The organism is Erwinia sp. ErVv1 (assembly GCF_900068895.1).
Classification (GTDB): Bacteria; Pseudomonadota; Gammaproteobacteria; order Enterobacterales; family Enterobacteriaceae; genus Erwinia.
Genome location: NZ_CDPK01000003.1, coordinates 1 through 57,671, shown reverse-complemented (window position 1 = coordinate 57,671; position 57,671 = coordinate 1). Strand labels below are relative to the sequence as shown.

The 57,671-nt window shown below is 55.0% G+C and carries 51 protein-coding genes and 7 tRNA genes (1 of these 58 running past the window's edge); 23 read left to right on the top strand and 35 right to left on the bottom strand.

Annotation, left to right across the window (positions count from 1 at the left end; all coding sequences use genetic code 11):
* The 14 genes from tolQ to sdhC form a co-directional block, all read right to left on the bottom strand.
* A protein-coding gene (gene tolQ / locus A1830_RS04535; RefSeq protein ID WP_197473287.1) for a Tol-Pal system protein TolQ crosses the window boundary here: on the bottom strand, positions 1-22 show its 5' portion. It extends 656 nt beyond the left edge of the window; the window shows 22 of its 678 coding nt (coding positions 1-22); its start codon is at positions 20-22; its stop codon lies beyond the left edge, outside the window.
* A gap of 5 nt (positions 23-27) precedes the next feature.
* Positions 28-432, bottom strand: coding sequence for a tol-pal system-associated acyl-CoA thioesterase (gene ybgC / locus A1830_RS04530; protein WP_067702416.1), 405 nt, complete (start codon positions 430-432; stop codon positions 28-30).
* Between the two features lie 335 nt (positions 433-767).
* Positions 768-1,061, bottom strand: a complete 294-nt coding sequence (ybgE, locus tag A1830_RS04525) for a cyd operon protein YbgE (RefSeq protein WP_067702415.1) — start codon at positions 1,059-1,061, stop codon at positions 768-770.
* On the bottom strand, positions 1,061-1,171 hold the full coding sequence (gene cydX / locus A1830_RS04520) for a cytochrome bd-I oxidase subunit CydX (protein ID WP_067702413.1): 111 nt from the start codon (positions 1,169-1,171) through the stop codon (positions 1,061-1,063). The genes ybgE and cydX overlap by 1 nt, the downstream gene beginning before the upstream one ends.
* A 15-nt stretch (positions 1,172-1,186) precedes the next feature.
* Positions 1,187-2,326, bottom strand: coding sequence for a cytochrome d ubiquinol oxidase subunit II (gene cydB / locus A1830_RS04515; protein ID WP_067702410.1), 1,140 nt, complete (start codon positions 2,324-2,326; stop codon positions 1,187-1,189).
* Between the two features lie 15 nt (positions 2,327-2,341).
* Positions 2,342-3,910 (bottom strand): cytochrome ubiquinol oxidase subunit I, encoded by a 1,569-nt coding sequence (gene cydA / locus A1830_RS04510; RefSeq protein WP_067702407.1) that lies wholly within the window; start codon positions 3,908-3,910, stop codon positions 2,342-2,344.
* A 687-nt stretch (positions 3,911-4,597) separates the two neighbouring features.
* Entirely contained in the window at positions 4,598-5,470 is an 873-nt protein-coding gene (gene sucD / locus A1830_RS04505) for a succinate--CoA ligase subunit alpha (protein ID WP_067702404.1), read from the bottom strand.
* Positions 5,470-6,636 (bottom strand): ADP-forming succinate--CoA ligase subunit beta, encoded by a 1,167-nt coding sequence (sucC, locus tag A1830_RS04500; protein ID WP_067703655.1) that lies wholly within the window; start codon positions 6,634-6,636, stop codon positions 5,470-5,472. The genes sucD and sucC overlap by 1 nt, the downstream gene beginning before the upstream one ends.
* 103 nt (positions 6,637-6,739) lie before the next feature.
* Positions 6,740-7,960 (bottom strand): 2-oxoglutarate dehydrogenase complex dihydrolipoyllysine-residue succinyltransferase, encoded by a 1,221-nt coding sequence (gene odhB, locus A1830_RS04495; protein WP_067702401.1) that lies wholly within the window; start codon positions 7,958-7,960, stop codon positions 6,740-6,742.
* Positions 7,961-7,974: 14 nt separating this feature from the next.
* Positions 7,975-10,872 (bottom strand): 2-oxoglutarate dehydrogenase E1 component, encoded by a 2,898-nt coding sequence (gene sucA, locus A1830_RS04490; protein WP_067702398.1) that lies wholly within the window; start codon positions 10,870-10,872, stop codon positions 7,975-7,977.
* Positions 10,873-11,155: 283 nt separating this feature from the next.
* Positions 11,156-11,872 (bottom strand): succinate dehydrogenase iron-sulfur subunit, encoded by a 717-nt coding sequence (locus A1830_RS04485; protein ID WP_067702395.1) that lies wholly within the window; start codon positions 11,870-11,872, stop codon positions 11,156-11,158.
* A gap of 17 nt (positions 11,873-11,889) precedes the next feature.
* Positions 11,890-13,656, bottom strand: a complete 1,767-nt coding sequence (gene sdhA / locus A1830_RS04480; protein WP_067702392.1) for a succinate dehydrogenase flavoprotein subunit — start codon at positions 13,654-13,656, stop codon at positions 11,890-11,892.
* Positions 13,656-14,003, bottom strand: coding sequence for a succinate dehydrogenase membrane anchor subunit (gene sdhD / locus A1830_RS04475; protein WP_067702389.1), 348 nt, complete (start codon positions 14,001-14,003; stop codon positions 13,656-13,658). The genes sdhA and sdhD overlap by 1 nt, the downstream gene beginning before the upstream one ends.
* On the bottom strand, positions 13,997-14,386 hold the full coding sequence (gene sdhC / locus A1830_RS04470; RefSeq protein WP_067702386.1) for a succinate dehydrogenase cytochrome b556 subunit: 390 nt from the start codon (positions 14,384-14,386) through the stop codon (positions 13,997-13,999). Before sdhC ends, sdhD begins: the two co-directional genes overlap by 7 nt.
* 636 nt (positions 14,387-15,022) lie before the next feature.
* Here sdhC and A1830_RS04465 point away from each other — a divergent pair.
* Positions 15,023-16,306, top strand: a complete 1,284-nt coding sequence (locus A1830_RS04465; protein ID WP_067702383.1) for a citrate synthase — start codon at positions 15,023-15,025, stop codon at positions 16,304-16,306.
* A gap of 188 nt (positions 16,307-16,494) precedes the next feature.
* On the opposite strand, the gene A1830_RS04460 is transcribed toward A1830_RS04465, so the two are convergent.
* The 13 genes from A1830_RS04460 to A1830_RS04400 form a co-directional block, all read right to left on the bottom strand.
* Positions 16,495-16,914, bottom strand: coding sequence for a hypothetical protein (locus A1830_RS04460; protein WP_067702381.1), 420 nt, complete (start codon positions 16,912-16,914; stop codon positions 16,495-16,497).
* 124 nt (positions 16,915-17,038) lie between these two features.
* The gene (locus tag A1830_RS04455) at positions 17,039-17,605 is read right to left on the bottom strand and encodes a hypothetical protein (protein WP_231877570.1); all 567 of its coding nucleotides are present in this window, start codon (positions 17,603-17,605) and stop codon (positions 17,039-17,041) included.
* Between the two features lie 344 nt (positions 17,606-17,949).
* Positions 17,950-18,741: an endonuclease VIII gene (gene nei, locus A1830_RS04450; RefSeq protein WP_067702378.1), complete on the bottom strand. Its 792-nt coding sequence runs from the start codon at positions 18,739-18,741 to the stop codon at positions 17,950-17,952.
* A gap of 24 nt (positions 18,742-18,765) precedes the next feature.
* A complete protein-coding gene (pcp, locus tag A1830_RS04445; protein WP_067702374.1) occupies positions 18,766-19,413 on the bottom strand; it encodes a pyroglutamyl-peptidase I in 648 nt (215 codons plus the stop codon).
* A 7-nt stretch (positions 19,414-19,420) separates the two neighbouring features.
* Positions 19,421-20,410 (bottom strand): DUF979 domain-containing protein, encoded by a 990-nt coding sequence (locus A1830_RS04440; RefSeq protein WP_067702371.1) that lies wholly within the window; start codon positions 20,408-20,410, stop codon positions 19,421-19,423.
* Positions 20,410-21,138, bottom strand: coding sequence for a DUF969 domain-containing protein (locus tag A1830_RS04435; protein ID WP_067702368.1), 729 nt, complete (start codon positions 21,136-21,138; stop codon positions 20,410-20,412). The genes A1830_RS04440 and A1830_RS04435 overlap by 1 nt, the downstream gene beginning before the upstream one ends.
* 78 nt (positions 21,139-21,216) lie before the next feature.
* A complete protein-coding gene (gene pxpA, locus A1830_RS04430; RefSeq protein WP_067702365.1) occupies positions 21,217-21,957 on the bottom strand; it encodes a 5-oxoprolinase subunit PxpA in 741 nt (246 codons plus the stop codon).
* Positions 21,947-22,879 carry a 5-oxoprolinase subunit PxpC gene (pxpC, locus tag A1830_RS04425; RefSeq protein ID WP_067702363.1) on the bottom strand — a complete coding sequence of 311 codons (933 nt, stop codon included), beginning with the start codon at positions 22,877-22,879 and terminating at the stop codon, positions 21,947-21,949. The genes pxpA and pxpC overlap by 11 nt, the downstream gene beginning before the upstream one ends.
* A complete protein-coding gene (gene pxpB / locus A1830_RS04420) occupies positions 22,873-23,529 on the bottom strand; it encodes a 5-oxoprolinase subunit PxpB (protein WP_067702360.1) in 657 nt (218 codons plus the stop codon). Before pxpB ends, pxpC begins: the two co-directional genes overlap by 7 nt.
* Before the next feature lie 176 nt (positions 23,530-23,705).
* Positions 23,706-24,449, bottom strand: a complete 744-nt coding sequence (locus A1830_RS04415) for a type 2 GTP cyclohydrolase I (protein WP_067703653.1) — start codon at positions 24,447-24,449, stop codon at positions 23,706-23,708.
* Positions 24,450-24,466: 17 nt separating this feature from the next.
* A complete protein-coding gene (gene phrB / locus A1830_RS04410) occupies positions 24,467-25,888 on the bottom strand; it encodes a deoxyribodipyrimidine photo-lyase (protein ID WP_067702357.1) in 1,422 nt (473 codons plus the stop codon).
* A 17-nt stretch (positions 25,889-25,905) separates the two neighbouring features.
* Positions 25,906-26,862, bottom strand: a complete 957-nt coding sequence (locus A1830_RS04405; protein WP_067702354.1) for a YbgA family protein — start codon at positions 26,860-26,862, stop codon at positions 25,906-25,908.
* A gap of 120 nt (positions 26,863-26,982) precedes the next feature.
* Positions 26,983-27,189, bottom strand: coding sequence for a YbfA family protein (locus tag A1830_RS04400; protein WP_067702351.1), 207 nt, complete (start codon positions 27,187-27,189; stop codon positions 26,983-26,985).
* A 331-nt stretch (positions 27,190-27,520) separates the two neighbouring features.
* Here A1830_RS04400 and kdpE point away from each other — a divergent pair, with 331 nt between their 5' ends.
* Positions 27,521-28,204: a two-component system response regulator KdpE gene (gene kdpE / locus A1830_RS04395; RefSeq protein ID WP_067702348.1), complete on the top strand. Its 684-nt coding sequence runs from the start codon at positions 27,521-27,523 to the stop codon at positions 28,202-28,204.
* Positions 28,205-28,257: 53 nt separating this feature from the next.
* On the opposite strand, the gene pgm is transcribed toward kdpE, so the two are convergent.
* Positions 28,258-29,898, bottom strand: a complete 1,641-nt coding sequence (pgm, locus tag A1830_RS04390; RefSeq protein WP_067702344.1) for a phosphoglucomutase (alpha-D-glucose-1,6-bisphosphate-dependent) — start codon at positions 29,896-29,898, stop codon at positions 28,258-28,260.
* A gap of 31 nt (positions 29,899-29,929) precedes the next feature.
* Positions 29,930-30,472, bottom strand: coding sequence for a replication initiation negative regulator SeqA (seqA, locus tag A1830_RS04385; RefSeq protein WP_067702341.1), 543 nt, complete (start codon positions 30,470-30,472; stop codon positions 29,930-29,932).
* A 258-nt stretch (positions 30,473-30,730) separates the two neighbouring features.
* Here seqA and ybfF point away from each other — a divergent pair, with 258 nt between their 5' ends.
* The 4 genes from ybfF (at position 30,731) to fur (ending at position 33,437) form a co-directional block, all read left to right on the top strand.
* On the top strand, positions 30,731-31,495 hold the full coding sequence (ybfF, locus tag A1830_RS04380) for an esterase (protein WP_067703651.1): 765 nt from the start codon (positions 30,731-30,733) through the stop codon (positions 31,493-31,495).
* 147 nt (positions 31,496-31,642) lie between these two features.
* Complete coding sequence (gene ybfE / locus A1830_RS04375) at positions 31,643-31,924, top strand: LexA regulated protein (protein ID WP_067702338.1); 282 nt, start codon at positions 31,643-31,645, stop codon at positions 31,922-31,924.
* A gap of 163 nt (positions 31,925-32,087) precedes the next feature.
* On the top strand, positions 32,088-32,618 hold the full coding sequence (gene fldA, locus A1830_RS04370; RefSeq protein WP_067702335.1) for a flavodoxin FldA: 531 nt from the start codon (positions 32,088-32,090) through the stop codon (positions 32,616-32,618).
* 375 nt (positions 32,619-32,993) lie between these two features.
* Complete coding sequence (gene fur, locus A1830_RS04365; protein ID WP_067702332.1) at positions 32,994-33,437, top strand: ferric iron uptake transcriptional regulator; 444 nt, start codon at positions 32,994-32,996, stop codon at positions 33,435-33,437.
* A 61-nt stretch (positions 33,438-33,498) separates the two neighbouring features.
* Here fur and A1830_RS04360 read toward each other — a convergent pair whose 3' ends face one another.
* The 5 genes from A1830_RS04360 to nagE all read right to left on the bottom strand — a co-directional run bounded on the left by A1830_RS04360 (position 33,499) and on the right by nagE (position 42,234).
* The gene (locus A1830_RS04360) at positions 33,499-36,150 is read right to left on the bottom strand and encodes a beta-N-acetylhexosaminidase (protein ID WP_067702329.1); all 2,652 of its coding nucleotides are present in this window, start codon (positions 36,148-36,150) and stop codon (positions 33,499-33,501) included.
* A complete protein-coding gene (locus tag A1830_RS04355; RefSeq protein WP_067702326.1) occupies positions 36,150-36,359 on the bottom strand; it encodes a lipoprotein in 210 nt (69 codons plus the stop codon). Before A1830_RS04355 ends, A1830_RS04360 begins: the two co-directional genes overlap by 1 nt.
* Positions 36,360-36,410: 51 nt before the next feature.
* On the bottom strand, positions 36,411-37,814 hold the full coding sequence (locus A1830_RS04350) for a chitoporin ChiP (RefSeq protein ID WP_067702323.1): 1,404 nt from the start codon (positions 37,812-37,814) through the stop codon (positions 36,411-36,413).
* A gap of 646 nt (positions 37,815-38,460) precedes the next feature.
* Positions 38,461-40,125, bottom strand: coding sequence for a glutamine--tRNA ligase (glnS, locus tag A1830_RS04345; RefSeq protein ID WP_067702319.1), 1,665 nt, complete (start codon positions 40,123-40,125; stop codon positions 38,461-38,463).
* Between the two features lie 153 nt (positions 40,126-40,278).
* The gene (gene nagE / locus A1830_RS04340; protein WP_067702316.1) at positions 40,279-42,234 is read right to left on the bottom strand and encodes a PTS N-acetyl glucosamine transporter subunit IIABC; all 1,956 of its coding nucleotides are present in this window, start codon (positions 42,232-42,234) and stop codon (positions 40,279-40,281) included.
* 329 nt (positions 42,235-42,563) lie between these two features.
* Here nagE and nagB point away from each other — a divergent pair, with 329 nt between their 5' ends.
* The 12 genes from nagB to A1830_RS04280 all read left to right on the top strand — a co-directional run bounded on the left by nagB (position 42,564) and on the right by A1830_RS04280 (position 49,487).
* Complete coding sequence (nagB, locus tag A1830_RS04335) at positions 42,564-43,364, top strand: glucosamine-6-phosphate deaminase (protein WP_067702313.1); 801 nt, start codon at positions 42,564-42,566, stop codon at positions 43,362-43,364.
* A 127-nt stretch (positions 43,365-43,491) separates the two neighbouring features.
* Positions 43,492-44,640: an N-acetylglucosamine-6-phosphate deacetylase gene (gene nagA, locus A1830_RS04330; protein ID WP_067702307.1), complete on the top strand. Its 1,149-nt coding sequence runs from the start codon at positions 43,492-43,494 to the stop codon at positions 44,638-44,640.
* Between the two features lie 7 nt (positions 44,641-44,647).
* Positions 44,648-45,865: a DNA-binding transcriptional regulator NagC gene (locus tag A1830_RS04325; protein WP_067702304.1), complete on the top strand. Its 1,218-nt coding sequence runs from the start codon at positions 44,648-44,650 to the stop codon at positions 45,863-45,865.
* A 17-nt stretch (positions 45,866-45,882) separates the two neighbouring features.
* Positions 45,883-46,650, top strand: a complete 768-nt coding sequence (locus tag A1830_RS04320; protein WP_067703648.1) for an HAD-IIA family hydrolase — start codon at positions 45,883-45,885, stop codon at positions 46,648-46,650.
* 260 nt (positions 46,651-46,910) lie between these two features.
* Entirely contained in the window at positions 46,911-48,578 is a 1,668-nt protein-coding gene (asnB, locus tag A1830_RS04315; RefSeq protein ID WP_067702301.1) for an asparagine synthase B, read from the top strand.
* A gap of 218 nt (positions 48,579-48,796) precedes the next feature.
* Positions 48,797-48,873 (top strand) — tRNA-Met (locus A1830_RS04310).
* A 7-nt stretch (positions 48,874-48,880) separates the two neighbouring features.
* Positions 48,881-48,965, top strand: a tRNA-Leu gene (locus A1830_RS04305).
* Between the two features lie 23 nt (positions 48,966-48,988).
* Positions 48,989-49,063 (top strand) — tRNA-Gln (locus A1830_RS04300).
* Positions 49,064-49,101: 38 nt separating this feature from the next.
* Positions 49,102-49,176, top strand: a tRNA-Gln gene (locus A1830_RS04295).
* A 37-nt stretch (positions 49,177-49,213) separates the two neighbouring features.
* Positions 49,214-49,290, top strand: a tRNA-Met gene (locus tag A1830_RS04290).
* Between the two features lie 7 nt (positions 49,291-49,297).
* Positions 49,298-49,372, top strand: a tRNA-Gln gene (locus tag A1830_RS04285).
* Between the two features lie 40 nt (positions 49,373-49,412).
* Positions 49,413-49,487: transfer RNA gene (locus A1830_RS04280), tRNA-Gln, on the top strand.
* A 291-nt stretch (positions 49,488-49,778) separates the two neighbouring features.
* Here A1830_RS04280 and ubiF read toward each other — a convergent pair.
* The gene (ubiF, locus tag A1830_RS04275) at positions 49,779-50,957 is read right to left on the bottom strand and encodes a 3-demethoxyubiquinol 3-hydroxylase (RefSeq protein ID WP_067702298.1); all 1,179 of its coding nucleotides are present in this window, start codon (positions 50,955-50,957) and stop codon (positions 49,779-49,781) included.
* 195 nt (positions 50,958-51,152) lie between these two features.
* Here ubiF and miaB point away from each other — a divergent pair, with 195 nt between their 5' ends.
* The 5 genes from miaB to lnt all read left to right on the top strand — a co-directional run bounded on the left by miaB (position 51,153) and on the right by lnt (position 56,834).
* A complete protein-coding gene (gene miaB, locus A1830_RS04270) occupies positions 51,153-52,577 on the top strand; it encodes a tRNA (N6-isopentenyl adenosine(37)-C2)-methylthiotransferase MiaB (protein WP_067703645.1) in 1,425 nt (474 codons plus the stop codon).
* A 210-nt stretch (positions 52,578-52,787) separates the two neighbouring features.
* Positions 52,788-53,849: a PhoH family protein gene (locus tag A1830_RS04265; RefSeq protein ID WP_067702295.1), complete on the top strand. Its 1,062-nt coding sequence runs from the start codon at positions 52,788-52,790 to the stop codon at positions 53,847-53,849.
* Positions 53,846-54,319: an rRNA maturation RNase YbeY gene (gene ybeY, locus A1830_RS04260; protein ID WP_067702292.1), complete on the top strand. Its 474-nt coding sequence runs from the start codon at positions 53,846-53,848 to the stop codon at positions 54,317-54,319. The genes A1830_RS04265 and ybeY overlap by 4 nt, the downstream gene beginning before the upstream one ends.
* Positions 54,320-54,410: 91 nt before the next feature.
* Positions 54,411-55,289, top strand: a complete 879-nt coding sequence (corC, locus tag A1830_RS04255; protein ID WP_067702289.1) for a CNNM family magnesium/cobalt transport protein CorC — start codon at positions 54,411-54,413, stop codon at positions 55,287-55,289.
* Positions 55,290-55,295: 6 nt separating this feature from the next.
* Complete coding sequence (gene lnt, locus A1830_RS04250; protein ID WP_067702285.1) at positions 55,296-56,834, top strand: apolipoprotein N-acyltransferase; 1,539 nt, start codon at positions 55,296-55,298, stop codon at positions 56,832-56,834.
* The last annotated feature ends 837 nt before the right edge of the window (positions 56,835-57,671 follow it).

Below are 57,671 nucleotides of genomic sequence, written 5' to 3'. Positions count from 1 at the left end.
GGAACAAATCAAGAATGTTCATGTCAGTCACTGCTTGAACTCCGCGACAATAGACTTGGGAAGCGCAATTGGCTTCATTAGGTGTGGATTAATACAGGCGATAAGGACTTCCGCTTCGTTCAGCGTCTGCCCCTCTGCATTCACAATTCGTTGTGCGAAAGTCATCGTCGTTCTGGTCATCCTTACTACCTCCGACTGCACCTCGAGAAGATCGTCAAGGCGCGCAGCGGCAAGATAGTCAACCGTCAGGCGACGCACGACAAACGCAACCTGCTGTTCCAGCAGCGTCTGCTGATTGAAATGGTGCTGGCGCAGCATTTCAGTTCGTGCCCGTTCATAAAAAGCGACATAGCTGGCATGGTAAACCACACCACCGGCGTCCGTGTCTTCGTAGTAAACACGCACCGGCCATCGAAACAGCGTTGTACTCACTTCTACATCCCGGTATGGCTTTTAAAAAGTCAGGCTGCATCCCCAGGGGACGTAGCGTTGTTGCTATCTCTGGCGTTAGCGTAGAGACGGCTGAGGCAATAACTCCCCGCGTAACGGCTTAAAATTAACGTAACGCTTGCCGTACTATACGCAAGAGATATGCCCTTGGGAATGGGTTGCCAGAGGGGAGAGAAAATAATTATCGTTTGGAAACAACTTGATTGTTTTTGACAGACTTTTCAGACAGAACATGACAGTGCCTGAAGCAGATAGAGAGGGGTAAACGTAACCTGACGCAGCCGGGATAAGGGCGACGTAAAAGCCGCCCGACACGCTCACTTAAAAAAGAATAACAGTCCTGCCAGCAGCACGCACCAGGCCAGGGGTGGAAAGAAAAAGGCCTGCCAGCGCAGCCGCCGTGGCCGGAACCCTACGCCGTGTATAACGCCTGCGCAGACGGCCCAGATCGCTAACAGCCCCTGCCAGAGCGCCAGCTCACCGCTGTTAGCCGCAAAGCGGGCGGGCTCCCAAAAGATACAGCCCGCCAGTAGCAGTGCCATCAGCAGGGACAGCGCCCGTATTGGGCTGCTGTCCATCACCTTAAGCACACGAAAAATTCCCGTTGTCATCAGCGTTCGTTTTTCACTTCGCTCTCTTCGATATGCTCTATCGCCAGCGCCGTAATGATGCCAAAGGCGCAGGCCAGCAGCGTGCCAAGTATCCAGGCAAAATACCACATTGTGCAGCTCCTCGATCAGTAGAGTGAATGGGTGTTATTTTCAATCTGCTCACGCGTGATGCGACCGAACATTTTGTAATAACACCAGGTTGTGTACGCCAGAATAATCGGCACAAAGATGATGGCGGCCACGGTCATAATTTTCAGCGTCAGCAGGCTCGAGGTCGCATCCCACATTGTCAGGCTGATATTCGGAACCGTGCTGGATGGCATAATGAACGGGAACATCGCCACCCCCGCCGTCAGGATCACGCAGGCCAGCGTCAGGGAAGAGAAGAAAAACGCCCAGGCGCCCTTCTCCAGCCGCGAACAGAGCACCGTCAGCAGCGGCAGTACCACGCCCAGCGCCGGGATAGCCCAGAGTATTGGGGCACGGTTGAAATTCACCAGCCAGGCACCCGCTTCACGCGTCACCACCTTAGCCAGCGGATTCGACGGCGCATTGTGATCCAGCACAGAGCTCAGCACGTAACCCTCTATGCCCTTCATCACCCACACGCCGGCCAGCACAAAGCACACCATCATCACCAATGCTGAAATCTGCGCGGCCCCGCGAGAACGGATGTGCAGTTCGCCGGTGGTGCGCATCTGTAAATAGGTGGCGCCCTGCGTCAGGATCATGCTGACGCTGACGATACCCGCCAGCAGCGCAAACGGATTCAGCAGCTGGAAGAAGTTGCCGGTATAGAACAGACGCAGGTATTCATCGGTATGAAAAGGCACACCCTGCAACAGGTTGCCGAAGGCCACGCCAATCACCAGCGGCGGCACAAAGCTACCGATAAAAATGCCCCAGTCCCAGGTACGACGCCAGCGTGGGTCTTCAATCTTCGAACGGTAGTCAAAACCCACCGGGCGAAAGAACAGCGAGGCCAGCACCAGGATCATTGCCACGTAGAAGCCGGAAAAGGCCGCCGCATAGACCATTGGCCAGGCGGCAAACAGCGCTCCCCCGGCGGTGATCAGCCACACCTGATTGCCGTCCCAGTGCGGGGCGATACTGTTGATCATAATGCGTCGATCGGTATCGGTCCGCCCGAGAATGCGTGAGAGCATGCCCACGCCCATATCAAATCCGTCCGCCACGGCGAAGCCAATCAGCAGTACGCCGATCAGTGCCCACCAGACGAATCGCAGCAGTTCATAAGTAATCATCAGAAGACTCCTGTCTTAGCGTGCTGCCGGTGTGGTAAGGGGAGACTGTTCATAGTGATAGCGACCCGTTTTCAGGCTGCTTGGGCCCAGTCGGGCAAACCTGAACATCAGATACATTTCAACCACCAGGAACATCGTGTAAAGCCCGCAGATCAGAATCATCGAGAACAGCAGATCGCCAACCGTCAGTGAGGAGTTCGCCACCGCCGTCGGCAGCACCTCGCCGATAGCCCAGGGCTGACGGCCATATTCCGCGACAAACCAGCCGGACTCGATGGCGATCCACGGCAGAGGAATGCCGTAAAGCGCGCACTTAAGCAGGAAGGTACTTTTGCCAATGCGGTTACGGACTACCGCCCAGAACGCAGCGCCGATAATCAGCAGCATCAGGATGCCGCTGGCGACCATGATGCGGAATGAGAAGTAAAGTGGCGCGACCTGAGGAATGGAGTCTTTGGTCGCCTGGGCAATCTGCGCTTCAGTGGCATCGCTGACGTTTGGCGTATAGCGTTTCAGCAGCAGGCCGTAGCCCAGATCTTTTTTCACCGCGTTGAAGGCGGTGCGTACCTGAGCGTCATCGTTGCCGGATCGCAGCTCGGCCAGCAGCTGATAAGCTTTCATCCCGTTACGGATGCGCACCTCATGCTGCCCCATCAGCTCTTTCAGCCCGGTCACCTGCTTATCAAGTGAGCGGGTAGCAATCAGCCCCAGCGCCCAGGGGATCTGAATAGCGTATTTATTTTCCTGTGCCTGCTGATCGGGTATACCAAACAGCGTAAAAGGAGCCGGCGCAGGCTGGGTTTCCCATTCGGCTTCAATCGCGGCCAGCTTCGTCTTCTGAACGTCGCCGATTTCATAACCTGACTCGTCCCCGAGCACGATAACCGACAGTATTGCCGCCATGCCGAAGCTTGCTGCAATCGCAAAGGAGCGTTTAGCGAAGGCCACGTCGCGGCCGCGCAGCAGGTAAAAGGCGCTGATACCCAGAATAAACATCGCGCCGCAGGTGTAGCCCGCCGCCACGGTATGGACGAATTTCACCTGAGCGACCGGATTGAAGATAAGCTCTGAGAAACTGACCATCTCCATGCGCATCGTTTCAAAGTTGAAGTCAGAGGCGACGGGGTTCTGCATCCACCCATTCGCGACCAGGATCCACAGCGCAGAAAGGTTTGAGCCTAATGCCACCAGCCAGGTCACCGCCATATGCTGGACTTTTCCCAGTCGATCCCAGCCGAAGAAAAACAGCCCGACAAAGGTCGATTCCAGAAAGAAAGCCATCAGACCTTCAATCGCCAGCGGTGCGCCGAATATATCTCCGACGTAGTGTGAATAATAGGACCAGTTGGTCCCGAACTGAAACTCCATGGTCAGTCCGGTAGCCACGCCCAGGGCAAAGTTAATACCAAATAACTTGCCCCAGAATTTAGTCATATCTTTGTAGATTTGCTTACCTGACAGCACGTAAACCGTTTCCATTATCGCCAGCAAAAACGCCATTCCCAGCGTTAAGGGCACAAACAGAAAGTGATACATAGCGGTCAGAGCAAACTGTAAGCGCGACAGTTCGACAATATCAAACATCTTGACTCCTTGCTCCTCGTTCGAGGGTGTTGGCCCTTGAGATGCGCCCTGCCAGGCGGGGCGGTGGGCCAATGCCAGTAACTAAAAAAGATCCCACGGGTGAGTAAAATAAAGATAATTAATCTCTTTTCAGCGCGCTTTATTTGAAATACCCGCGCTTAAAGGGATATCCGTGGCAAAAAGGGAAAGCGGCCACCTTTAATGATAAACAAAACTTAATTATTAAGAATTATAAATTTCAGCGTGAAGATCATTCTTCAAAATAGGCACCCGACAGGTGCATTTTGATGTAACGCAATTTAATCCAAAAGGCTGCATCTAATCCAGAACTAACAATTTAAATAGATTGTACTTTCTTGATATTAATCAAGGTGTGTACTTTGATTTATATGCTAGCGAGGTTTCGTTGTTAATTTATTGTATTTTTCTGGCCGGCATTGTAAATAATAAAACAATAATCACCTGGATTATTTAACCGAAGCGGCAGGCGGGAGGGGGGCGAGGTAACAGAATAATAAAGGCTGAAGCACGAAGGACCAGGATTATGCTGAACAGGATACGGTCCAGCCCGCCATAAAAAAGCCTGAATCCGCCGATGTGGCGAACTCAGGCCGGGGGTGCTGCCGATTTAACCTCCCCTGCGCAGGCTTAGCTCAGGGCGGCGGCACAGTAATGCAATACGTCGGGTTAGCGAGGCAGAACGGCTTTCACCGCTTCGCCGATGTCGGCCAGGCTGCGCACGGTTTTCACCCCTGCGGCTTCCAGCGCGGCAAATTTCTCATCCGCTGTGCCCTTGCCACCGGCAATGATCGCGCCCGCATGGCCCATACGTTTGCCTTTTGGCGCGGTCACACCGGCAATATACCCCACCACCGGCTTGGTGACGTTTGCCTTGATAAAGGCGGCCGCCTCTTCTTCAGCGCTGCCGCCGATCTCGCCGATCATTACAATCGCTTCGGTCTGTGGATCGTCCTGGAACAGGGTCAGAATATCAATAAAGTTAGAGCCGGGGATCGGATCGCCACCGATACCAACGCAGGTTGACTGGCCGTAGCCGATATCCGTAGTCTGCTTAACGGCTTCATAGGTCAGCGTACCCGAACGGGAAACGATACCGATACGTCCTGGCTTATGAATATGGCCCGGCATGATGCCGATTTTGCATTCGCCGGGGGTAATAACGCCCGGACAGTTAGGGCCAATCATGCGCACGCCCGCTTCGTCCAGCTTCACCTTCACCGTCAGCATATCCAGCGTAGGGATACCTTCGGTAATGGTGATGATCAGCTTAATCCCCGCTTCAATGGCTTCCAGGATACCGTCTTTACAGAAAGGAGCCGGAACATAGATAACGGATGCGGTCGCACCGGTCGCTTCTACGGCTTCGCGCACGGTATTGAAGACCGGCAGGCCCAGGTGTTCTGTGCCGCCTTTGCCCGGCGTTACGCCGCCCACCAGCTGCGTGCCATAGGCCAGCGCCTGTTCAGAGTGGAACGTCCCCTGCCCGCCGGTGAAGCCCTGGCAGATTACCTTGGTGTTTTTATCGATCAGAATGGACATTATTTACCCTCCGCTGCGGCCACAACGCGCTGCGCCGCGTCGCTCAGGCTGGTTGCTGCAATGATATTCAGGCCGCTGTCTGCCAGTTTTTTGGCACCCAGTTCGGCATTGTTTCCTTCCAGACGCACCACGACCGGTACGTTGACGCCCACTTCCTCAACGGCGCCAATAATGCCGTCTGCAATAAGATCGCAGCGAACAATACCGCCGAAGATATTAACGAAAACCGCTTTGACCGCGTCGTCGGAGAGGATGATTTTAAACGCTTCGGTAACGCGTTCTTTCGTCGCACCGCCGCCCACGTCGAGGAAGTTAGCAGGCTGGCCGCCGCTGAGCTTCACGATGTCCATGGTGCCCATCGCCAGACCGGCACCGTTGACCATACAGCCAATATTCCCTTCCAGCGCCACGTAGTTAAGTTCCCACTGTGCAGCCTGCGCTTCACGGGCATCTTCCTGGCTCGGGTCGCGCATTTCGCGCAGATCCGGCTGGCGGAACAGCGCATTGCCGTCGGCACCCAGCTTGCCATCCAGGCAGATCAGATCGCCCTCTTTGGTGATAACCAGCGGGTTAATCTCAACAAGCGCCAGATCGCGCTCCAGGAACAGATTTGCCAGGCCCATGAAAATTTTGGTGAACTGCCCTACCTGCTTGCCGGTCAGACCAAGCTTAAACGCCAGCTCACGGCCCTGATACGGCTGCGGACCGGTCAGCGGATCGAGCGCCATTTTGTGGATCAGGTGCGGGGTTTCCTCGGCGACTTTCTCAATTTCCACGCCGCCCTCGGTAGAGGCCATAAACACCACGCGACGGGTGCCACGGTCCACGACCGCGCCCAGATACAGCTCCTGGTCGATATCGGTCGCTGCTTCCACCAGGATCTGGTTAACCGGCTGACCCTGAGCATCGGTCTGATAGGTGGTCAGGCGTTTGCCCAGCCAGTGCTCGGCAAAGGCGCGGATCTCTTCTTTGCTTTTCACCACTTTCACACCGCCCGCTTTACCGCGGCCTCCGGCATGAACCTGACATTTCACTACCCACGGACCGGCGCCAATCTTGGAGGCGGCTTCTTCTGCTTCACGTGGTGTGGTGCAGGCATAACCGGTGGGTGCCGGTAAACCATACCGTGCAAACAGCTGTTTTGCCTGATATTCGTGTAAGTTCATGATGTTAATCCATTTAGTCGGGATAAACTCAGCCGCATCCGGCAGCGTGCCAGAGTATTGGCTCTCATAGGGCGGGCGCGGCATTCACCGCGCCCGACAGGGTTCAGACGTCCAGCAGCAGACGAGTGGGATCTTCCAGCAGCTCTTTAATGGCGACCAGATAGCTGACCGACTCTTTACCGTCGATCAGGCGGTGATCGTAGGAGAGCGCCAGATACATCATCGGCTGGATAACCACCTGACCATTGACCGCCATTGGGCGATCCTTGATGGCATGCATTCCCAGGATGGCGCTCTGCGGTGGGTTGATGATCGGCGTTGACATCAGGGAACCAAAGACGCCGCCGTTGGTAATGGTGAAGTTACCGCCGGTCAGTTCGTCAACGGTCAGCTTGCCGTCGCGGCCTTTGATCGCCAGCTCTTTGATTTTCTTCTCAATGTCGGCCATACCCAGCGCATCCACATCTTTCAGCACCGGCGTCACCAGCCCGCGCGGGGTGGATACGGCAATGCTGACGTCGAAGTAGTTGTGGTACACCACGTCTTCGCCGTCGATTGAGGCATTCACTTCCGGGAAGCGCTTCAGCGCCTCCACTACCGCTTTCAGGTAGAAAGACATAAAGCCCAGGCGTACGCCGTGACGTTTTTCAAACGACTCGCCGTACTGCTTGCGCAGGCTCATGATCGGCTGCATGTTGACTTCGTTAAAGGTGGTCAGCATGGCGGTGCTGTTTTTCGCTTCCAGCAGACGCTCCGCTACGCGCTTGCGCAGGCGGGTCATTGGCACACGCTTTTCACTGCGTCCGGCCAGCGCGGGTGCTGCTGCTCCTTCCGGCGCTTTCGCTTCTGACGGAGCCGCAGCAGGTTTTTTCGCCAGATGTTTTTCGACATCTTCACGCGTCAGTCTGCCACCCACGCCGGTACCGCTGATGGCGGCCGGGTCGAGGCCGTGTTCGGCGATCAGACGGCGAATGGCCGGGCTGAGTGCGTCATTGCTCTCGTCACTCAGGGACGCGCTCTGGCGCTGCGCAGGCGTAGAAGCTGCGGCTTCAGACTTCGCTGAACTCTCTTTTCCACCGCTGTTACCCTCTTTCAGACGGCCCAGAGGCTGGCGTGAGGTCACCGTTGCGCCCTCATCTTCCAGAATGGCTTCCAGTATGCCGTCTGCGGAGGCCGGAACTTCCAGCACCACTTTATCGGTTTCGATCTCTACCAGGACTTCATCGCGCTGCACGGCATCGCCCGGTTTTTTGTGCCAGGTCGCCACGGTGGCATCGGCAACGGATTCAGGCAGGTCGGGAACGACAATATCTACGCTACTCATTATTTTTCCTTTAATTAATTAACGTTCAGCGCATCATTAACCAGATCTTGCTGCTGCTGCTGGTGAACGGACATATAACCTACTGCCGGCGAGGCCGAAGCTGGACGGCCGGCATAACGTAATGAAGCCTGAGCGGGTACGGCTTCGCGGAAATGATGCTGACTGCTGTACCAGGCGCCCTGGTTCTGCGGCTCTTCCTGACACCAGACAAAATCAGTGACGTGCTTATAGTGCTTAAGCACTTCCTGTACCACTTTGTGCGGGAAGGGGTAGAGCTGCTCAATACGCACGATAGCGACATCGGTCTGCTCGTTCTTACGGCGTTTTTCCAGCAGATCGTAATAAACCTTACCGGCACACAGCACCACGCGCTTCACGCCCTGCGGATCGAGGTCGTCGACTTCGCCAATCGCGGGCTGGAAGCCGCCGTTCGCCAGCTCTTCAAGAGAAGAGACCGCCAACGGATGGCGCAGCAGGGATTTCGGCGACATGACCACCAGCGGACGACGCATCCCGCGCAGCGCCTGACGGCGCAGCATGTGGTAGACCTGCGCCGGGGTGGAGGGTACGCAAACCTGCATGTTCTGCTCGGCGCAGAGTTGCAGATAGCGTTCCAGGCGGGCGGAGGAGNGGTAGACCTGCGCCGGGGTGGAGGGTACGCAAACCTGCATGTTCTGCTCGGCGCAGAGTTGCAGATAGCGTTCCAGGCGGGCGGAGGAGTGCTCCGGCCCCTGCCCTTCATAGCCGTGCGGCAGCAGCATCACCAGCCCACACATGCGGCCCCACTTCTGCTCACCGGAGCTGATAAACTGATCGATAACCACCTGCGCACCGTTGGCGAAGTCGCCGAACTGCGCTTCCCAAATGGTCAGCGTGCGCGGCTCAGCCGTCGCATAGCCATATTCAAAGGCCAGCACGGCTTCTTCCGACAGGACAGAATCCCAAACCCGGAAGGTGCCCTGCCCGTTATGAACGTGCTGAAGCGGAGTCCAGGTGGAGCCATTAGCCTGGTTATGGATCACCGCATGACGATGGAAGAAGGTGCCGCGCCCCATATCCTCCCCGGAGAGACGGCAGGGAATGCCCTCATCGACCAGCGTGGCATAGGCGAGATTTTCCGCAGCGCCCCAGTCGAAGGGCTTGTTACCGGCGGCCATTTCAGCGCGATCGTTGTAGATCTTCGCCACGCGCGACTGCATTTCGATCGACTCCGGCACCGTGCTGATGCGCTTCGCCAGATCCTGCAAGCGCTGGAAGTCCAGGGTTTCCGGGTAGCTCTCATCCCAGTCATGATTCAGATAGGGTGACCAGGTGAAAGAGTGCAGGCTCATCGGACGCCATTCTGGCACCACGCACTCGCCCGCATCCAGCGCATCGCGGTAGAGATTAACCATCTCCGTCGCGTCTTCCAGGCTGGCAACCTTCTCTTCCTGCAGGCGGTCGGCATAGATCTTACGCGGCGTAGGATGCTTTTTGATCTTCTGATACATCACCGGCTGCGTGGCGCTTGGCTCGTCGGCCTCGTTATGGCCGTGACGGCGATAGCAGACCAGATCGATAAACACATCGCGCTTAAAGGTGTTGCGGAAGTCCAGCGCCAGGCGGGTAACAAATGCTACCGCTTCGGGATCGTCAGCGTTGACGTGGAAAATCGGTGCCAGCACCATTTTACCGATATCGGTACAGTACTGCGTCGAGCGGGCATCTTTCGGATTGGAGGTGGTAAAGCCAATCTGGTTATTGATCACGATGCGTACCGTGCCGCCCACCTCGTAGCCGCGCGCCTGAGACATGTTCAGCGTTTCCTGAACCACGCCCTGACCGGTTACCGCGGCATCGCCGTGAATAGTAATCGGTAATACCTGATTGCTGCCCGGCTGGTCCAGCCTGTCCAGACGCGCGCGTACCGATCCCATTACTACCGGGCTGACAATCTCCAGGTGCGACGGGTTGAACGCCAGCGCCAGATGAACCATGCCGCCTTCGGTTTCAACATCGGACGAGAAGCCCATGTGGTACTTCACGTCGCCGGTGCCGAGATGCTCTTTGTGCTTGCCGGAGAACTCATCGAAGAGATCCTGCGGCTTTTTACCCAGCACGTTGATCAGTACGTTCAGGCGGCCACGGTGAGCCATCCCCAACACCACTTCACGGGTGCCGCTTTTACCGGCGTGACGGATCATTTCATTCAGCATCGGTACCAGCGCGTCGCCCCCTTCCAGCGAGAAGCGCTTCGCGCCGGGGAATTTAGCCCCGAGGTAGCGTTCCAGACCTTCCGCAGCGGTGAGCTGTTTCAGAAAGCCCTTTTTCTCATCGGTTGAGAAGGAAGCCTGGCCCGCCACCGATTCGATACGCTGCTGGATCCAGCGCTTCTCTTCGGTGTTGGTGATGTGCATATATTCCGCACCAATCGAACCGCAGTAGGTCTGCTTCAGCATCGCGAACAGGTCGCCCAGCTTCATCGTGTCCCTGCCAAACGCAAAGGACCCCACGTTGAAGGTTTCCTGGAAATCCGCTTCGGTCAGATCGTGGAAAGCCGGATCGAGATCGGGCACCGATTCCTGCTGCCACAGGCCTAACGGATCGAGGTTAGCCAGCTGATGGCCGCGGAAACGGAAGGCGTTTATCAGCTGAAGAACCTTCACCTGTTTGGCATTGGTATCGGGATCGCTAACGGAAGCGGTGTAGCGGGTGGCATCTTTCGCCAGGCGCTTGAAGTACTCGCGGGTGGTCGAATGGAATTGTTCAGGTCTGACTCCCTGACCTGGAAGCTGTTCAAACAGCGATTTCCAGGCAACATCAACAGAGTCAGGATCGGTCAGGTAGTCCTCATAGAGCTGCTCTATGTAGGTCTGATTCGCGCCGGCCAGCCAGGATGAGTCTAGCCAGGGTTTCATCGCGCTGTTCTGCATTGTGATCCCTTAAGCATTTGTGCTTTCTTTCGCCGTGATTTATTTAAAGGGGAGCTTTACAGTTCCCACGCCGCACAGGCGGCTTGCCCTCGGTCGTGTTCCGCAACGTGCTGCGGGACGCGGCCTGAAAGTTCATCGATACGAGCGCTGTGCGCAACTGCTGGCGCCCGGGCCCGTAAGGGAACCCTGGTGAAAAGTTTCTGTTACGCGTTGTCGAAACCTTTCATCAGGGCCACCTGATATCTGCGATCCGGGAACCTTTCGGTTCCCGGTTTACGGCTAATCAGGCACTGCGCTGCAACAGCATTGACTTAATATGGCCGATGGCGCGCGTCGGGTTCAACCCTTTCGGACACACGCTCACACAGTTCATAATGCTGTGACAGCGGAAAACGCTGAAAGCGTCATTCAGATTATCCAGACGCGCATCGGTTTCCGTATCGCGGCTGTCAATCAGGAAACGGTAGGCGGCCAGCAGGCCTGCCGGGCCGATGAATTTCTCCGGATTCCACCAGAATGACGGGCAGGAAGTGGAACAGCAGGCGCAGAGAATACACTCGTACAGGCCATCCAGCTTTTCACGCTGTTCCGGTGCCTGCAAATGCTCACGCGCCGGTGGTTTCTCCCCGTTATTCAACAGGTAAGGCTTGATCTTCTCATACTGAGTATAGAACTGGCCCATGTCCACCACCAAATCCCGGATTACCGGTAACCCCGGCAGCGGGCGAATAACAATCTTTTTCTTACCGCCGCCCAGCGCCGAAACCGGTGTAATGCAGGCCAGGCCATTTTTACCGTTCATATTGATGCCGTCGGAGCCACATACCCCTTCCCGGCAGGAGCGACGAAACGCCAGCGTCGGATCTTTCTCTTTCAGGCGGATCAGCGCATCCAGCAGCATCATGTCGCGCCCTTCATCCGATTCCAGGCTGTAATCCTGCATACGCGGCGCGTCATCGACGTCCGGGTTATAACGATAAATAGAAAATTCGAGTCTCATCGTTTTATCTCCGCAACCTAGTAAGTACGTGCTTTTGGCGGGAACGCCGCGCGCAGCTTCGGCGCCATGTTCACCTCACGGCGAGTCATGCTTTCGCTCTGCGGCAGATACACGCTGTGGCACAGCCAGTTTGCATCGTCACGTTCAGGATAATCGAAGCGGCTGTGTGCGCCCCGGCTTTCGGTACGGAAGTTAGCCGCAACCGCAGTGGCGTAGGCCGTTTCCATCAGGTTATCCAGCTCCAGGCACTCTATACGCTGGGTATTAAAGTCGGCGGAACGGTCATCCAGACGGGCATTTTTCAGGCGTTCACGCAGCAGTTTAAGCTCAGCCAGCCCTTTCGCCATCGCCTCGCCTTCGCGGAAAACGGAGAAGTTGTTTTGCATACAGGTCTGCAATGCTTTACGCAGCTCGGCGGGATCTTCCCCGGTGGTATTGTTGTTCCAGCGGTTCATGCGGGCCAGCGAGGCGTCGATCTCTTCATCGGTCGCTTCCAGCAGTTCACCCTGTTCCTGAATGGATTCCTGCAAATGCAGGCCCGCAGCGCGGCCAAATACCACCAGGTCCAGCAGTGAATTACCGCCGAGGCGGTTGGAGCCGTGCACGGAGACGCAGGCAATTTCACCCACGGCAAACAGCCCCGGCACCACCACGTCTTCGCCCTGTTCGTTAACCGTAATCGCCTGACCGGTCACTTTGGTCGGAATGCCGCCCATCATGTAGTGACAGGTCGGGATGACCGGGATCGGCTCTTTTACCGGATCAACGTGTGCGAAGGTGCGCGACAGCTCAAGGATGCCAGGAAGACGGGCTTCCAGCACTTCGCTGCCCAGATGGTCCAGCTTCAGCTTGATATGCGGTCCCCACGGACCTTCACAGCCGCGCCCTTCACGAATTTCAATCATCATTGAGCGGGCAACCACATCGCGTCCTGCAAGGTCTTTCGCATTAGGGGCGTAGCGCTCCATAAAGCGTTCGCCGTGCTTATTCAGCAGGTAACCGCCTTCGCCGCGGCACCCTTCGGTCACCAGCACGCCCGCCCCGGCAATACCGGTCGGGTGGAACTGCCACATTTCCATATCCTGCACCGGTACGCCCGCGCGCAGCGCCATACCCACGCCGTCGCCGGTGTTGATGTGCGCATTGGTGGTGGACTGATAGATGCGTCCTGCGCCACCGGTAGCCAGCACCGTCGCCCGCGCTTTGAAGTAGACCACTTCACCGTCTTCAATATTGAGTGCGGTACAGCCGACAATCGCACCGTCGGCGTTTTTCACCAGATCCAGCGCGTACCATTCGGAGAAGATGGTAGTTTTGTTTTTCAGGTTCTGCTGATAAAGCGTGTGCAGCAGGGCATGACCGGTACGGTCAGCCGCAGCGGCAGTACGTGCAGCCTGCTCGCCGCCGAAGTTTTTCGACTGTCCACCGAAGGGGCGCTGATAAATGCGACCGTCATCAAGACGGGAAAAAGGCAGCCCCATATGCTCAAGCTCCAGAATCGCTTCCGGGCCGGTTTTACACATATATTCGATGGCGTCCTGGTCACCGATATAGTCGGAACCTTTTACCGTGTCATACATGTGCCATTCCCAGTCATCTTCATGGGTATTGCCCAGGGCAACGGTGATGCCACCCTGCGCAGAGACGGTATGGGAACGGGTAGGGAAAACTTTGGATAACAGAGCACAGCTCTGTCCTGATTGTGAAATCTGTAGCGCCGCACGCATGCCCGCACCACCTGCGCCGACAACCACGGCATCAAATTCTCTTACTGGCAACTTCATTACGCACCCCACACAACAACGGTTCCATAAATTGCATACACTAACAGTGCAACGACCACAATCAGTTGCAGTATCAGGCGTGTAGCCACGGCCTTGACGTAATCTGTTAATACCTGCCACATCCCAATCCAGCCATGCACCAGAATGGAGAACAGCGTTAAAAGGGTGAAGACCTTGGTCAACGGAGAGGCGAAAAAGCCCCGCCAGATCTCATAGGTCAGCGTGCCAGACATAACGATAAAGCCGAGAACATACAGAACATACAGGGTGATAATCATGGCAGCGGCGCGAAGCAGCAGCCAGTCATGAACGCCGTTACGACCCAGTGCAGAAGCGTTGCTTACCATACGAGGACTCCAGCCAGAATTGAAAGCACGACAGTAATAACAAATGTAATGTGCGCAGAGCGCTTACCCGTCTCCATTGTTTCGGCCAGAAAGCCAAAGTCCATCAGCATGTGGCGAATGCCGCCGGCGATGTGATACGCCAGTGCGGTCAGAATGCCCCAAACGATGAATTTGACGAAAAAGCTGCCCATAACGGCTGAGGCTTGCAGGAAGCCCTCGGGAGAGGAGAGTGACAGGCCCAGTAACCAAAGCAGAATTCCAACGGCCACAAAGGTTATGACGCCAGATACGCGGTGGAGAATAGACGCTATTGCAGTAACGGGAAACCGGATCGTGGAGAGATCCAAGTTGACAGGTCTTTGTTTTTTCACGGTTTTGCCCACACAGCCTTTCTTATTTTGCTTCCTCCGGTCCTGAGGGCGGGTCAGACAGCGTTTAATCAAGCACTGCGCCAGGCACTAAAACTTCAACGTCCAGAACTTCAACGTCCAGTGTCAAAACGACGCGTATAAAACGCTGGGTGGCTCCTACAGCAGGGTTTTCCGGAGACCTGGCCGAAGTATAGGGGGTTCACAAACTCATTACAATTCCCCTACAAACATCCTTGTCACATTTAGGTGGAACAGTGATCATCATCACATTTTTCACAATTTATACAAATTTAATTATCTGATTTGACAAAAGTTCAACATTCCTGTTACAAACTAGCGATCGAAATTTATATGATGCACAAAAGTTAAGGGGATACACTTCCCCCTCATGACAAGTTATGTAACATTGGCTTCAACTATACTTAAAGAACCCGATAATAATCACCGACAAGTTATGACCAGAACGGATCTTTAACAACCGCGAAACGCAGACAGATTGTACCCGCCGACCTGCACGCGCCCATCGCTCTGTACCCTGCACGATAAAAGATGCCACAGAGTCGATCACCTGCGCACCAGTATCAACCGCGGATACAGCGGCATTTCCGTTGTCAAAGGTTCACCGATAAGGCGCTAAGGAGACTGTAAATGGCTGATAAAAAAGCAACGCTAACCCTACCAGGCGAAGCTCCTATTGAACTTGATGTGCTGAAAGGTACGTTAGGCCAGGAAGAAATTGATGTCCGTAGCCTGGGTTCACAGGGATACTTCACCTTCGATCCGGGTTTTACCTCTACTGCGTCCTGTGAGTCGAAAATCACCTATATTGATGGTGACGAAGGTATTCTGCTGCATCGTGGTTTCCCTATTGATCAGCTGGCCCTGCACTCCAACTATCTGGAAGTGTGCTACATCCTGCTGAACGGCGAAGCGCCGACCAAAACCCAGTTTGAAGAATTCCGCACTATCGTTACCCGCCACACCATGATTCATGAGCAGATCCATCACCTGTTCCGGGGTTTCCGTCGTGACTCTCATCCGATGGCGGTCATGTGTGGGGTGACGGGCGCGCTGGCCGCGTTCTATCACGATGCCATGGACGTTAACATTGAACGCCACCGTGAAATCGCGGCATTCCGCCTGCTCTCTAAAATGCCTACCGTGGCGGCGATGTGTTACAAGTATTCGATTGGTCAGCCTTTCGTTTATCCACGCAACGACCTCTCCTATGCCGGTAACTTCCTGAACATGATGTTCTCGACGCCCTGTGAAGAGTATGTGGTTAACCCAATCCTTGAACGCGCCATGGACCGCATCCTAATTCTGCATGCAGACCATGAGCAGAACGCCTCTACCTCTACCGTCCGTACCGCAGGCTCATCCGGCGCTAATCCGTTTGCCTGTATCGCTGCCGGTATTGCGTCTCTTTGGGGACCTGCACACGGCGGGGCAAACGAAGCCTGCCTGCGGATGCTGGAGGAGATCAGCAACGTCGAGCACATTCCTGAGTTCCTGAAGCGTGCGAAAGACAAAAATGACTCTTTCCGCCTGATGGGCTTTGGTCACCGCGTATACAAGAACTACGATCCACGCGCTACCGTGATGCGTGAAACCTGCCATGAAGTGCTGAACGAACTGGGCATGAAGGATGACCTGCTGGAAGTCGCCATGGAGCTGGAGCATATCGCCCTGAACGACCCGTACTTTATTGAGCGTAAGCTCTATCCTAACGTCGACTTCTACTCCGGTATTATCCTGAAGGCGATGGGTATTCCGTCCTCTATGTTTACGGTGATTTTCGCTATGGCGCGTACCGTGGGCTGGATCGCGCACTGGAAAGAGATGCACGATGACGGCGTTAAAATCGCCCGTCCCCGTCAGCTCTATACCGGCTACGATAAGCGCGATTTTAAATCAGAGACCGCGGAGTAACGCTTTCCGTTCGGGCGGGGAACCGTCCGGGCGGGCTGATGCCTTCGCGCTTAAGCTTAACGGTGGGCTATGCTCACCGTTCTCCACCCTGGATGGCGAATTCCAGATCATGCGCTATCTGGCGAGGTCAATCTCCATATGCAGAAGATTTTAGGGTGTGTCTGCTGTTCGGTGCAGAAAGCTTAAAGTTAATTAGACAGAATTGAATCGACCCCACGTATCAAGCCGGGGAAATATGACTGGTCTATCACTATTCCGCCCTTGAGCATCCAGCCTTCATCCTCGTGCGGACTGGCTGTGAAATTGAAACCAAACTCATCAGCACCCACCACCTGCCGGACTTCACAGGTGAAAGTTTCTATTCTCGGAACAAATGCGATCGCTGCGGGTTTAACTTTATAGGGAAGGCATTCGTAAAATGCCGACAGTTTGTCGCGTAATTCTTCAAGCTCAAACTGGGCTAGCTCACACTGGCATTGTAGTTTTATGCAAGGTTCTTCGATCTCCAGCCAACACATGATGAGGTCCAGGCTACGTTCTTCCGGTTCTTCGAGTCTTTCGATAAAAGAGAGGCGAAACAGCACGTCTTCATTTTTGATCTCAAACATTATTTGATTTCCTTAATATGGAAATGCATAACTGTCCAGTCCTTCTCTCGCATCAGCACATGTAAGGTATACGATTTCGGTTTATAAACTACCGCCTTACCCACTATAGATCTCGTTAAGCGGGTCATTCCAATGCTATATATGAAAAGACCGGCCTTTCTGCGCGGATCTGGGCTTCGGACTCCATACCGAATGGCTTTTCGATTATCTGAATGGGTATGTAGCGACCAGAATCGGCCATATGTAAAGCGGTTGTTTTAGAGAACTTTATGCTTACTGCGGACAAACCAACTTTAAAGCGCCCCCTTAAAATACTCAGGGTCGCCTCGCTCATTGCAACCTTCATCCGGTTAATTGCAGCCCCTTCAAGTAATGCTTTTCCGGTACGAAGTAGGCGAAACGCGCCAAACATAAACAGAGCAATATCAAGAGGGTCAACGAGCGGCGTTTCTAGCGGAGATTCTCCCAGCGTGATGAATCTCCCGTCAGCATCATAAATCTGCCATAGCCCTGGTGCCTGAGCCACAGAGTAGCCAAGACAAACATTTGTTTGTTCGTCGACTATGGGTTTCGCAATATGCGGCGGACGAAATGAGGGGGTAATTGCAAAATATTCACCCGGCCGCAGGTGCGTTCTGAAGGTGTAATATTGCCCAGGCTCGTTAGGATCAATAAGATCATACTCAGTCATCATATTCCCTTTAATGATGAACTTCTGGTACCGATTAAATCACCACAGTGGGAGTAATGGCAAACAGTAATAACTGCCCAAATTTATAACTCCTCCAAGATTAGACAACTTGCTAAAGAAATATTCAGGGAAGGAAAAGTTGTTCTTCCACGTCATCGCTAAACGGTATAAAAAAGCGTGAAGATCCTATGCTCTGATCTCTGATAACCTGGATGCCTGCAAGGGGATCACACGACATCCCAACGGCTATATTTATCATGGTGAAACACCAGAATTTATTAAGGGGAAAAAATATCCCTATGGCAACGGGTGACACAGATGGGAAAGCTCAGCACAGTCCCCCCTTAATGCTGGCAGCCCGGGCACCAGTAAAAGGGCCGCGATGAAAGCGTGGTCCGCTCGATGATGCTGCCGCAGCGCTCGCACGCCTTCCCTTCGCGATGAAAGACCTTAAAACGAAATAATGCGCCGTGATGCCGTTTTTCACTGACTACGCCCCGCGTCTGATACGAAAGGCGCGGCACCGCCAGCAGCGCCTCCGCCAGTCGTTGCAGCGCTTCTGGCGACAAATCCTGAGCGCGATGGTGTGCGGCAATCCCCGCCTGCCAGAGAATTTCAACCCGCAGGTAATTGCCAAGCCCGGCCAGAAAAGCCTGATCCAGCAGCAGACCGCTGAACTGACGCCGGTGAAAACGGGTTGAAAGCAGGCGGCCCGCCACCTCGGCCACGGTCAGCGACATATCCAGTACGTCTGGCCCCACGCGCTGCAGGAAAGGATGCGTTCTCAACGAATCGCGGTCCAGCATCTCAATGTCCGAGGCGCTATAGAGCAGAATAGTTTTATCCTCCGCCCCCAGCCTGACGCGCAGTACGCGATTAGAGTCAGGCATTTTACCGCTGTCGGTCACGCGCCAGACGCCGTAAAGCTGATTGTGGCTGTAGAGCGTCTGACCGCTGGAAAAGTGGCTGAGTATCGCTTTACCACGGGTCTCAATAGCCTCGATGCGTTCACCAAGCAGCACCGGCTCCCAGACTTTAAGTTCAGGGAACGCGAACCACACGTCGGTCAGCGTTTTGCCTTTTATTGCCTTTTCCAGCGTGTCGGCCGCACGGCGAATTTCAGGTCCTTCTGGCATCAAATATGCCCTCCAGATAACAGGTTAATGCGTTGCGCCGCCTTCCAGACGACGATCTTCCTCGACGGTCAGGGCAATACTTATCGCCATTTCCAGCGCCAGGCCTACCGTCTGCACCGGCATACTCGCCAGGCCTGGATGCTTAACCGCCTGCTCAGGCAGCAGGGGAATATGGATAAAGCCGCCGCGCACCGGGTCTTTCTGCTTAGCCAGGGCGTGCAGCAGGCCATACATCACGTGGTTGCAGACATAGGTACCCGCAGTCTGCGACACCGTTGCCGGAATACCCGCCTCGCGGATCCCTTCCACAATGGCCTTTATGGGCAGAGTAGAAAAATAGGCTGCCGGACCGCCATCGACGATGGCCTCATCAATCGGCTGATTGCCGGCGTTATCGGGAATGCGCGCATCGTTGATATTGATTGCCACCCGTTCAACGCTGATATCGGTCCGTCCTCCCGCCTGGCCGACGGCAATAACCAGGTCAGGTTTGAGTGCATCCAGCGTCTCATTAAGCACCCTCAGGGACTCATTAAACACGCAGGGTAGCTGTTTAGCCACGACGTGCGCCCCACAAATCATTCGTTCATGCAGGTGGCGGACCGCCTCCCATGAGGGATTCACCCGCTCGCCGTCAAAAGGTTCGAAGGCAGTAATCAGAACCGTTTTCATCTAAGCCTCACAGAAACATCAGATACCAAAGCAGGAAAATATTCACTATTAACAATAGCACGCCGGTCGGCACCTGAGCTTTGATCACCGCGTTGCGATCGGGTAGCTCCAGCAGCGCAGCCGGAACGATATTGTAATTAGCCGCCATCGGCGTCATCAGCGTGCCGCAGTAGCCCGAGAACATCCCTATTGCCGCCATCACCGCCGGATTGCCGTGGTGCTGGAGCACCAGGACCGGAATGCCAATACCGGCGGTAACAATCGGGAAGGCGGCAAACGCATTGCCCATCACCATGGTCAGCAGCGCCATGCCGATGGCATAGCTGGCGACGGCGACAAAGCGGTTATTAACGGCCAGATAGGTTTCCGTCAGGTGCGCAATCGCGGTCCCCACGCCCGCGCTGGTAAACAGCAGCCCCAGCGTCGCCAGCAGCTGCGGCAGTATAAAGGCCCAGCCGATGGCATCCAGCAGGCGGCGCGCCTCCTGAACCGACTGCGCCGGGGTATCCCGGGTCATTTTTAGCGCAATCAGCCAGCCCGTCAGGCAGCCGACCATCATGCTAAACAGCGTGACCAGGGTGGCATGATTACCCGCACCAAATACGGCGTTTTGCAGGCCGGGCAGATTATTAAAAGCCACTACCCCTGCCACGGTCACGACTGGAATTGCCAGCGCGGGCAGAAACAGGCGGTTACGCAGCCGTGCTGCACTCTCATCACGCTGCTGCTGGCTGCGCTGATGATAAGAGCCCAGTTTTACGCCGCCCAGCCCGGCAATAAGCGCGGTGATCACCACCAGAACGCCGGTGAGGATATGCAGGTTACGCGCCCCCAGCAGGTTTTCCGCGCCGTCCCCGATAAAAAAGATCGCGCCGTACAGCGCCCAAAACAGTCCGGTCGTCAGACGGCGGGGATTAGCCTTATCGCGCCATGACATGCCCGCGACCACCAGCAGAATGACACCCGCCAGCCAGAAGAGATAGTGCTGTTGAAACATTAGCGTTCTCCTTTGGCTTTCAGGGCCGTGCCGTTCAGCGCCGAGAGTTCGGCCGCCAGGGATTTATCCAGACGCCGCAGGCGGAACGCATGGATCAGAAAAGCGCAGAGTGCCGTAGGTAAACCCCATGCGGCAATATGCAGCGGCTCGGTCTGGATACCCGCCGATTCCTGCATAAAATTATGCATAAAGATGATGGCCCCAAAGGCAACGAATACGTCCTCGCCAAAGAACAGCCCGACGTTATCGGTTGCCGCCGCCATCGCGCGTAGCCGATAGCGCACCTCAGGCGGCAGCTCGCCGTAGCGGTTTTCCGTTGCGCCCTCGGCCATTGGGGCCAGCAGCGGGCGCACCATCTGTGGATGTCCGCCCAGGCTGGTCAGCCCCATGGCGGCGGTGATTTCGCGAACCAGCAGATAAACTATCAGCAGACGCCCCGCCGTCGCCGTTTTGATTTGAGCTATCCACGCCTGTGCGCGCTCTTTCAAGCCATGCCGCTCAAGCAGTCCGATAATCGGCAGCGGCAGCAGCAGGATCAGCGCCAGATTGCGCGTATTGAGGAAGCCGGAGCCGATCTCATCCAGGATATCGCCGATCGGCATATGGGCTGCCAGCCCGGTGATCCAGCCGGCAATCAGCACCACCACCACCGGATTAAAGCGCAGTAAAAAACCCACAATAATCGCTGCGATACCGGCCAGCGGCCACAAATTCACTGCAGTTTCCATCTCTTCTCCTGGTTTCTCTGAATATCGCCCGCGCCGTACCGGGAAACTGAAAATATTGCACCCTGCCCGCTTTTTAAATTAGCGTTCGCTGGTCACAAGGATATGCTGTTCGGCAAAGGCATTGCGCAGCTGGCGGGCAAAGGCCAGTGCATGTGCGCCGTCCCCGTGTAAACAAACCGTTTCTGCCCGCACCCGCACCCACTCGCCGCTCAGACTTTGCACCTCACCGCGCGCGACCATGCCCAGCGTCTGGGCTATCGCCTGTTCGTCGCTGTCGACCAGCGCGCCAGGCTGAGAGCGCGGCACCAGTGAACCATCTGACTGATAGCCGCGATCGGCAAACACCTCTTCCCGGGTGCTCAGCCCCAGGGCCTGCGCCACGCGGATTGATTCGCTGTTCGCCAGCCCTACCAGCACCAGCCTGGGATCCACCGCTTTCACCGCACGGGCGATGGCGTCGGCCAGCGCGGGATCCTGCGCGGACTGGTTATAGAGCATCCCGTGCGGCTTAACGTGCGCCAGACTTCCCCCTTCACTCTCCGCCATCGCCTTCAGTGCGCCAATCTGGTAAACCACCTGGGCGTAAACGACCCCGGGCGGCAGCCTCATACGCGTGCGGCCGAAATTTTCACGATCGGGGAAGCTGGGGTGGGCGCCAATCGCCACGCCACTGGCCAGCGCCCAGCGCACGCTTTGCAGCATGGTCTCTGCATCACCCGCGTGAAAACCGCAGGCAATGTTCGCAGAGGAGACCAGCTGTAGCAGGGCGTGGTCGTTGCCGCACCCTTCGCCGAGATCGGCGTTTAAATCAACCTTCATGTGCTAACCCCCAGGCCATCTGATCGAGTGAGCGCTGACGTTCGCGTTTTGCCTGTAGCGCCTCTTCTAACGTGCAGTGAACAAAGTGGATCGGTTCACCCAGCCGGATCTGCGCAAGGTGATAAAGATCGGCCTCGATCACGCAGCCAATACGGGGATAGCCGCCGGTGGTCTGCGCGTCGGCCATCAGCACAATGGGCTGACCGTTGGGTGGAACCTGAATGACGCCGGGCATCAGCCCGTGCGACAGCATATCCCGCGTGGCGATGCGTTTAAGCGCCCTGCCCTGCAGGCGATAGCCCATACGATTACTCTGCGGGTTAAGCTGCCAGCCGGTCCGCCAGAAGGCCGCCCGGCTCTCCGGGCTGAACTCATGAAATTCAGGGCCAGCCATGGCGCGGATGCGGTTGCCAAACAGCAGCTGACGAACGCCAGCCGGCTTGCTAAAGCGCTGCTGCGGTACGGCCTGCGGCAGCAGGTCGCCCTCTTCGAGTTTTCTCCCCCCGAAGCCGCCAAAGCCCGCTTTAACATCCGTGCTGCACGAACCCAGCACTGGCAATATGTCAAAGCCGCCGTCAAGCGCCAGATAGCTCCGCATACCGCGCTGCGGCATTTTTAGCGTCAGGCGCTGACCCTTCCTTACCGCCGTACGCCAGCCGGTCCACACCGGCTGGCCGTCAATATCCGCACTGCATCCCGCCCCGGTAAGCGCAATCCAGCCGTCGCGCCCGAACTCTGCACAAAACTGCCCCAGGGTTATCTCCAGCACGGCGCTCTGCCGGGGGTTGCCCACCAGCATATTGGCCGTTTCCATTGCCGGATGATCTAATACGCCCCCGACGCTGATGCCAGCGTCCCGCCAGCCTGTCCGTCCCGCATCCTGTAGCGTTGTGCTCATTCCGGCGCGAATAATCTTCAGCATATGCCCTCCTTTTGCGGGATAAATCGCACGCTGTCGCCAGGCCTGAGCCAGGTCGGCGGCCGGTTTTGCGGATCGAACAGCGCCACCCCGGTATGGCCAATCAGCTGCCATCCGCCCGGCGTGGACAGAGGATAGACGCCGGTTTGACTGCCGCCAATACCCACCGAACCGGCCGGAACCGCCACGCGCGGCTCGGCGCGACGCGGCGTATGCAACCGGTTATCCAGCCCGGCGAGATAAGGGAAGCCCGGCTGGAAACCGATAAAGAAGACCTGATATTCCGCAGCGGCGTGCGCCTCCACCACCTGCTGCGGGCTAAGGCCGCTGTGGCGCGCCACCACCTCGAGATCGGGGCCAGCCTGGCCACCATAGACCACCGGGATCTCGATTCGACGGGTTGCCAGCTCCAGCGCTTCGCTCTTCTCCCACCAGAATTGCATCCATTCAATCGCATCCGGCGCCGTGCTCTGTGGGTCGCTAAGCAGTACCGTAATGTTGTTCATTCCCGGTATCACCTCTGTGACTTCAGGGCGAGCGCTGAGCGTGGCCGCCAGCCCCCAAATGCGCTGCTGGCTGCCGAGTGAAACCGGCGGCGCCAGCTCAAGCACTACCGCGCGCTCGCCTAACAGGTAACAACGTGCTTGTTGCAAAACGCCCTCCTGACCCGCAATGCGGCTTTTTTCTCATTAAGGCAAACAGTTATGCGTAAATGTGATTAAGGTGTCAACAAGGCGTGTATCTGTCGTTACTGCGATGAGGGTGAGATAAGCGGTTTTGCGCGGAGCATTGAGGCGTATAACGGGCGACGGCACGCCGCCCGGTTTCATCAGGCGGGATTGGCAATATCAATAAAGGTGACGTCCAGGCCATGTGCCTCTGCAAGCCACTCACCCAGCGCCCGGATCCCTGCACGTTCCGTCGCGTGATGCCCCGCAGCAAAGAAGTGCAGGCCCTGTTCACGCGCGCTATGGATGGTTTGTTCAGAAACCTCCCCACTAATAAATGCATCCACGCCAAAGGCGGCGGCATCGTCGATAAATCCCTGCCCGCCGCCGCTACACCAGGCCACGCGGCGGATAAGCGCGGGCGCATTATCGCCACAGTGAAGCGGCTCACGGCCAAGAACCTGAGCGATGCGGGCAGCAAGCTGCTCTCCGGTCAATGGATCCTGCAATTCACCCCAGGGAACCAGCGGCAGAACGTCGCCTTTGACGGTGATGCCCAGCAACCTCGCCAGCTGTGCATTATTCCCCAGTTCGGGATGCGCATCTAAAGGCAGATGCCAGCCATAGAGATTGATATCGTTCGCCAGCAGCGTTTTCAGGCGGTTTCGCTTCATGCCTTTGATGGTTGGCGCTTCGTTTTTCCAGAAGTAACCGTGGTGTACCAACACCGCGTCGGCACCCAGGCGCACGGCTTCGTCGAGCAGCGCCTGGCAGGCGGTCACGCCGGTGATAATTTTAGCGATCGCTTCCCGACCCTCAACCTGAAGTCCGTTGGGGGCATAGTCGCTAAAGCTCGCAGCGTTGAGTTTCTGATTAACAAGGTGTTCAAGCTCTGTATTACGCATAGTCATTCCCGATTATCTTATTTTCGCGCGGCCTCATAGGCATCAAGGGTCTGCCTGCGCGCCTCTTTATGATCAACAATCGGGACCGGATAATCCAGCGTGACATTATACTTTTCCGCCCAGCTGTGCGGCTGATGGATCCATTCGTCAGGCACCTCTTTCAGGGCGGGCAGCCACGTACGGATAAATTCGCCCTGCCGGTCAAAGCGTTCTCCCTGGGTGGTGGGATTAAAAATGCGAAAATAGGGTGCGGCGTCGGTCCCCGTCGACGCGGCCCACTGCCAGCCACCATTATTCGAGGCCAAATCGCCATCAACCAGCTGCGACATAAAGTAGCGCTCGCCTTCCCGCCAGTCGATCAGCAGATCTTTGATCAAAAAGCTGGCGACGATCATTCTCAGGCGGTTATGCATCCAGCCCAGCTTATTCAGCTGGCACATGGCAGCGTCAACAATTGGGTAACCGGTTTTTCCCTGTTGCCAGGCGGCAAAATGCGCGGGATTATTCTGCCACCTGACGCCGCGCGTCCAGGCAATAAAGGGCTGATAGCGGCACAGTGAAGGGTAAGCGACCAGCAAATGGCGGTAAAACTCACGCCAAATGAGCTCGTTCAGCCAGACAAATTCCCGGCCGCCGTCAAGCGCCTGAGGGTGCTCCGTCAACAGGCGGTGCAGACACTGGCGGGGAGAAAGTACGCCGGTGGCCAGATAGACTGACAGGCGACTGGTGCCATCCACCGCCGGAATATCCCGGTTATCGGCATAATCGGTAACCGTCTGCTGGCAGAAATGCCGCAGGCGCGCAATCGCGGCGTCCTCTCCGCTGGGGAAAAGGGTTTCATCAACCTCCTCGAAGGGGTAGTTAAAGGGCGTCAGCGCGGGCACATCCCGCAGCGGCGCACCCGCGCGCGCGGCCGGTGCGGAAACGCACTCCGGCAGGCCAGCATGCAGACGCTTGACAAAGGCACGACTGAAGGGAGTGAACACCTTATACATATCGCGATTGCCGGTCAGTACGCTACCGGGAGGCAGCAGCAGGCTGTCATCAAACCCCTGTGAAACCACACCAATATCAGACAGCTCACGCTCGACCGCCGCATCGCGGTTGCGTTCGTTGACCTCGTACTGATAATTGTAAAACATGCGTCCGACCTGATGCTGCTGGCAAAAGGATTTCAGAACCTCAATCGAGGCGGTAAAGTCATCGCACTCGACAGAGTGTAGCGGTATGCCCTTTTCAGCCAGCGATCGTTGCACGTCCTGAAGACTGCTAAAAATAAATGCCGCCTGTCTGGGGGACATTGAGTGTGATTTCCACTGGACGGGCGTGGCAATAAACAGCACCAGAACCCTGGCATCAGCATCGCGGCAGGCCGCATTTAGGGCGTAGTTATCGTGGATGCGCAGATCGTTACGCATCCAGACCAGATGGGTGACCATGAATCTCCCTGATAAGTTTAGTGACCGTAACGCAGTCGAAGCGCTTCCGGATAGGGTTCAAAGTAGCGCTGCTGCACGAGATAAGGATCGGGAAACTCAGACATGTAGTGCTTTAACAGCGTGATAGGTGCCAGCAGCGGCTGAAGCCCCTGCCGGTAGTGATCAATCAGTGAAGCCAGCTCCTGACGCTGCCTTGAACTCAGCTGGGGCCGGAAATAGCCCTGAACATGCATCAGAACGTTAGTGTGGTTGCCCCGCGTGGCCGGATGTTTCAGCAGATCCATCAGCCGCTGGCGATATTCAAGGGCATACTCCTCCAGTGAACTCCAGCTTTCAATGGCCGCAACAAACCGCCCCAGTTCACGGTATTCCGCCTGAGAATGTGCCAGCAGTGACAGCTTATAACGACTGTGAAAAGCGATGAGTTTGCCGCGGGTCAGCCCACTCCGCCACAGCGCATTAAACTCATGCAGGGTATATACGCGTTCGACAAAATTCTCACGCAGCGGCGCATCCTGTAACCGGCCATCCTCTTCAACGGGCAGCCATGGGATTTGGCGCATCAGCTCACGCGTAAAGACGCCGACACCCTCTTTACGATTATTATTGCTGTCCGGCTGATAAACCCGAACGCGTTCCATGCCACAGGTCGGCGACTTGGCACAGACGATGTAGCCGCATAAGTGCTGTAGGTTAGCCACTCGCTGTTCGGAATAGTGCTGCATTTTTTCGGTAACCGGCTCGCCGTGGCCGTTACTGAATGCCAGCTCCGTTTTACTCTCCGCGATATCGATCAGCCTTAACGCCGGGCGGGGAGCAGGCAGACCAATGGCCATTTCTGGGCAGGCCGGCTCGTAATGAATATAGGGAGCGAGTTCATCCGTAGCGAAGGTACATCGCTTATGTCCGCCGTCAAAACGGACTTTGTCGCCCAGCAGACAGGCACTGATGCCAACAGGAATTTTCTCGCTCATAGTTGTACAACCTCTAACTTCTTGTAGAAGTTTAAGTGTAGCCCAGTTGTACCAGTAAAGGCGAGAATATTAAGAATTACTGAATGAAGGGGGAAAAAAAACCCGCCGAAGCGGGTGAGATTAATAGAATTCGCAGCCAGCGGCTTCTGAGTTCGCCAGCCAGACCGGCTGGCTGCTGGTTTTAGACCAGACGCGATGGAGATAGCTGTAAAACCTCGAGCGGTCATGACGAAATAGCATGACCGGCAGTGCGATAAACCCAATGATAACCACCGCGATACGGCGCAGGATTATTCGATGTAAAGAGTAAGCGTGATAGAGCAGCATAAGCCCTCCCGACAGGCCAGCAAGATAAGAGAAGATTTGCCGAAAATAATACGCGTTATAGTGTAATTTTTCATCTCATCTGACCACTTTCAGCGATAAATCCTCTCTTTTATCCTCTCTGAACCGTAATAAAGTTACATTAAGGTTAATTAACTACACTTAATTAACCTTAATGTAACTTAAATGCCTTAATCCACTATTTTCGGCAGCATGACGTGCCGCGTCTGCCTTTACGGGCATCTGTGCACCCCCGGGAATAATTTGGTAGATTGAGAGCTATAGCTAAGCCGCAGAATGTTGGCATACGAATGTATTTATTGAGCGAGACAGCGTGACCACGATCCTGATTATTGAAGATGAAAAAGAGATCCGCCGCTTCTTACGCCTCGCGCTGGAGGGTGAAGACCTGCGCGTTTACGATGCCGATACGCTCCAGCGTGGCCTGATTGAAGCGGCCACCCGCAAACCCGACCTGGTTATTCTCGACCTTGGCTTACCTGACGGTGATGGCGGAGAGTTTATTCGTGAGTTTCGCCAGTGGAGCGCCTCCCCGATCGTGGTGCTCTCTGCCCGCAGTAATGAACAGGACAAAATCGAAGCGCTGGATGCGGGTGCTAATGATTTTCTGACTAAACCCTTTGGAGTGGGCGAGCTGATGGCAAGGGTGCGGGTCGCACTGCGCTATCGCGCAGACCCGAATCCGTCTGCACTCAGCCCGGAAGTGAGCTTTGGCGATGTCACGGTCAATATCGCCGATCGCCGGGTTACGCGGAACCAGCAGGATTTACACCTGACGCCGACTGAGTTTCGCCTGCTGGTGAGCCTGCTCAATCACGCCGGTAAAGTGATGACGCAGCGTCAGCTGCTGAATCAGGTATGGGGTCCGAATGCCGTGGAGCACAGTCATTATCTGCGCATCTATATGGGGCATTTACGCCAGAAGCTGGAAGCCGACCCGGCCAGGCCGCGCTATCTGATCACCGAAACCGGCATAGGCTACCGTTTTATGCCCTGAACGAAAAAAAGGCGCTACGAATAGCGCCTTTGTTGCGGTTCCACCCTGAATAATCAGGCGTTTTTCAGCACTTCACTGACAATCTCTACCGCTTCTTTTTCAATCTTCTCGCGATGCTCGGCACCGAGGAAGCTTTCACAGTAGATTTTGTACGCATCTTCCGTACCGGAAGGACGCGCAGCGAACCAGCCGTTCTCCGTCATCACTTTCAGACCACCAATTGACGCACCGTTGCCCGGCGCTGCCGTCAGGCGGGCGGTGATCGGGTCACCGGCCAGCGTATCGGCACTGACCATTTCAGGAGAAAGCTTCGACAGCGCCGCTTTTTGCGCCGACGTGGCGGATGCCTGCAGGCGATTGTAGCTGGGTGCGCCAAACCGCTGTGCCAGCTCATCGTAATGCTGCTGCGGGTTTTTACCGGTTACCGCGGTAATTTCTGCCGCCAGCAGGCACATGATGATGCCGTCTTTATCCGTTGACCACGGCGTACCGTCAAAGCGCAGGAAGGAGGCCCCTGCACTCTCTTCGCCGCCGAAGCCAAAGCTGCCGTCAAACAGTCCGTCGACGAACCATTTGAAGCCGACCGGCACTTCTACCAGCCTGCGGCCAATATCATTGACGACGCGGTCGATCATCGCGCTGGAGACCAGCGTTTTGCCGACGGCCACATCGCTACCCCACTGAGGACGATGCTGAAACAGGTAATTAATAGCAACGGCCAGATAGTGGTTCGGATTCATCAGCCCGGCAGGGGTAACAATGCCGTGGCGGTCATAATCAGGATCGTTAGCAAACGCCAGATCGAACTTATCCCGCAGCGCCAGCAGGCCCGCCATCGCGCTTTCAGACGAGCAGTCCATGCGGATCACGCCATCTTTGTCGAGGTGCATAAAGCGGAAAGTCTGATCCACTGAATCATTCACGATGGTCAGATCCAGCTTGTAGAACTCGGCAATACGCTGCCAGTAAGCGATACCGGAGCCGCCCAGCGGGTCGACGCCAATTTTTAGGCCTGCTTTCTGAATGGCCGGGATATCAATGATCTGTGCCAGACCTTCGATATAGGGCTGAATAAGGTCTTTTTCCTGCAGGTGCCCACTGGCCCATGCTTCATCCAGTGCGATACGCTTCACGCCTTTCAGTCCGTCCTGAATCAGCGCGTTGGCGCGGTCCTCAACGACTTTGGTAACGTTGGTATCGGCCGGTCCACCGTTCGGTGGATTGTATTTGATACCCCCATCTTCCGGCGGATTGTGTGACGGCGTAATCACGATACCGTCAGCCTGGGCGCCACCCGCTTTATTGTGCTCAAGAATGGCGTTAGAGATTGCAGGGGTTGGCGTATAACCATTATCCAGCTGCACGATAACGTCCACACCGTTAGCCGCCAGCACTTCCAGTACGGAAATGATTGCGGGTTCAGACAGCGCGTGGGTATCTTTCCCTACGTAGCAGGGACCGGTGATGCCATTCTTTGTACGCTCTTCAGCAATCGCCTGCGCAATCGCCAGAATATGCGTTTCGTTGAAGCTCTGACGCCCTGCACTGCCGCGATGGCCTGAGGTACCAAATTTCACCGCATGTTCCGCATTACCCGGATTGGGTTGCAGGACATAATACTGTGAAGTCAATTGTGCAACGTTAATCAAATCGCTCTGCTGGGCCGGCTGCCCGGCACGGGGGTGATTAGCCATGGGCGCTTCTCCCTGATTATCAGGTTATCAGTTAGAGGGTGCCGCAAACTTTGTCGATCAGCTCCGCCGGGAACTGCATCGACTGCATGATATGTTCAATCATGCTGCGTTTACGACCTGTGTTAGTGTTGGTGATCACCCAATACGGCGTGCCCGGAATATGCTGCGGCTTGGTATGGGTGCCGTTCTGTACCAGGGTTTGTTGATTACCCGCAAAGTAGACGCGCGTACGACCGAGCAGTGACTCGGTGCCTGTAGCAAATGCTTTGGGATCAAGACTGTACAGCGTCGAAAGAATCAGCATAAAGCGATTTACCGCTTTTTTCTGATCGGCATACTCATCGGACAGCAGCAGCTCACGTACGGCACGGACGCGATCCTGAGGACGCGATTGTACTTCCGCAGGTGCAGCACTTTTCGCCATCGCTGGCGGCGTTGCTGCGCCCTTTGGCAGCGGCTGACCGGCTGAGAATTTAAGCATACGCCGTAAAATGTCAGAGGCACTTTCACCAATATGCTGAGTGTGGCTGGCGATATAACGGTACAGCTCTTCGTCGACTTCGATAGTTTTCATCATGATCCAGTACGATTATTGCTTATAAGAGCCGCCCGGTGCCGTGTTACAGGGTTCGGTTACGCAGCACGGTTCACAGACCAGCTCTAACATGTGGATTATAAAGTTAAATCCTGCCAGGGTGTAGCGCCAGACCCCAATACAGGCAAAAGTCAGACTATGCCGCAAAAAGGTGGCCTGGAAGCCGTTTATCGTTTCGGCAGAAAAATGTGGATCCATGATACCCTAACCCCTCGTTTCAACTGTAAGAACTTTGCTATGAAATTGAATGCCCGCTTGCAAACCGAACAATCCGCTGCCGCGAATCTGCCCACCGTACTGATCCACGGCCTGTTTGGCAGCCTGGATAACCTTGGCGTACTGGCCAGAGAGCTGAAGGCGACGCGTCCGGTGGTCCAGATTGACGTACGCAATCATGGCCTTTCCCCGCGATCGGATGAGATGAGCTATCCGGCGATGGCGCAGGACGTGCTGGAGACGCTTGATGAGCTGGGGATCGCGCGTTTTGACCTTGTAGGTCATTCGATGGGCGGAAAAATCGCCATGGCACTGACGGCGGCCGCGCCGGAGCGGGCTGGCAAGCTGGTGGTAATTGATATTGCGCCCGTCGCTTACCCTGAACGCCATCATGACGCCATTTTTGCCGCACTGAACGCGGTGATGGCAGCGGGAATAACCACCCGCAGCGAAGCCGCCGCGCTGATGCGCCAGACAATAGAGGAAGAAGGGGTGATTCAGTTTCTGCTGAAGTCCTTTCACGAGGGGAGCTGGCGCTTTAACGTCAGGGCGCTGGAGGCCCGGTACCCAGAGATCATCGACTGGCAGCCGATCCCCGCCTGGCCGCATCCGGCGCTTTTTATCCGCGGCGAACGCTCACCCTACCTTGACGACAGGTGGCGTGACGCCCTGCTGGCGCAGTTCCCCCAGGCACGCGCACATGTGATTGCCGGTGCCGGACACTGGGTACATGCAGAGAAACCTGATGCGGTTCTGCGCGCAATTAGCCGTTTTTATGCGCGTTAGAAACAAATGCTCCCTCAAATTGTTAAATCGTTGTCGTCTCGACTTTCACTGGGGTATGATGGCGCGCTAAAATTTTGTCGCGGGTGAAAATCCCTTTGGCAACATGGCTCAATCCATCAGAACTCCAGCCTTCAGTACCACGATTCTATGGCAAAAGAAAACACGGACCGCACCACGATCGATCTCTTTGCAGACGAACGCCGTCCGGGACGACCTAAAACTAATCCGCTGACGCGTGATGAGCAGCTGCGCATCAACAAACGCAATCAGCTTAAGCGTGATAAAGTGCGCGGGCTTAAGCGCGTCGAGCTGAAAATCAATAGCGATGCGGTTGATGCCCTTAATCACCTTGCTGACCAGCGTAATATGAGCCGCAGCGAGCTGATTGAAGAGATGGTGATGGCGCAGTTAGCCAGCCAGAACCCCTGAAGCGGTGGTTATCTCGCAGTAAGGGACAGCTGAGGGCACAGCACAATGCGACAAAAGCAGGAGGATTACTCGTTTATCCCCCTGTTGCTGTCTGCTATCATTGCCGTTATCTTTTTTAAGTTAGCCATCTCATATCATTAAGTTTCAAGAGGTTATTAAACTCATGGCAATCGTAGGCATTTTCTTTGGCAGCGATACGGGCAATACCGAAAATCTTGCAAAAGTGATTCAAAAGCAGCTTGGCACAGACGTTGCTGACGTTCACGATATCGCTAAAAGCAGCAAAGAAGATCTTGAAGCCTTTGATATTTTGCTGCTGGGTATTCCCACCTGGTACTATGGCGAAGCGCAGTGCGACTGGGACGACTTCTTTCCGACCCTGGAAGAGATCGACTTCAACGGCAAGCTGGTGGCGCTGTTTGGCTGTGGCGATCAGGAAGATTATGCCGAGTACTTCTGCGATGCCATGGGCACCATCCGCGACATCATTGAGCCCAGGGGCGCGGTGATTGTCGGGCACTGGCCAACGGCGGGTTACCATTTCGAGGCCTCTAAAGGGCTGGCGGATGACAACCATTTCCTCGGTCTGGCCATCGACGAAGACCGTCAGCCTGAGTTGACCCAGCAACGTACCGAGCAATGGGTTAAACAGATTTTTGACGAGCTGCAGCTGAAAGAGATTCTTGAAGCCTGAGTGCAGCGGCCTGATGTGGGCGTTGTCTCATATCGGGCCAGTGGTTTTACCTGTAGAAGTAATAGGTACATCTTTGTAATTTTCATCTGCAAATCTGTAAAATATCGCCATCGGTCACCTCACTTATTCAGCGTTCCTCGCTCAACGAGCGATAAGAGTGCTGAGCAAAATGTTAATCCCGTTTTTATTGGGCGTTTGCTTTCCTGGACGTATCGGGTTCTCAACTTTACATCCCACAGCGGTTGCGCATCCCACTCGTGGTTTCCATTTTGAAGTATCAGTTCTATAATGAGACGCACCTAGCTTTCTGCGTCGACCGATGTTTAAGGCTTTTCAGCCACTTAGTGACTAGCAAAGTAACAGGACAATATCCGCATGACTGACAACAATACCGCATTAAAGAAGGCCGGCCTGAAAGTCACGCTTCCCCGACTGAAAATTCTGGAAGTGCTTCAGGTACCAGAGAGCCATCACGTCAGTGCGGAAGATTTATATAAACGCCTGATTGATATGGGCGAAGAGATTGGGCTGGCAACGGTCTACCGCGTACTCAACCAGTTTGATGATGCCGGGATTGTAACGCGTCATAACTTTGAAGGCGGCAAGTCCGTATTCGAACTGACTCAGCAGCAGCATCACGACCACCTGATCTGTCTGGACTGCGGAAAAGTGATTGAATTCAGCGATGAGTCTATCGAGACACGTCAGCGTGATATCGCTACCCGCCACGGTATTAAACTCAGCAACCACAGTCTTTATCTTTACGGCCACTGTACCACAGGTGACTGCCGTGAAGACGAAACGCTTCACGACAAATAATCTTCCGCGTTGCTCAACATAAAAAACCGGTGATCACCACCGGCTTTTTTTTACGCTTTTTTCAGACTTCCTCCACCCTGCTGTAGCGTTTGCCGTCGGCGCTGACCGCGCGCACCAGGACGTTGCCCTCCTCAACCTGCGGTTTGGCCGTGGCCTCATAGCGCTGCCAGCTTTTGCCTGCATCAACGCTGTACTCAATGGCGATGCCAGGCAGCGCGATATTCGCCTCCAGCATTCCGCCAATAATACGCGCGCCCGGTACCGGGATGCGGTACTCAATTCCCCGGCGATCCAGCTTCGACAGCTCGCGTTGACCCAGCAGGTTGGCAAAACGCTGCCACTCTTTCAGCTGAGTCTTACTATCGACAAAATGCGTCTCGCCCCGGGTAAAGGCTTTTCCTGGCTGGTAATCCTGCTCCCAGCCCGCGCGGTGCCATGCTCGCTCCGCCACGGCCAGCAGACGCGGAAACATCATATATTCCATCTGTCCGTCAGTGCGTACCGTCTCGCTCCACAGCTGGGCAGAGAGTCCGGTAGCACCAGGCCAGGGCTTGTCGGATTTTGCCGTAAAGGTTTTCCCGTCGCGATCAAACGACATTTCTGCATTCTGCGGCAGGTTATCCGGCACAAAGCTGAACATTTTGCGCTCGTCGCTGAAACGGGTTCCCCAATAGTAGCCCCGCTCAAGCGGATTAACTTCATTGGGGAAATCGAGATAGACGTAGTCCGGGTTGGAGACGATCACCTCGTAGCCCTTGTTGGCCCAGTCGTTAGCGCTGTCATACCCTCCCCAGTAAAGCGTATCCCAGAAATTCACCGCCACACGCTTCGTGGCGAAGGCACCCGCATTTTCAGCATCCTTCAGGCCATCCTGCCACGCCTGCATTTTCTCTATGCCGTGCGCATTGACCTGCCTGCTAACTTCCCGCGCAAAATAGCTCGGGAGGTGATCAAGGTCAGTTATTTTTCCCGCTTTGATCATCGCCTGACAGACGGAGGATTTTGCCCAGGGTTTATCTTCCTTGCGCATATCCAGCCTGCCTTTACCTTCTTCGGGCTTCTTCTCATCGGTATAGCCTGCGCCAAGACGAATATTTTTCGCTTCATCACCGCCAAAATGCCAGGCCTTCATTGGCTGTCCCGCCGCCAGATGCATCGCCTGGATTTCACTAATCACCTTGTCGGTAAAGCGCAGCGAGGATGTCAGGCAGGGATTGAGATAGCTGGTACGATCGTAAAGCTGGACGGAGGTGGTATTGGAGTCGTCGGTGGGATCCACCAGCCGGTATGCCTCCGCGTCGGCCTGTTTCCCCCCGGCCATCAGGCGGGCATAGCGTGCCTCCATCGACACCACCGCCGCCCGGGCATGCGCAGGCATATCAATTTCCGGGATCACCTCAATACCCCGGGCCCCTGCGTATTTGACGATATCAATATAGTCCTGGCGGCTGAAATGCCCGGAGCCGTTATTATTACTGAAAGGCCCCGATCCCAGCTGTGGCAGCAGGCAGGTTTTCTCGCTGAGATCGTGGCAGCGCTTACTACCTACATCGGTCAGCTCTGGCAAACCGGGGATCTCAATACGCCAGGCTTCATCGTCAGAAAGATGGAAGTGAAAGACGTTCAGCTTCCAGGCCGCCATCTGATCCAGCAGCCGTAAAATCGCCTCTTTGCTATGAAAATTACGGGCAACATCGAGGAATACTCCACGATAAGGGAAACGCGGTGCATCGGCTGCTTTCAGCGTCGCAATTTTGAGGCCGTCAGCGGGGATCAGCGACAGGATCGACTGTACGCCATTCATCACGCCGCGCTGATCGAAGCCGGTCACCTCCGCCAGGGCTTCGCCAATGGTTAGCTGATAGCCGCCCGGGATGGACTGCTGTTTCCCCAGCGCGCTGGCAGCAATCCGGGTCTTGATGGTATAGCCATTAGCCCGTTCCTGAACGCCCAGTAAACTGAAACGCTGACGCAGTGCATCGGCCTGATCGGCCGATAACGTGGCGAAATCGAACCTCACGCCCGATGACAGGTCGGCGTCCCCACTGTAGATCTCCACGCTCATCGGCGTAGGTACAATATGCCCGCGCAGAGTTTGCGCCGGGAGCGTGGCCACGTCGCTATTTTTAGCAAAGCGGCTGGCCGCGTTCATCAGCACGTTTTTGTCATCCGGCGTGCGCCGCCATTGATCGCCAAAAGGCTCGACGAAGCGGGACAGCTCTTCCGTATCCGTTATGGCGATGATTTTTGGGCTGGCGTTGCTGGAGGTAACATACCAGCGTGGCATCACGTCGGTGATAAACAACTGCCAGTACTCATTGATAATCGGAATATCGACCGATGCACCGGCGGCAAAGCCGGTGAATTTGTCCGTCGGCTCAAGCCGGGTCAGGTCGCCGACGACGTGCACCATGCGAAACTGATCGCTATCGACCTTAAGCGTTTTATGCACGTTGGACATGTAAATGGCCCAGTCTTTACTGTTAATGGCCCCGCCTGGGTTGGTTAAGGTGAGGGTGGCCCGGTTGCAGGAAGCCCAGTCAGCGCCCAGCGCGGCGCAGTCCACGCCATTCTGGGCAGCATGGTTATCGGTCACCTTATACTTAACCCCAAACTGACTGATCCTGTCGACCAGCTGCTGATCCGCCAGCACACCCGTGCTGCCGAGCGCTGATATCAGCGCCGCCGCGATCGCACTTTTGTACATTTTCATTATTTCACCTGTTCCTTCTGGTTTTTATGTTCAATCTCTTCAGACAGCCTGCCACAGCGATCCTGAACCTCATCGCCGCCGCCCATCTGCTCTGCATCAAGACAATGCTGATAGTCCCGCGCCGGAATGCGCTCAGGGCTTGGCGCAGGGCCTGACGAGCAGGCGGCTAACACCAGCACGCTGGCGATGAGCAGTAATATTTTTTTCATTTCACACCTCCGTGGTTTTCTGGCGGGGCCTCTGCCCCGCCTGCGGAACGGTTAAAAAATAGTGAATGGTGCGATGACGATAAATTTCACGTCCTGCTCATCCTGGAAGATATTGCCGTATCCCCCACTGAAGCTGGGCAGCGAGGAGTGGTTGTCGTAGCGGGTATAGTGCAGTTTGTACAACGTGCCTTTGGCCCAGCCCGCCTGCACGGTGTGCATCAGATCGAGATTCCAGGCTGATTCTTTCAGGCGGGCGTGGCGATCCCAGGCCGGGCTGCTGGCAGGTTTGGCATCCCATCCCCAGGCACGGGAGGTGCCAAGGCTCCATCCGGGGAGCGACCAGTTGGTTAGATCCCAGCTCACCCCGGCAAACAGGGCTTTTTCACCGTTAGCATTAAAGTCAGAGCGTGAATCCCACCACACGTCCAGCCGCCCGTTCGACGTGGCATAGCCTGGCGTCATCCGTTGCAGGAAAAATCCCTGATTCCCTTCGGCCTTCACCCAGGTGCCTTCCAGTCTGAAATCAAAGGCTCCCAGGGTATACCCCAGCGTCAGCGCCTGTAGCCAGGCCAGGCCGTCATACACATCATTAACGTTCGCAACGCCGCCGTGCGCCTTATCTTTTGCGCCATAAAACTGCCAGCTGGTTCTCAGATTATTCCCGGCAACCGGAAAATCATAAGAGACTTTAGTAAAGTACTGATCCATATAATCCGCGGCCTGCCCGAATGCAGCTTCCAGCACCAGCTGATTTTTGAAATCATATTTCATGCCGATTGAATGCAGATAGCGCACGGGCGTTTTCCCGTCTGCCTGCCGAAAATGATAGGTATTTCTATACCAGGGGGCTTTATATCGGTCGCTCCACATCCATGACATCGAGAGCGCACCCGCGTCATCGAAATCACGATTAAAGCCAACTTCAGCGCCACGATAAGTGCCGGGTAAAAAACTCCAGTGCGATGCCATCAGCGTCTGGCCGGTGGGCTGTAAATAGCCAGCACGTAGCCAGTAATCACCCTGCTTAAACTTTAACGCCGCTTTATATATTGACGCGCCGTTTTTATCCCCGCCCCACTTTTCATCCCAGCGCGTTTTCGCGTCGCTAAAGCCTATTTCGTTGGGTGCGGCAGGCCCCTTGCCTGACATCTCCAACGCGCCAAAGGCGGCCAGATCGAGACCAATAAAATCAGCCAGATAGCCGGATGAAAAATCCAGGCTGCCGTTGAATGTCGAGTGATGGAGGTTTTGTTGATAGTTACCGTATTTATCGCTGTCGGGGTTAAGATCTTTTCTTTCTCGATGTCGCTGCCAGTAATAAACCCCACCACTCAGGGTAGAATCCTCGATAAATCCCGTGGCGCTGGCCTGAGGACTTATCGACAGCGTGGAGAGAGTAGAAATAATGGCAACGGATAGCGTCAGCGCACGACGCGCCGGGTCAGAGATATGCATTGAGAAATCCCTCTCATTGTAAATTTAACAATCCTGAAACAGTAAAAATAATATTTCTTATAAAGAAAGGCACCCTTCAGATGCTGTATGAATAATATTTTTCGCGACGCGAATTATCAATATATAAATAAAGCCAGCTGCCAAAGTATGATCGGCGACACATAATATCGGCTGCTCTGGCTATTATTGGAATAATAAAGGCTAATTTAATCATTACGGAATTAATTAACAGCAGGCTGTAATGCTTTGTGCCGCGCTTATCTGATTAAGCAAAAGCGGATACGCAATTCACCCCGCAATTATTTTTCCTGGCGGGAATCGGGATAGCGAATAAAAGGTATGCTGTCTCACTGATAAGCACCTGCCGATCGCCTTATAGTAGGTTTACTCGATTGAGGTGCAAAATGCGATGAAGTGGAGCGTCAGGGGGAGTGGAACGCAATGGGAAGTGGAATGTAATGGGGAGTGGAATGTAATGGGGAGTGGAACGCAATGGGAAGTGGAACGTAATGGTAAGTGCAACTCACGATGTAAACCCGGCGGTAATCCATTTTGCTGCAAGAAGCAGCCAGGGGATTCCCCCCGGCCAATTCTTAACCCACAGGGTTATTTCAGCGCACAGCGCTTACCCGCACAGGGCGAAAGATTACTCTCCCGCCTTCGCCCAGGTGTCACGCAGACCCACGGTACGGTTAAACACCAGCCCGTTTGCGCCTGAAGTGCGGTCGGCACAGAAGTAGCCTTCACGCTCAAACTGATACGGGCTTTCTGCCTGTGCACCCGACAGGCTGCGTTCCACAAATCCTGAACGAATCACCAGCGACTCAGAATTGATGGTGGTCAGGAAGTCCTCTGCCGCTGCCGGATTGGCCACGCTGAAAAGACGATCGTAAAGGCGGAACTCGGCGGGCAGCGCATGCTCAGCCGACACCCAGTGGATAACGCCTTTCACCTTGCGGCCATCAGCGGGATCTTTACTCAGTGTGTCGGTATCGCAGGTACAGAACAGGCAGGTGATGTTACCCGCTTCATCCTTCGCCACGCGCTCAGCCCGGATAACGTACGCATTGCGCAGGCGCACTTCTTTGCCCAGTACCAGACGCTTATACTGCTTGTTAGCCTCTTCACGGAAGTCAGCGCGGTCAATGTAAATTTCGCGGCTGAACGGCACCTCACGCGTTCCCATTTCCGGCTTATTCGGATGATTAGGCATGGTGAGGATCTCTTCGTGATTAGCCGGCAGGTTTTCAATCACCAGCTTCACCGGATCAAGCACGGCCATAGCGCGCGGCGCATTTTCATTAAGATCGTCACGGATGCACGACTCAAGCGAGGCCATTTCAACAATGTTGTCCTGTTTGGTCACGCCAATGCGGCGGCAGAACTCACGAATAGCGCCTGCAGTGTAGCCACGACGACGCAGGCCGGATACGGTCAGCATGCGCGGGTCATCCCACCCTTCAACAATCTTTTCGCTGACCAGCTGGGTCAGTTTACGCTTGGACATAATGGCGTATTCAAGATTCAGACGAGAAAATTCGTACTGCCGGGGGTGGGCAGGAATGGTGATGTTATCCAGCACCCAGTCATAAAGGCGACGGTTATCCTGGAATTCCAGCGTACAGAGCGAATGAGTTATCCCTTCCAGCGCATCGGAAATGCAGTGGGTGAAGTCATACATCGGATAGATGCACCACTTATTACCGGTCTGGTGATGCTCGGCAAATTTAATGCGGTACAGCACCGGGTCGCGCATAACGATAAAGTTGGAGGCCATATCGATTTTGGCGCGCAGACAGGCGGTTCCTTCGGCAAAGCCGCCGTTACGCATTTTTTCAAACAGCGCGAGGTTATCGCTCACGCTGCGATCGCGATACGGACTGTTTTTCCCCGGGGACGTTAGCGTCCCACGATATTCGCGGATCTGCTCCGGCGACAACTCATCAACGTAGGCCAGGCCTTTAGTAATGAGCTCGACGGCGTAGTGATGCAGCTGATCAAAATAATCAGATGAGTAACGGACCTCGCCGCTCCACTCAAAACCAAGCCACTGCACATCTTTCTTAATTGACTCCACGAACTCCAGATCTTCTTTCACCGGGTTCGTGTCATCAAAGCGCAGGTTACATTGACCCTGATAGTCCTGAGCAATGCCAAAATTCAGGCAGATTGATTTGGCATGACCAATATGCAGATAGCCGTTAGGCTCGGGCGGAAAGCGGGTATGAACACTATTGTGCTTACCGTTCGCCAGGTCTTCGTCAATAATCTGACGAATAAAGTTAGTTGGGCGGGCTTCTGCCTCACTCATCTCAATGTCCTCAGGGATGCTTAGCGTAAATTAGTACGTGAAATAACGGAGTATGATCCACAAAGCAGGGAAGGGAAACAACCGTTTGTTAGCGGCGAGGCAAAAAAAAGGGCGGGGATCTCTTCCCGCCCTGATCGGCTATCTCTTCAGAGGCTAGCCGTGGACGTCAAACAGGCGGGTCTCACCTGCAATCACCGTTCCACCCGCCGCCAGTTGCAGGCTGCTGTAGTCTTCAATATTACTCACCACAACCGGGCTAATCATCGAACGGGCGTTGGCATTCAGCCAGGCCAGATCCATCTCCAGCACCGGCTGCCCGGCAGTGACGACCGCGCCCTCTTCAACCAGCCGGGTAAAGCCCTTCCCTGCCAGCGCCACGGTGTCCAGCCCCATATGCACCACCACTTCGACGCCCTTCTCCGTTTCAAGACAGAACGCATGGTTAGTGTTGAATATTTTAACCACCGTACCCGCTGCCGGTGAAACCACGATGCTGCTGGTCGGTCTGATAGCCAGTCCGTCTCCGACCGCTTTGCTGGCGAAGGCTTCATCCGGTACCTGTTCAATCGCAACCACCTCACCGCTAACCGGGGCCACCAGCGTCGCCACGATACCTTTCGCCGCGTTTGGCACCGCCTGCGGCGGGGCAGAAGCACTGGCCTTTTCAGCTACATCATGGGAAGCAAAAGGAGCAACGCTCGCTTTAGCGATGACCTTTTTCATCTCTTCAGCGATAGATTCCGCTTTGGCACCCACAATTACCTGAACCGTTTGTTTATTCAGCTTGATGACGCCGGACGCGCCGAGACGCTTACAGGCTGCATCATTGATCATGGCTGCATCGTTCACGGAGAGGCGCAGACGGGTGATACAGGCATCAATAATTTTGAGATTATCACTGCCGCCAACCGCGCCAATGTACTGACGGGCAAGCGTTTCCATCCCTTCTTCGGTATTACTGTTAGCACTCTCTCCGGCAGACTGGTCATCCGTGCCGTCATCGCGCCCCGGCGTTTTCAGATTGAACATTTTGATAATCGCGGTGAAGAGCACGAAGTAAACGATAAAGGCGATTGCCCCCATCACCAGCAGCATCCAGACATTGTTGCTGGCGGCGGGTAGCTTATACATCAGCACATAGTCAATTGCCCCCGCCGAGAAGGAGAAGCCCGCGTGAATGTTCAGTGCCGTGGCAACAAACAGGCTGATGCCGGTCAGGATGGCGTGGACCAGATACAGCAGCGGCGCAAGGAACATGAACAGGAATTCCAGCGGCTCGGTCACACCGGTAAGGAATGCAGTGACCGCAACCGACAGCAGCATCCCTCCAACGAGGGGACGGCGAGCCTTAGGTGCAGCCAGGTACATTGCCAGCGCGGCACCGGGAAGACCAAACATCATGATGGGGAAGAAGCCTGACATAAACATGCCCGCGCTGCCGTCACCGGCATAGAAGCGGTTGATGTCGCCGTGGAAAACCGCGCCCGCCGCGTTGGTGTACTCACCAATCTGGAACCAGGCAATGGTATTCAGCACCTGATGGAGACCCGTTGGGATCAGCAGGCGGTTAACAAAGCCAAATATGCCCGCACCCAGCGCGCCCTCAGAGACTATCCACTCGCCCCCGCTTTGAATGGCGGCCTGAACGGGCGGCCAGATATAGCCAAATACCGCCGCCAGAATCAGACAGAAAAACCCGGTCGCTATCGGCACGAAGCGTTTGCCACCAAAGAAGCTCAGGAACTCCGGCAGTTTAATATCCGACCAGCGGTTATAGGTCATTCCGGCCACCAGCCCGGTAATGATCCCCGCCAGTACGCCCATATTAATCGCCGGATTTATGGTCACCATAGCCTTGGTCATAATGAAATAACCCACGGCTCCGGCCAGCGCAGCGGGGCCCGCATTGTCTTTTGACCAGGTAGATGCGACGCCGATAGCAAAAATCAGCGCGAGGTTGTCAAAAATGGCCCCACCGCCCTGGGCGATAAACGGCATATTCAGTAAATCGGGTTGCCCAAAGCGCAGCATAAGGGCCGCAACAGGCAGCACCGCGATGGGCAGTTGCAACGATCGCCCCAGCCTTTGAAAAAATCCTAAAATGTTCATCCTTCCCCCTAAAGACCCGTTAAGGCACCGATTACCGTTCTGCGTTTTTTATAACGGCCAGTTTGATTTTGCATCATAGTAAAATCACCTGACGGAGTGTAAGAAAAAATTAATTCGCTTCGCAAATTAAAAGCGCTGTAATGTGACTTTTATCACCCAGAAATGCAGATAAGCGCACAATAGTCTGGTCATATGCAGCCACTTATTTTATGATCCGAAATATCAGCACGGATTTATCCCTCGCGGATGATGCCCGGAACACGTTACGCTTGCTTACTGCTACGCGCCTTACACTGCTGACCCCCTTCAATATTTAAATGAGGTGATACATGAGACTGATTCCTCTCGCAACCCCCACTCAGGTGGGCAAATGGGCCGCGCGCCATATTGTCGATCGCATCAACGCCTTCAACCCGACGGCAGACCGCCCTTTTGTGCTTGGCCTGCCGACTGGTGGAACGCCGCTTGAAGCCTATCGCCATCTGATTGATATGCATAAAGCGGGCCAGGTCAGCTTCAGGCATGTGATCACCTTCAATATGGACGAGTATGTCGGCCTGCCGAAGGAACATCCGGAAAGCTACCACAGCTTTATGTACCGCAACTTTTTTGATCATGTTGATATTCCAGCGGAAAACATTAATCTTCTTAACGGTAATGCAGAAGATATTGACCTGGAGTGTCGTCAGTATGAAGAGAAGATCCGTGCGCTCGGTAAAATCCATCTGTTTATGGGCGGCGTAGGCAACGATGGTCATATCGCTTTTAACGAACCGGCCTCTTCCCTGGCTTCACGTACCCGTATCAAAACCCTGACGCATGAAACCCGCCTGGCTAACTCGCGCTTCTTTGGCGGGGATGTGGAAAAAGTGCCTAAATATGCCCTCACCGTCGGCGTGGGCACCCTGCTTGACGCGGAGGAAGTGATGATTCTGGTCATCGGTCACGCCAAGGCCCAGGCGCTACAGGCCGCCGTTGAGGGGAACGTCAACCATATGTGGACCATCAGCTGTCTCCAGCTCCATGCCCGCTCCATCGTGGTCTGTGATGAACCCGCAACAATGGAACTGAAGGTCAAAACCGTTAAATACTTCCGCGAGATGGAAGCGGAAAGCGTGAAAAGTCTGTAAATCATCAGCTCAACACAGAGCGGCAAAGTGGCTTTCGCCTGTACCACAGCGTACGCGGCCGGGCTGGGTGACTGCCCCCAGCCAGGCAAAAGCGTTAGCCATTAAGCCGGATATGCCGGGAGAAAATATGTACGCTTTAACCAATGGCCGCGTTTTTACCGGCCATGAGATACTCGAAAATCATGCGGTTGTCATCAAAGATGGCCTGATTGAACGCGTTTGCGCCGCCGATGAACTTCCGGCAGACATTGAAAGGCGCGATACGGGCGGCGCGATTATTGCTCCCGGCTTTATCGATCTTCAGCTTAACGGCTGCGGCGGCGTGCAGTTTAATGATGATATGGCTGCACTTAGCGTCGACACCCTGAACACCATGCAGAAAGCCAATGAGAAAGCGGGCTGTACCAGTTTTCTGCCGACCCTTATTACCAGTACTGACGACATGATGAAGCGTGCCGTCGAGGTGATGCGGGCTTATCTGGCGCAGAATACCCACCAGGCTCTGGGCCTGCATCTGGAAGGCCCGTGGCTCAGCCCACGCAAGCCCGGCACCCATAACCCAGCCCTGATCCGTCGCCCTTCTCAGGCGCTGGTCGATTTCCTGTGTGAGAATGCCGATGTTATCAGTAAGATAACCCTTGCGCCGGAAGAGGTGGAACCCGAGATTATCCGTCAGCTGGTCAGTGCGGGCATTGTGGTGTCCAGCGGTCATTCTCATGCCACCTATCATGAAGCCCGTACTGGCATTAACGCCGGGATCAGTTTCTCCACCCATCTTTATAACGCGATGCCTACCCTCACCGGACGTGAGCCGGGCCTGATCGGTGCCCTGTTTGACGCACCGGAGGTCTACAGCGGGATTATCGCAGACGGTTTGCACGTGCATTACGCGAATATTCGCAATGCTAAGCGTATCAAGGGTGACAGGCTAATACTGGTGACGGATGCCACCGCGCCAGCCGGGGCTAATATTGACCAATTTATTTTCGCAGGAAAAACAATATACTATCGGAATGGGCTGTGCGTTGACGAACAGGGCACGCTGAGTGGTTCTGCACTGACGATGATCGAAGCGGTGGCGAACTGCGTCGAACATGTCGGTATTTCTCTCGATGAGACGCTCCGTATGGCAACGCTTTATCCGGCCCGGGCAATGGGAATTGAGAAAAAGTTAGGTTCAGTTGAAGCCGGAAAAGTGGCGAACCTGACCGTTTTCACCCGTGATTATAAAATAATCCAGACTATCGTTAACGGTGACGAGGTCTTAAGCGAGTAGATACGGAATGACCAGCGGCGGACAGGCTCAGATAGGAAACGTTGATTTAGTTAAGCAGCTTAATAGCGCAGCCGTATACCGGCTTATCGATCAGCAAGGACCGATTTCACGTATTCAGATTGCCGAGCACAGTCAGCTTGCTCCCGCCAGCGTCACCAAAATTACCCGTCAGCTTATTGAACGCGGGCTGATCAAAGAAGTGGATCAGCAGGCCTCTACCGGAGGCCGCCGCGCCATCTCAATCATTACCGAAACGCGGGGATTCAACACCATCGGCATCCGTCTGGGACGCAGCGATGCCACACTCACCCTTTTCGATCTCAGCGGAAAATCCCTGGCTCAGGAAGATTATGCCCTGCCAGAACGCACCCAGGAAACCCTGGAACACGCCCTGTTTAACGCCATCGCCCGCTTTATGGAACAGTACGAGCGAAAGCTGCGTGAGCTGATTGCCATTTCCGTTATTTTACCCGGGCTGGTCGACCCGGTTAACGGGATTATCCGCTATATGCCACATATCAACGTCAACTGCTGGCCGCTGGTCGCAAACCTGCAGGCACGGTTTAACGTCACCAGCTTTGTCGGCCACGATATTCGTAGTCTGGCCCTGGCCGAGCACTACTTTGGTGCCTCCCGCGACTGCGCTGACTCCATCTTAGTGCGCGTACATCGCGGTACCGGTGCCGGGATTATCGCCAATGGCCATATTTTTCTCGGCAGTAATGGCAACGTTGGCGAGCTGGGTCATATTCAGGTGGATCCGCTGGGGGAGCGCTGCTACTGCGGCAATTTCGGCTGTCTGGAAACCATTGCGGCGAATAGCGCGATTGAAAAACGCGTACGTCACCTGTTGTCCCAGGGCTATGCCAGCGTCCTGCGCGAGGAGTGCGGTATTCACCAGATCTGTCAGGCTGCTAACCGTGGAGATGCGCTGGCGACCGAAGTCATTGAACACGTTGGCCGCTATCTCGGCAAAGCCGTTGCCATTGCAATAAACCTCTTTAACCCACAAAAGGTGGTGATTGCCGGTGAGATTACTGAGGCGGAAAAGTTGTTATTGCCGGCCATTGAGGGCTGCATTAATACGCAGGTGCTGAAAGCCTTTCGCAAAAATCTGCCGGTCGTTCGTTCCGAACTGGACCATCGTTCAGGCATCGGCGCTTTCGCTCTGGCGAAACGTGCCATGCTTAACGGCATCTTATTACAACACTTACTGGAAGGTTGATGAGCGCTTTAACCCTGATGAACAGCGAAAGCAGTACGATTAAAAATGTCATCTGCGATATTGATGGCGTGTTAATGCACGATAATACGGCGGTGCCGGGTGCCAACGATTTTCTGCAACGCATTTTAGCCAGGGGATTACCCCTGGTGGTGCTGACGAATTACCCGTCGCAGACCGCGCTTGACCTCTCCAACCGTTTTGCCTCGGCAGGAATCGATCTGCCGGACAGCGTCTTTTATACCTCCGCCATGGCGACGGCTGATTTTCTGCGGCGTCAGGAGGGGAAAAAAGCGTATGTGGTCGGCGAAGGCGCGCTGATCCACGAACTGTACAAAGCGGGCTTTACCATCACCGATATCAACCCGGATTTTGTCATTGTCGGGGAGACCCGCTCATACAACTGGGACATGATGCATAAAGCGGCCTGGTTCGTTGCTAACGGCGCCCGCTTTATTGCCACCAATCCGGACACCCACGCCAGGGGTTTTGTGCCAGCCTGCGGGGCCCTCTGCGCCGGGATCGAAGTCATTTCCGGGCGTAAGCCTTTTTACGTTGGCAAACCAAGCCCATGGATCATCCGCGCCGCGCTCAATAAAATGCAGGCGCACTCGGAAGAGACGGTTATCGTCGGTGATAATCTGCGTACCGATATCCTGGCCGGTTTCCAGGCCGGGCTGGAGACAATATTGGTGCTATCAGGCGTCTCAACGATGAGCGATGTTGACGCTATGCCTTTCCGTCCCAGCTGGATTTATCCGTCAGTGGCCGATATCGATATTATCTGATTCGGGCTCACCCTCCCGCTCCTGCTCATCTTTTAAACACAATCACCCGTAAATTGACGATTATGCAATTTTAATCGCAGTTTACTGGTGATCCATCAATATTCTCCGCAGTGCAACAGACTATTTTTCAGAGAATGGCTAAAACGCTTGCATCATCCGGGGCAGATAGCGCATTTTCATAGTCACAGGGCGAAAATTGTCGCCGTTGACGATTCACATTACCATCATCACCGTTCAGGGATGTCGAGAGGGAGTTAGCTATGTGTTCAATTTTTGGCGTGCTGGATCTGAAAACTGATTCTGCCGAACTGCGTAAGAAAGCCCTGGAGCTTTCACGTCTGATGCGTCACCGTGGCCCGGACTGGTCCGGCGTTTATGCCAACGACCACGCGATTCTTTCACACGAACGCCTGTCAATTGTTGACGTGAACAACGGCGCGCAGCCTCTGTATAACGCCGCCCATACACATGTGCTGGCCGTGAACGGTGAAATCTATAACCATCAGGCACTGCGGGCCGAACTGAGCGACCGCTATGAGTTTCAGACCGAATCCGACTGCGAGGTGATCCTCGCGCTCTATCAGGAAAAAGGCGTCGACTTCCTTGACGAGCTGCAGGGCATGTTCGCCTTTATTCTGTATGACAGCGTTAAAAACACCTGGCTGATTGGTCGCGATCATATCGGTATTATCCCGCTTTATATGGGTAACGATGAGCACGGTAACCTGTTTGTTGCCTCGGAAATGAAAGCGCTGGTGCCGGTTTGCCGCACCATGAAAGAGTTCCCGCCGGGCAGCTACCTCTCCAGCACCGACGGTGAGATCCGCCGCTACTGGCAGCGCGACTGGTTCAGCTATGAGGCTGTTGAACATAACAAAACCGATGCACCGGCGCTGAAAGAGGCGCTGGAAGAAGCGGTGAAAAGCCATCTGATGTCTGACGTGCCTTATGGTGTTCTGCTGTCGGGTGGGCTGGACTCCTCGATTATTTCTGCCGTGACCAAAAAGTATGCGGCGAAGCGCATTGAGGATCAGGATAAGAGCGAGGCCTGGTGGCCACAGCTGCACTCCTTCGCCGTCGGTCTGGAAGGCTCACCCGATCTGAAAGCCGCCAAAACGGTTGCTGACCATCTTGGTACCGTCCACCACGAGATTCATTTCACCGTGCAGGAGGGTCTGGATGCCATCCGCGACGTGATTTACCATATCGAAACCTATGACGTCACCACCATTCGCGCCTCAACGCCAATGTACCTGATGTCACGCAAAATCAAAGCGATGGGCATTAAAATGGTGCTGTCGGGCGAAGGGGCCGATGAGGTATTTGGCGGCTATCTCTACTTCCATAAGGCACCGAATGCCAAAGAGTTCCACGAAGAAAACGTGCGCAAACTGCTGGCCCTGCATATGTTTGACTGTGCCCGTGCCAACAAAGCGATGTCTGCCTGGGGCGTGGAGGCACGTGTGCCCTTCCTGGACAAAAAATTCCTCGACGTGGCGATGCGCATCAATCCGGCAGATAAACTGTGCGGTGCCAACGGCAAAATGGAAAAACACATCCTGCGCGAGTGCTTCTCCTCTTACCTGCCGGAAAGCGTGGCATGGCGCCAGAAAGAGCAGTTCTCTGACGGCGTCGGCTATAGCTGGATCGACAGCCTGAAGGAGGTGGCCGCACAGCAGATCTCCGATCAGCAGCTGCAAACGGCGCACTTCCGTTTTCCGTACAACACGCCGACCTCTAAAGAGGGCTACCTGTACCGTGAAATCTTTGAAGAGCTGTTTCCTTTACCCAGCGCGGCGGAATGCGTCCCCGGCGGTCCTTCGGTCGCCTGTTCATCGGCAAAAGCCATTGAGTGGGATGAAGCGTTCAAAACTATGGACGATCCATCCGGTCGTGCCGTGGGCGTGCATCAGTCAGCCTATAAATAAGCGAACACTTTATCTGTGAAAACGGGGCCTTACCGGCCCTTTACCGTTTGTTTTGCGCACGTTACCTTCAGAATTTGTTGATTTAATCATCAGGCTGGTTATAACCCAGACAAACGAAGCATTTCAGGGCAAAAACGGGAAAAAACTTGTTGACGCTTTCAGGTCAACTCCGCATAATGCGCCCCGCAACGCCGATGAAGGTAGCGCGAAATAAAGATGGCTACGTAGCTCAGCTGGTTAGAGCACAGCACTCATAATGCTGGGGTCACAGGTTCGATTCCCGTCGTAGCCACCATCTTTTTGCGGGAGTGGCGAAATTGGTAGACGCACCAGATTTAGGTTCTGGCGCCGCAAGGTGTGCGAGTTCAAGTCTCGCCTCCCGCACCATTATCATCGCGGTTTTGCACGGATGGGGTATCGCCAAGCGGTAAGGCACCGGTTTTTGATACCGGCATTCCCTGGTTCGAATCCAGGTACCCCAGCCAGTTTTCTTGATGGTCGCTGTACTGAGTGAAACGAACATTGGGATATCGCCAAGCGGTAAGGCACCGGTTTTTGATACCGGCATTCCCTGGTTCGAATCCAGGTATCCCAGCCATTAAGAAATATGTTAGTGTAGTAACGCAGTAAAATTAGGCTACTTAGCTCAGCTGGTTAGAGCACAGCACTCATAATGCTGGGGTCACAGGTTCGATTCCCGTAGTAGCCACCAATTTTATTGGGGTGTCGCCAAGCGGTAAGGCACTGGTTTCTGATACCAGCATTCCGGGGTTCGAATCCCTGCACCCCAGCCATAAAAAAGACGATTTGCATTGCGAATCGCACCCAAGAAATTGGGGTGTCGCCAAGCGGTAAGGCACTGGTTTCTGATACCAGCATTCCGGGGTTCGAATCCCTGCACCCCAGCCATTAAGTAAAGAAGCCCGCTTTTGCGGGCTTTTTTACGTCTGCTGTTTATCAGGGCATCCTCCTCCTGGCCAGACAGCAGAATTCACATCCTGACTACCCGCAATATACTAATAACTGAGCAGAACACTGCGCCATTTAGTTGCCTGGCCAGGTTGCGCCATGCACAACGCGGGTAGGGTGAGAATCTCTCTGTTGAGCCCCGGCGCGCGCATCCCTGCGTCCGGCGGTCTGCCTGTTACGTTGCCGCCACCGGTAGCACTATTTGAGACCGCCATTCAGCGGGAGAGCAATTTAAAGGCCCAGCGCGTAGCGTAACGCCTGGCGCTTCAATACGCCCGAGCGCTCTGCCACCATCAGCCCAAGATTACGCATAACGCGCAGCGGCGCAGACGGATTGCTAAAGGCGAAGTAAAAGAGATCCATCCCGCTTTGCATCAGCAGATTGTCGGTTTGCCGCTGACGCTGATAGCGGCGCAGTACGCCCGCCGATGCCCAGTCCTCGGCTTTATCACGCGCAGCCGTTAGCGTGTTAATCAACGCGTCCACGTCGCGATAGCCCAGGTTAACGCCCTGCCCTGCCAGCGGATTGATGGTGTGTGCGGCATCGCCTACCAGCGCCAGTCCGGGTAACACATAGCGAATCGCGTGGCGGCGCACCAGAGGAAAGGATCCGGCGGTAACCGGCTTGACGTGCCCCAGCCTTGCCGGAAAATGTTTGATAATTTCCAGCTCCAGCTGCTGCATGGTCATGGCCTGAAGCTGCCGAATACGTGCCGGGCTGTCGTACCACACCAGCGAAGCCCACCCGTCGGACAGCGGTAAAAATGCGCGCGGGCCATTCGGTGTGAATTGCTGCCAGGTACAGTCACCGGCATCCCGATCGCAGCGGACGCTGATAAGCATACAGGACTGTGCATAATTCCAGCCGTGAATGCCCATTCCTGCCAGCTGCCTCACCTGAGAGTTAGCACCATCGGCACCCACCACCATCCGGGCGGTCATCTCCTCGCCGCTTTCCAGGCGCAGACGCCAGCCACCGTTACAGGGTTGCAGGTCCTGAAGGCGGGCAGGCGCAATCAGACTCACATCCTGCTGCGTGAGCCGCTGCCAGAGCGCGCTTTGCAATACGCTGTTTTCCACCATAAAACCTAATTCCGGCAGCCCCAGCGACTGCGCGTCAAACCCCACCTGTGCGGTATGCCACTCCCAGGTTTCCAGCCGGCGGTAGGGTGTGGCGCGCATCTGCTGCACCCGAGGCCAGACCTCAAGCTGCTTAAGCAGGTCTACCGAGGCTGCACTGACGGCAGAAATCCTGACGTCGGGATTGCTCTGTGGATCAAACTGGGCAGGTGCCTGCTGTTCAAGCACCACCACCTTAAATCCCTGCGTCGTCAGTCCGCTGGCCAGCGCGGCTCCCACCATCCCGCCGCCAACAATGACGATATCCTCGTTCCGCGTATGTCCTGTCATTATTTTATCCTTTACCGGTGGACTACGGTGCCCTTACCTCTACACCTGTAAGGGACAATTTGTTACCCTTAGTGTATCGGATTTTGCGGGGCCAGTTGAAATCGTAAACGTAAAAGCCTGTATGCTGGTCACCACCGCAGCAAAGCATTACAATACGCGCCCTGCATTCCTTCCTGCATGATAAATGGCAACCAGATGACCCAAAAACTGCATATCAAAACCTGGGGCTGTCAGATGAATGAGTACGACTCATCCAAGATGGCTGACCTGTTAAACAGCACGCATGGCTTCACGCTGACCGACGTCGCGGAAGAGGCCGACATTCTGCTGCTTAACACCTGCTCGATTCGTGAAAAGGCCCAGGAAAAAGTGTTTCATCAGCTTGGACGCTGGAGAACGCTGAAGGAGAGCAACCCTGACCTGATTATTGGCGTCGGCGGCTGCGTGGCTTCGCAGGAAGGCGAGCACATTCGTCAACGTGCCAGCTATGTTGATATCGTTTTTGGACCCCAAACGCTGCACCGTCTGCCGGAAATGATCAATACCGTACGCGGTTCGAAAAGCCCGGTTGTGGATATCAGCTTCCCGGAAATCGAAAAATTCGATCGGCTGCCCGAACCCCGCGCAGAAGGGCCATCGGCTTTCGTCTCCATTATGGAAGGCTGCAACAAATACTGTACCTTCTGCGTGGTGCCCTACACCCGTGGTGAAGAAGTTAGCCGCCCCTGCGATGATATTCTGTTCGAGATAGCCCAGCTTGCTGCCCAGGGCGTGCGTGAAGTTAACCTGCTCGGTCAGAACGTGAACGCTTACCGGGGTGAGAGCTTTGATGGTGAAATTTGTAGCTTCGCCGATCTGCTGCGTCTGGTAGCCGCCATTGACGGCATCGACCGCATTCGCTTTACCACCAGCCACCCTATTGAGTTCACCGACGACATTATTGATGTCTACCGCGACACGCCTGAGCTGGTGAGCTTCCTCCACCTGCCGGTGCAGAGCGGTGCGGATCGTATTCTGACCCTGATGAAGCGTGCTCATACCGCGCTGGAATACAAGGCGATTATTCGCAAGCTGATTGCGGCGCGCCCCACCATTCAAATTAGCTCCGACTTCATTATCGGCTTCCCTGGCGAAACCGAACAGGATTTTGAGCAGACAATGAAGCTGATTGCCGATGTGAATTTCGATATGAGCTTTAGCTTTATCTACTCCGCACGCCCCGGCACCCCGGCGGCCGATCTGCCGGACGACGTACCGGAAGAGGAGAAAAAGCAGCGCCTGTGGCGTCTTCAGGAGCGTATTACCCAGCAGGCGATGGTATGGAGCCGCCGGATGATGGGCACCGTACAGCGTATTCTGGTGGAAGGCACCTCACGTAAAAACGTGATGGAGATGTCCGGCCGTACGGAAAATAACCGCGTGGTGAACTTCGAAGGAACGCCAGCGATGATTGGCAAATTTGTCGATGTCGAGATTGTTGACGTTTACACCAACTCCCTGCGCGGCGTGGTGGTGCGGACGGAAGATCAAATGGACCTGCGCAGCATTGAATCCCCGGCTTCCGTCATTGCGCGTACGCGTAAAGAGAACGAGCTGGGCGTAGGCTCCTTCCAGCCCTGATCCTACCCTTTTGCGGCAGGCCTCCGGGTTTGCCGCATGAATTCCCGCGCAGCGCCCTTGGTTTCCGGAACCGTCGCCCAAATATCTTTTTATACGCTTGCACATTCATGTGCAGCCATAAATAATTCTCTTATGCTATTGCCGCTAAACAGTGCGGCGCTGCCATAATACACCGTCCTCAACTGGCCCTGAGCGACCCAAAGGATTAGTTTGAATATCGAAACACGCGAAATTACCTTAGATCCCGCTGATAACCACCGTCTGCTGAGCCTCTGTGGCCCGTTTGACGACAATATTAAGCAGCTTGAGCGTCGGTTAGGCATTGAAATCAACCGCCGTGACAACGCATTCAAGCTGGTCGGCAAAGCCCTGTGCGTCAATGCTGCCGCGACTATTCTGCGCGATCTGTATGTGGATACGGCACCGGTGCGGGGCCATATTCCGGATATCGATCCGGAACAGATCCATCTGGCGATTAAAGAGAGTCGGGTGCTGGAGCAGGCTGATGACCATGTGCCCGAGTTTGGCAAGGCGGTAAACATTAAGACCAAACGCGGCGTAATTAAGCCGCGTACGCCCAACCAGGCGCAGTACGTTGCCAACGTGCTCGATCACGACATCACCTTTGGCATCGGTCCGGCGGGTACGGGTAAAACCTATCTGGCCGTGGCTGCCGCCGTTGATGCGCTGGAGCGCCAGGAAGTGCGCCGCATCATGCTGACGCGTCCTGCGGTCGAGGCCGGTGAAAAGCTCGGCTTCCTGCCGGGCGATCTCAGCCAGAAGGTAGACCCCTACCTGCGTCCCCTGTATGACGCGCTGTTTGAAATGCTGGGCTTTGAGCGCGTGGAAAAGCTGATTGAGCGAAACGTGATTGAAGTTGCGCCGCTGGCGTATATGCGCGGTCGTACGCTCAACGACGCCTTCATTATTCTCGATGAAAGCCAGAACACCACCATTGAACAGATGAAAATGTTTCTGACACGCATCGGGTTTAACTCTAAAGCGGTCATCACCGGCGACGTGACGCAGATTGACCTGCCGCGTAACCTTAAGTCCGGCCTGCGCCACGCCATTGAGGTGCTTTCAGAGGTGGACGACATTAGCTTTAACTTCTTCCACAGCGAAGACGTGGTACGCCATCCGGTGGTTGCCCGCGTGGTTATCGCTTATGAAGCCTGGGAAGCGGCCGATCAAAAACGCCGTGACGCGCAGGCCGAAGAGCGCAAGCGTGAAGCCCTGGCGCTTCAGCTCGCCGCGCAGGAGCCAAAATGAGTACCGTAATCCTTGATTTGCAGCTTGCCTGCGAAAAGGTGGAAGGCCTGCCGGCTGAATCTGATTTTCAAGGCTGGCTGGAGGCGGTTTTGCCGCAGTTCCAGGAAGAGAGTGAAGTGACAATTCGTGTGGTTGATGAAGCGGAAAGCCGCATGCTGAATCACACCTACAGAAGTAAAGATAAGCCGACTAACGTCCTCTCTTTCCCATTCGAAGCCCCACCGGGTATCGAGCTTCCGCTGCTTGGCGATCTGATCATTTGCCGCCAGGTTGTGGAGCAGGAATCCGCTGAGCAGGAAAAACCGCTGCTGGCCCACTGGGCGCACATGGTTATTCACGGTAGCCTGCATTTACTGGGTTATGACCACATTGAAGACGACGAAGCCGAAGAGATGGAGTCGATCGAGACCGAGATAATGCTTGCTCTTGGCTATGACGACCCGTACATTTCGGAGAAAGCGTTACCCTAAGCAGGCCAGCTGGCCTGATACCATCCCTGCCTCGCCCGTCGCGGCAGGGATATCTTCTTCTCACGACAAGAGTGACAGAAACAAAAACGCCATGAGCGATGACCATTCACAGAATAATGACAGTCCCAGTAGTAAAAAGGGATTCTTTACCCTTCTCCTCAACCAGCTATTTCACGGTGAGCCTAAAAACCGTGATGACCTGTTAGAGCTTATCCGCGACTCCGAACAGAACGAGCTGATCGATCCCGATACCCGGGACATGCTTGAAGGCGTGATGGATATCGCCGGGCAGCGCGTTCGGGACATCATGATCCCCCGCTCACAGATGGTCACTCTGAAGCGTAATCAGACGCTGGAAACCTGCCTGGATACCATTATAGAGTCGGCCCACTCCCGTTTCCCGGTCATCAGCGAAGATAAAGATCACGTTGAAGGTATCCTGATGGCAAAGGATCTGCTGCCGTTTATGACCAGCGGATCGGCACCGTTCAGCATGGAGATGGTTTTGCGCCCGGCCGTGGTGGTGCCAGAGAGCAAGCGCGTTGACCGTATGCTCAAGGAGTTCCGCTCACAGCGTTATCATATGGCGATTGTCATTGATGAATTTGGCGGCGTTTCCGGGCTGGTGACCATCGAGGACATCCTTGAGCTGATTGTGGGTGAGATCGAAGATGAATATGACGATGAAGAAGATCGTGATATCCGTCAGCTGAGTCGCCATACCTATACTCTGCGCGCCCTGACGCCGATTGAAGATTTCAATGACATTTTCGACACCAGCTTCAGCGATGAAGAGGTCGATACCATCGGCGGTCTGGTGATGCAGGCGTTTGGTCACCTGCCTGCGCGCGGTGAAAGCATCGAAATTGACGGCTATCAGTTCAAAGTCGCCATGGCGGACAGCCGTCGTATCATTCAGGTTCACGTCAGAATTCCGGATAATTCGCCGCAACCGATTTTGGAAGAATAATTCGCAATGGCTATTGCTTCACTCTATCAGCGCCAGCGGGTTCGCCTGCTTTTAGCGCTGTTGACGGGTGCCTGTGGCACCCTTTCATTCTCGCCTTATGATTTCTGGCCAGCGGCTATTGTGTCGCTGGTGGGCCTGCTGGCATTGACCCTTAATCGATCGGTCCGTCAGGCCACGGCGATAGGCTTTGTATGGGGGATGGGCCTGTTCGGCAGCGGTATTAACTGGGTCTACATCAGTATCGCCACCTTCGGGGGAATGCCGGGGCCGGTCAACGTTTTCCTGGTTATCCTGCTGGCCGCCTGGCTGTCGCTGTTCACGCTGCTATTTGCCGCCGTGCTTAACCGCCTGTTTCCCCGAACCACGTTTGTTCGCCTGGTTATTGCGGCACCGGCGCTATGGCAGGTCACCGAGTTTCTGCGTGGCTGGATCCTGACGGGCTTTCCATGGCTACAGTTCGGCTATAGCCAGATTGACGGTCCGCTCAAAGGACTGGGTCCATTACTGGGCGTTGAAGGCATTACCTTTGTGCTGATGATGGTCGCGGGGCTGGCGGTTTACGCCGTGGTGAAGCGCCATTGGATAGCCGCCGTCGTGGCGCTGGCTTTGCTTCTGCTTCCCTGGCCACTGCGTCAGCTTAGCTGGTATCAGGCAATGCCAGAGCGCGCCATTAATGTCGCGCTGGTGCAGGGGAATATTCCTCAGTCGCTGAAATGGGATCCTAACCAGCTGATCAATACTCTGAAAACCTATACTGCGCTCACCCGTCCGTTTGTGGGCAAAGCACCGCTGATAATCTGGCCTGAATCGGCCATTCCGGATCTTGAAAGCAATCAGCAGCCTTTCCTGAAGTCGGTCGATGAGGAGTTACGTTCTCAGGGCAGTAGCCTGGTGACCGGCATCGTTGATTCCCGTCTGGAGCATAATCGCTATCATGACTATAACTCGATTATCGTGTTAGGCGGTGAGCAGCCCTATAGCTATAGCAGTAAGAACCGCTATCAGAAAAATCATCTGGTGCCCTTTGGGGAGTTTGTCCCGCTGGAGAGTTTGCTGCGACCGCTGGCACCCTTTTTCGATTTACCGATGTCTTCTTTCAGCCGGGGTGACTATATTCAACCCCAGCTGAAGGTGGCCGGGGTGAATCTGACCGCGGCTATCTGTTACGAGATCGTGCTGGGGCAGCAGGTCCGGGATAATTTCCGTCCGGATACGGATTTCCTGCTGACCATCTCTAACGATGCCTGGTTTGGCCACTCAATCGGCCCATGGCAGCATTTCCAGATGGCCAGAATGCGGGCGCTTGAGCTGGGCCGTCCTTTGCTTCGCGATACCAATAACGGCGTAACGGCGGTGATTAATGCCGATGGCGATGCGGAGGAGATGATCCCACAGTTTACCGCCCGCGTATTGGCGATGCAGGTGGTACCCACTCAGGGTCTGACGCCTTATGCCCGCTTCGGTAACGCATCTGTATGGGTTATCACGCTGTTGTTTGGTTTCATCGCCGTCGTTCTCGGTATCAGAAATCGCCATCGCGCCTGATGTCGGTATTATTTGCCAGGCCCCTTTGGTTTCGACTAACTGTTGGGATTGCGGTGCTGGTCTCTGATACAGCGGCAATATCTGAGTAGTCGGTGGATAATCCCAGCGGTGACGGGCTGCACTATTTGCTGTGTCGGTGGATAATCCCTGCATTTGCCGGGCTGCACTATTTGCTGTGTCGGTGGATAATCCCTGCATTTGCCGGGCTGCACTATTTGCTGTGTCGGTGGATAATCCCTGCGTTTGCCGGGCTGCACTATTTGCTGTGCCGGTGGATAATCCCTGCATTTGCCGGGCTGCACTATTTGCTGTGCCGGTGGATAATCCCTGCGGGTGCCGGGCGTCCTCGCGCCAGGCTTTGCCTGGTGCCTTTGGCTCCGGCTCCAGGCCGGACGGCCCGGTCGCGAGCGGGCATCCCTGCCCGCCGCTCCCTGAGTGCAGCATCCCTGCTGCCCTCGCCTGGCCTTCCGTCTTCGCCGCAGCGCTGCGGATTACCCGTCACCCGCAGGGATTATCCACCTCTCAGGCTTCTGGGCCGCTTTAAGTAAAACCGTTTATCTGTCCGCAGGCTGCTGAGCTGCTTCCAGCAAAACCGTTTATCTGTCCGCGGGCTGCTGAGCTGCTTCCAGTAAAACCGTTTATCTATCCGGGGGGCTGCTGAGCTGCTCCGGTAAAACCGTTTATCTGTCCGCAGGTTTCCGAGCCTATCCCCGTTAAGGTTTGCTCTCGCGCAGGATTCGGCTCACTTTTCGATTTAGTTTTTGGTGCCGCTATTTAGGTCATTTATCTGCACCACAAAAAAACCCGTCACAATAAACTGTGCACTCTCAGTCTTCT

What these genes read in the sequence shown, in the direction of transcription:
- ybgE (WP_067702415.1), bottom strand. Translation starts at nt 1,061, where the DNA reads ATGACAACGGGAATTTTTCGTGTGCTTAAGGTGATGGACAGCAGCCCA.
- cydX (WP_067702413.1), bottom strand. Translation starts at nt 1,171, where the DNA reads ATGTGGTATTTTGCCTGGATACTTGGCACGCTGCTGGCCTGCGCCTTT.
- cydB (WP_067702410.1), bottom strand. Translation starts at nt 2,326, where the DNA reads ATGATTACTTATGAACTGCTGCGATTCGTCTGGTGGGCACTGATCGGC.
- cydA (WP_067702407.1), bottom strand. Translation starts at nt 3,910, where the DNA reads ATGTTTGATATTGTCGAACTGTCGCGCTTACAGTTTGCTCTGACCGCT.
- sucD (WP_067702404.1), bottom strand. Translation starts at nt 5,470, where the DNA reads ATGTCCATTCTGATCGATAAAAACACCAAGGTAATCTGCCAGGGCTTC.
- sucC (WP_067703655.1), bottom strand. Translation starts at nt 6,636, where the DNA reads ATGAACTTACACGAATATCAGGCAAAACAGCTGTTTGCACGGTATGGT.
- odhB (WP_067702401.1), bottom strand. Translation starts at nt 7,960, where the DNA reads ATGAGTAGCGTAGATATTGTCGTTCCCGACCTGCCTGAATCCGTTGCC.
- A1830_RS04485 (WP_067702395.1), bottom strand. Translation starts at nt 11,872, where the DNA reads ATGAGACTCGAATTTTCTATTTATCGTTATAACCCGGACGTCGATGAC.
- sdhA (WP_067702392.1), bottom strand. Translation starts at nt 13,656, where the DNA reads ATGAAGTTGCCAGTAAGAGAATTTGATGCCGTGGTTGTCGGCGCAGGT.
- sdhD (WP_067702389.1), bottom strand. Translation starts at nt 14,003, where the DNA reads ATGGTAAGCAACGCTTCTGCACTGGGTCGTAACGGCGTTCATGACTGG.
- A1830_RS04465 (WP_067702383.1), top strand. Translation starts at nt 15,023, where the DNA reads ATGGCTGATAAAAAAGCAACGCTAACCCTACCAGGCGAAGCTCCTATT.
- A1830_RS04460 (WP_067702381.1), bottom strand. Translation starts at nt 16,914, where the DNA reads ATGTTTGAGATCAAAAATGAAGACGTGCTGTTTCGCCTCTCTTTTATC.
- A1830_RS04455 (WP_231877570.1), bottom strand. Translation starts at nt 17,605, where the DNA reads ATGACTGAGTATGATCTTATTGATCCTAACGAGCCTGGGCAATATTAC.
- nei (WP_067702378.1), bottom strand. Translation starts at nt 18,741, where the DNA reads ATGCCAGAAGGACCTGAAATTCGCCGTGCGGCCGACACGCTGGAAAAG.
- pcp (WP_067702374.1), bottom strand. Translation starts at nt 19,413, where the DNA reads ATGAAAACGGTTCTGATTACTGCCTTCGAACCTTTTGACGGCGAGCGG.
- A1830_RS04440 (WP_067702371.1), bottom strand. Translation starts at nt 20,410, where the DNA reads ATGTTTCAACAGCACTATCTCTTCTGGCTGGCGGGTGTCATTCTGCTG.
- A1830_RS04435 (WP_067702368.1), bottom strand. Translation starts at nt 21,138, where the DNA reads ATGGAAACTGCAGTGAATTTGTGGCCGCTGGCCGGTATCGCAGCGATT.
- pxpA (WP_067702365.1), bottom strand. Translation starts at nt 21,957, where the DNA reads ATGAAGGTTGATTTAAACGCCGATCTCGGCGAAGGGTGCGGCAACGAC.
- pxpC (WP_067702363.1), bottom strand. Translation starts at nt 22,879, where the DNA reads ATGCTGAAGATTATTCGCGCCGGAATGAGCACAACGCTACAGGATGCG.
- A1830_RS04415 (WP_067703653.1), bottom strand. Translation starts at nt 24,449, where the DNA reads ATGCGTAATACAGAGCTTGAACACCTTGTTAATCAGAAACTCAACGCT.
- phrB (WP_067702357.1), bottom strand. Translation starts at nt 25,888, where the DNA reads ATGGTCACCCATCTGGTCTGGATGCGTAACGATCTGCGCATCCACGAT.
- A1830_RS04405 (WP_067702354.1), bottom strand. Translation starts at nt 26,862, where the DNA reads ATGAGCGAGAAAATTCCTGTTGGCATCAGTGCCTGTCTGCTGGGCGAC.
- A1830_RS04400 (WP_067702351.1), bottom strand. Translation starts at nt 27,189, where the DNA reads ATGCTGCTCTATCACGCTTACTCTTTACATCGAATAATCCTGCGCCGT.
- pgm (WP_067702344.1), bottom strand. Translation starts at nt 29,898, where the DNA reads ATGGCTAATCACCCCCGTGCCGGGCAGCCGGCCCAGCAGAGCGATTTG.
- seqA (WP_067702341.1), bottom strand. Translation starts at nt 30,472, where the DNA reads ATGAAAACTATCGAAGTCGACGAAGAGCTGTACCGTTATATCGCCAGC.
- ybfF (WP_067703651.1), top strand. Translation starts at nt 30,731, where the DNA reads ATGAAATTGAATGCCCGCTTGCAAACCGAACAATCCGCTGCCGCGAAT.
- ybfE (WP_067702338.1), top strand. Translation starts at nt 31,643, where the DNA reads ATGGCAAAAGAAAACACGGACCGCACCACGATCGATCTCTTTGCAGAC.
- fldA (WP_067702335.1), top strand. Translation starts at nt 32,088, where the DNA reads ATGGCAATCGTAGGCATTTTCTTTGGCAGCGATACGGGCAATACCGAA.
- fur (WP_067702332.1), top strand. Translation starts at nt 32,994, where the DNA reads ATGACTGACAACAATACCGCATTAAAGAAGGCCGGCCTGAAAGTCACG.
- A1830_RS04360 (WP_067702329.1), bottom strand. Translation starts at nt 36,150, where the DNA reads ATGAAAATGTACAAAAGTGCGATCGCGGCGGCGCTGATATCAGCGCTC.
- A1830_RS04355 (WP_067702326.1), bottom strand. Translation starts at nt 36,359, where the DNA reads ATGAAAAAAATATTACTGCTCATCGCCAGCGTGCTGGTGTTAGCCGCC.
- A1830_RS04350 (WP_067702323.1), bottom strand. Translation starts at nt 37,814, where the DNA reads ATGCATATCTCTGACCCGGCGCGTCGTGCGCTGACGCTATCCGTTGCC.
- glnS (WP_067702319.1), bottom strand. Translation starts at nt 40,125, where the DNA reads ATGAGTGAGGCAGAAGCCCGCCCAACTAACTTTATTCGTCAGATTATT.
- nagE (WP_067702316.1), bottom strand. Translation starts at nt 42,234, where the DNA reads ATGAACATTTTAGGATTTTTTCAAAGGCTGGGGCGATCGTTGCAACTG.
- nagB (WP_067702313.1), top strand. Translation starts at nt 42,564, where the DNA reads ATGAGACTGATTCCTCTCGCAACCCCCACTCAGGTGGGCAAATGGGCC.
- nagA (WP_067702307.1), top strand. Translation starts at nt 43,492, where the DNA reads ATGTACGCTTTAACCAATGGCCGCGTTTTTACCGGCCATGAGATACTC.
- A1830_RS04325 (WP_067702304.1), top strand. Translation starts at nt 44,648, where the DNA reads ATGACCAGCGGCGGACAGGCTCAGATAGGAAACGTTGATTTAGTTAAG.
- A1830_RS04320 (WP_067703648.1), top strand. Translation starts at nt 45,883, where the DNA reads ATGAACAGCGAAAGCAGTACGATTAAAAATGTCATCTGCGATATTGAT.
- asnB (WP_067702301.1), top strand. Translation starts at nt 46,911, where the DNA reads ATGTGTTCAATTTTTGGCGTGCTGGATCTGAAAACTGATTCTGCCGAA.
- ubiF (WP_067702298.1), bottom strand. Translation starts at nt 50,957, where the DNA reads ATGACAGGACATACGCGGAACGAGGATATCGTCATTGTTGGCGGCGGG.
- miaB (WP_067703645.1), top strand. Translation starts at nt 51,153, where the DNA reads ATGACCCAAAAACTGCATATCAAAACCTGGGGCTGTCAGATGAATGAG.
- ybeY (WP_067702292.1), top strand. Translation starts at nt 53,846, where the DNA reads ATGAGTACCGTAATCCTTGATTTGCAGCTTGCCTGCGAAAAGGTGGAA.
- corC (WP_067702289.1), top strand. Translation starts at nt 54,411, where the DNA reads ATGAGCGATGACCATTCACAGAATAATGACAGTCCCAGTAGTAAAAAG.
- lnt (WP_067702285.1), top strand. Translation starts at nt 55,296, where the DNA reads ATGGCTATTGCTTCACTCTATCAGCGCCAGCGGGTTCGCCTGCTTTTA.